This is a genomic window from Mucilaginibacter polytrichastri, assembly GCF_001911425.1.
GTDB lineage: Bacteria > Bacteroidota > Bacteroidia > Sphingobacteriales > Sphingobacteriaceae > Mucilaginibacter > Mucilaginibacter polytrichastri.
This window is the reverse complement of record NZ_MPPL01000001.1, coordinates 1,753,172-1,810,842: the sequence shown is the minus strand read 5'-3', so window position 1 is coordinate 1,810,842 and position 57,671 is coordinate 1,753,172. Positions and strand designations below refer to the sequence as shown.

Here is a 57,671-nt window from a genome sequence, read left to right as displayed (position 1 = left end):
CTGTATTAGGGATATGCGGACCACGGCACAAGTCGGTAAATTCGCCTTGTGAATAAAACGTAATAGAGCCATCGGGCAGGTCTTTAATCAGATCCAGCTTATACTCATCACCTTTATCGGTAAAATATTCAATAGCATCTGCTTTGCTAACCGGCTTGCGGATAAACTCCTCTTTAGCCTTGGCCAGTTCCAGCATTTTATCTTCGATCTGTTTAAAATGATCTGAAGAAAACTCCTGATCACCGAAATCAACATCGTAATAAAAACCGGTTTCGATAGCAGGGCCGATACCAAATTTGGTACCAGGATAAAGTGCCTCTAAGGCCTCGGCCATTAAGTGGGCGGATGAGTGCCAGAAGGTGGCCTTACCGGCATCGTCATTCCAGGTTAGTAATTTAACGTTCGAATCTTCTTCGATCGGGCGGCTTGCATCCCATACCTGGCCGTTTACTTCGGCGGCTAATACATTACGTGCTAAACCTTCGGAAATGGATTGTGCAATTTGCATGGAACTGATTCCTTTGTCGTACTGACGAACGGAACCATCTGGAAGTGTAATATTAATCATCTACAACTATGATTTATTGTTCAATAAAATTTAAATAATCAATCACCTACAAAGTGATTTATTTTCGAACTGCAAAGATACGATAAATTTGAGTGATTTCGGATGTCGGATGTTCGATTTCGGATTTACCATTTGCACGTAATTGCGAGGTACGAAACAATCTCGAATTCTATATGGAGTTCTCTGTATATCGGGGATTGCTTCGTACCTCCCTATGACAGGTTTTTTTAATATTAATTAAAAATCTGAAATCGAAATCCGAATTCTATATATTCCCCCAACCACCTGCCAAAACATCGGCAATATGCATAGTTTTAAGCGGCAGTTGTTGTTTATCGATATAGCTTTGCAGATGCAGCAGGCACGACGCATCGGTAGAGATAATATAGTCTGCATGGACAGACATGGCATGATCAACCTTTTGCTGGGCCATGGCGCTGGATATCGCATCGAACTTTACGGCAAACGTACCGCCGAAACCACAGCAGGTTTCATTATCGGGCAGGTCGAAAAGCTCGAGTCCGTGTACTTTTGACAAAAGCTGACGGGGTTCTTGTTTAATCTTACATTCGCGCAGGGCACTGCAACTATCGTGGTATACGGCCCGGCCTTCCAACTCGGCGCCAAAATAATCTACGTTTAGGATGTTTACCAAAAAATCTGACAGCTCATAAATATTAGCCTGAATAGAGCGGCATTTATTATGGGCGGTTGTATTGGTAAACAAATCGTTATAATAATTGCGCACCATGCCGGTACAAGAGGCAGAGGGAGAAACGATAACGCCATCGGCAGAGAAATCATCCAGGAATTTGCTGCCTATGGTTTTGGCTTCGTCCCAAAAACCGGCATTAAAGGCTGGCTGGCCGCAGCAGGTTTGCGCTGTGTTGTAAGTTACCGTGCAACCGGCTTTCTCCAATACCTTTACCGTATTAAACGCAGTAGCTGGGTATAGCTGATCAATAAAACACGGGATAAATAACTCAACCTTCATTAGCCTCTATTAGATTACAAACCGCTAAGTTCCGAATTTTTATGACTTTTCCGTTCGGCAGACAGTAATGAAAATAATAAAACCAAGCCTATAACGAAAAATACAGCCAATATCAATGCCGAATTGCGCATACTGTGGGTTAATGACTCTACAAAACCAAAACAGAAAAGCCCGATCACGATGGCCAGCTTCTCCGTAACATCATAAAAGCTGAAATACGATGCCGTATCGGTAATGTCCTGCGGTAAGTATTTAGAGTAGGTAGACCGGGATAGGGACTGGATGCCCCCCATAATTAAACCGACTACAACAGCCAGCATATAAAATTGCGTAGCATTGGTGGTTAAGTAGGCAGCAACGCAAGCGAAGATCCAGATGAATACCACGCCTATCAATACTTTTACATTACCATACTTATCAGATAGTTTAGACATTAGCATAGCACCGCCTATGGCCACCAGCTGAATCACCAGTATCACCCCGATCAGGCTTTCCTCGGGAAGCTTTAATTCTTTAGCACCAAAGTTAGCTGCCACCAGCATAATGGTTTGCACCCCCATAGAATAAAAAAAGAATGCAGGCAAATAACGCTTTAATAAGGGCATCGATCTTACCTTTTTCCATACATGTGCTAACTCTTTAAAACCGCCACTTATTACATTATAGTCCGGCGATACTGAGGCATTAGGCTCTCCTTTAGGTAAACGCGCAAAAGGGATCTGCGCAAAGGCCATCCACCAGATGCCAACTAATAAAAATGACAACCGTGCCGGGAAGGTAGCATCTGTAATGCCAAATGTTTTGGGCGATAATACAAACACAAAGCAAATGATCTGTAGTATTACGCTACCAATATAGCCGTAGGTAAAACCTTTGGCGCTCACGGCATCCTGCTTGTCAAGCGTGGCTATCTGTGGAAGGTATGAATTATAGAATACGAAGCCACCGCAATAACCAATTGCTGCAATGCCGAAACAGATCATCCCCGCTTCGAGTGTACTTAGTTTAAAGAAATATAGCCCGCAGCAGGCGATACCGCCCATTAGGGTGAAGAATTGCATATAGCTTTTTTTGTTGCCTTTATAATCGGCAATGGAAGTTAAAATAGGCAGCATAAGCACCACCAGCAAATAGGCAGCAGCCAATACATAATTAGATAGCGCCGTATTAATAAACTGATGACCGAAAAAGGTAACCACATCGCCATGCGCTTTTGTGGTGGTTATAGCTGTAAAATAGGCCGGGAAAATAGTTGAGGTGATAACCAGGTTGTACGATGAGTTTGCCCAATCGAACATAGCCCAGGCCCGTATGGTTTTGGGGTTGTTTTTAGCTTCCATGCTGATGCTAAGATATGGATTTTGCAATGCAACGCAAGATTATAACTAATCGATCACAATTCATTTTATTGCTATCGAATATTAATTATACTATATGTTTTAGTAGTTTTAAGTATTCTAAACATCTCACAAACACATATGGGCTTTTTTGATAAAATTTTCAAAGGAAAAAATCGACCAACAGATGCTAACAAAACAGCAGCTAAAAGGCATCAGGAAGAATGGGATTTCTATCTAACTAATATAAATGATTTACCGGGTTCTATTATGGTTGACTTAGGTCTTAGAAAGATTGCTCCTGTAAATAATAAAACTCATATAGTTTCCGTATCCGTTAAAATGAAAAACCCAAATCCGGAAGGGCTTTCCACCGAAGAGGAATTAAATTCATTAGGAGATATAGAAGACCGGCTTGTCGATTTTATGACAGAGGCGAGAAAAGCCATATTTGCAGGACGAACAACTTCTAATGGCAGTCGCGATTTTTACTTTTATGTGGGCGACACAATGTTAATAGACAAAACAATATCAGAAGCCATGGTAGCATTTCCTGGTTACGAATATGATTTTGGAACAAATGAGGATACAGACTGGAAATGTTACCTGGATTTTTTATATCCGTTGCCTTCTCAAATGCAGTCGATACAAAATCGCAGAGTAATTAATAGTTTAGAAAAAAATGGAGACCCATTAACTAAAGAACGACAGGTAGATCATTGGCTTTTTTTTAAAACTGAAACGGGCAGAGATTTGTTTCTTAGCAAAATAGCCGAAGAGGGCTTTAACATTGTTACCAATAATTACGACAAGGATTTAGGTGACACTCCTTATCGATTACAAATTTCGCGCATAGATAAAGTTGATTATAACAGCATAGATGATTATGTGATCATGTTATGGAAACTTGCTGCAAAATGTGATGGCGAATATGATGGTTGGGAAACTTCGGTAGAAAAACAATAAATTAGCATTTAATAAATATTAAACCCAATGAAAACATTAAAAACCCTTTCCATAGCACTTGTATTCGCATTTGCAGCAACACAGGCCAATGCACAAAGCACATCAGTTGATAAAATAGCCCAGGCATATTTGGGATTAAAAAACGCCCTGGTAGCCAGCGATGCTACCGTGGCTAAAGCTAAGGCAGCGGTGCTATTAACTGCATTATCTGCCCCTGCTGATAAAAGCCTGAAACCGGCACAACAGAAGCTATTATCGGCCAACCTGGAGAAACTAAAATTCGACAGCCGCCATATCAGCGAAAGCGTTGCGATAGATCATCAGCGTGAACATTTCGAAAGCTTATCTAAAAACATGTACACTGTATTAAGCGGATTAAAGGCAAACAGCACTGTACTTTACGAGCAATATTGCCCAATGAAAAAAGCATACTGGTTAAGCGAAAACAAAACCATTCAGAACCCTTATTACGGTAAAACTATGCCCGACTGTGGAGAGGTAAAGGCTACCTTGGCACCGGCTGGCAAATAATTTACCTTGACATTGAATAGTAGAAAAGGTGATGAGCAAATGCACATCACCTTTTTCATTTAATTTAGTTAGTAGTGCTTTAATAAGAAGCCGGTGCAGGCTGATTGTCTTCGAGGTTGATTTTAGTACGGTTGATGTAAGGATAAACGGCAACCAATAAAATAACGACCAGGATTACCCAGCTAATGAGCTGATAATAATCCATACTGTAACGCATTAAGGTTTGTGCATTTACCGAGCGTACCACTAACCCACTAGCGGCCTTAGCAGCCTGATCGGCAGCCATGCCACGGCCTATTAACGCTTGTTTATAACCGGCAATACGTTGTACGGTGGCAGGATCGACATCGGAAATTAACTGTTGAAAGCGATTATAATGCGCACTTTGGTTAAAAAGCGAAAAGTAGTTAATAAACGCAATGCTCGAACAAAAACCTGCAAACCGAAAGAATACCCCGGTTGCTGATGCGGTACTACCCAAATGAGTTGGCACAGATGATACCGTAAAAATAATAAGCGGCGCCATCAACAACCCTGCACCTAAACCCTGCACAATCAACGGTATAATAAATTCTGTGGCGTTGGCCTGGATATCGAACAAAAAGCACATCCATACATGAAAAACCAGCATAAACGCAAAGCCCAGCATAATGATAAAGCGCATAGGCCGATGCATCAATAACATCCTTGACGATATAATCACCCCCACAAATATCCCCAACATGTTTGCAACAAGCATATTGGCCAAATGGAAGGGATCCATACCTAAAACAGCCGCAAAATAAGTTGTAGTAATACCCAACGCACCGCGGCAAATATAAAGCACGAAGATGAGCATTAAGCCTACCGAAAAGTTACGGTATTTAAAAACTTCGAGCGTTAAATAGGGGCGCTTTAAGCTCAGTTGCCTTACAATATGAATGGCTAATAAAATCACAATAGCTATAACCGACCATAGAATACGCTTGTCTTGCAACCAGTAATATTGCTGGCCATAAAGCAGCACGTACCCAATAAGGCTTAGCATTAGAGCGTAAATAATAAAGCTGGGCCAGTCTACCTGATAAAGAGGGAATTTCCTGTCGAGCCGTACATCATTCATCATTATAAAAAGTAAAATTGCACCCGGCACATAAAAGTAGATGATGAATTTGTACAGTACATTGTAATTAAAAGCATCTACAACCCCTGCTGTTACCAATGTAGTAAGCGGTGTAATGCAAAGTAACAAGCCATAAAACAAGGAATAGCCAATCTCGCGGGCACGCTCGCTTTTAAGCCTGCTGAAAATTAGCGTAATGCAAATACTGGTACTGGCACAATTAGCCATGCCTTGTATAAAACGGAACGTAAACAGAACGTGAAGGTTACGGGTACTAAAACAAATGTAAGAAGTAACTACCTGAACTACTGTAGAAATAATAAGGTACTGTTTTACGGCGATAAAGCTAAAGAACCGGCGTTCTAAGGCAAAAAAGCTGGCAACGGCGGCATAAAATATCACCATGGAATACTGCACATCTGCAGGTTCAATTCCGTAAAAACCTGCGGCCGCGCCCCCATTGGCTGTAGACAAGCCGAACAAGCCAAGCGACGGTACAACCACCATAAAAATGGCAAACCGGATAAGCCATTCGGAAGCCCATCCTTTAAAAACCGGCATTATTTTACCCGTTTCCATGATTTATTTTTTACGGATGATCACGCTGGTGTTCATGCCTGCACGTAAAGGTGCTATGGTATTAACATCATCGGTCAGCCTGATCCGTACCGGGATACGCTGTACTATTTTCACAAAGTTACCTGTAGAGTTATCGGGAGGTAATAAAGAAAAACTCGAACCTGTAGCCGGCGATAAGGAAACGATATGCCCCTTAAATTGCTGATCGGGATATGCATCGGCTTCAATCTCGGCATCGTCGCCCACCTTCATGTGCCTTACCTGGGTTTCTTTAAAATTGGCAATTACCCATTTACCGGCATCCTTGTCAACAATAAAAGCCAGGGTTTGTCCCGCTTGTATGGCTTGCCCTTGTTGTATAGTACGGCGGCCCATTTTACCATTATAGGGTGCTGTAATAATGGTATAATCAACATTCAGTTTATTACGGCCAACAACAGCTTCCCTCCTTTTAATTTCGGCCTGTAACACTGCATTTTGCGCTCTTGCATCTGTTATTTTAGATAATGAAGCCTGGTAGCTTACCTGCGCTGATTGGTAATCTGACTTGGCTACATCCAATGCTGCTTGCACATTATCCAGTTGTTGCCTGGTAGCAGATTCTACATCGTACAACTTCTTGTACCTATCGTATTCCTGCTGTTTATTCACCAGCTTAGCCTTGGCTGCCGCAATTTGCGACTGGCTAATTTGCGAAGTTTTGGTTGATGTTTCCACGTTACTGCTCAACACCGGTACCTGGGCACGCGCATTGGCCAGGGCGGCTTCTGCTTCCTGTTGTTGAATGGTATATTCACTGTTGTCAATTATGATCAGCGTATCCCCTTTTTTAACGTCCTGATTTTCTTCGTAACGGATCTCGCGGATATAACCGGCCACACGGCTGATTACCGGGTTAATATATTCCTGTACCTGGGCATCATTGGTTTCTTCATACAAATACAAATTGTATAAAGATATGCCGCCCCATATTACCAGGCCTATCAAAATTATTCCTGCTACCCAGGCCGTTATACGGGTAATTAGTTTATCTGTTTGGGTGTATTGATTAGAGGTGCTCATGATTAAAGATTTCCTATAACTTCTTGTAGCTTGTAATACTGCATCTGTGCGCTTATCTGTGCCGAAGCCAGGTCGAACCGTGTTTGTAGTAACTGCGTATTGGCTTCCAACAGGTCGGTTACCAATGAAGTTTGATTAAAGTATGTGTTGTTAATGATCCTGGAATTTTCTGTAGCCTGTTTAATATTAGTTTGGGCTACATTAATGCGGTTAATGGCTTCTTTATAACGCAGGTAGGCCTCATTAACCTGCTGCCTTACATTATCCTGTGTATCCAGATGCTCTATTTCCTGTTGTTTAAACTCAATTTCAGAAGCCTTTACCTTGTGTTTATTATGGTAAAAAGCAGAGATTGGAAACGATGCCTGCACTCCGGCAAATCCTAAACCATATAAATAGCCGCCGTAAGGGTATAACATAATTTGCGGATAGCTATAGGTATAATTAGCAAACAAGCCAATTTTGGGCGATAAATTAGCTTTTACATCTTTAAGCTGTAAACGGCGCAAATTGGTTTCCTGCTCCGAAATTTTGTTTTGGAAAGAATGGCCCTGCGCATCATTAAGATAATCGGTATAAGACTTAACAGTGACCGAATCAATCCCATCAGCATTTACCGGGGTAACCACCAGGTCATCGGGCTCGCCGATCATGATATTAAGCTTTTGATTGGCAATGGCAATATCATTCTCAATGGTAGTAAGCGTAAGATTTTGTTGCGATAATTGCAACTCGGCACGCAGTACATCGCTTTTTAAAACCACGCCGTTCTTTTGCATCTGTTTAATTTTTTCCAGCTGCTTTTCCTGCTCGGCAATATGGTTCAGCATTAACTGCTTAAAGATGATGCTGCGTTGCAGATCCAAAAAATAGCCAGACGCGCGAAGTTTAATTTCAGATATGGTCAGGTTTTTCTGTTGCTCCCTTATTTTGCCAATAGTTTGCTGCTCTTCAATTTTTAAATTGGTTTTGTTACCACTGTAAATATTAAAGTAAGCATCGCCACCTGCCTTATAATAAGTATGCAGCACCGGGTACTGTGTTGGGGTATGAAAAATGCCATTCTCAAACATCGGCATATTACTCACCCTGGCGTATTCACCAGATACATTAATATCGGGCAGGCGCTCTGCCTTGGCATCTTTTACAGCTTCTTCATTACTTTGTACATGCAGTTGCTGTATTTGTATAGTTCTGTTGTACTGTACAGCTTTTTCCCAAACCTGCGGTAAAGCAAGGTTTACAGCGGTACCAGCAACGCCGTGTTGCTGCGCAAATGCCCCTGTTGCCAATAGTACTACCACTGCTAAAAGAAACAACCGCTTATTAAAATAATATATCATAAATTTTATGATACAAATTTACCTTTGGCAATTGCGCATATTTTGATGTATATTGCCTAATATTTGATGATTCCAGCCAAGTAATTATGCAGCACTTAATTTCAGCAGAGCAGTTTATTGAGATCGATAAGTATCGCCAGTCAGTATATGTTATGCACCAGAAATCCGAACGCAGATTTCCGGTGCATAATCACAAAAAGGGGCAATTATCATACGTGGAAGGCGGTATTGCCTATGTTCATTTTGTGGGCAACACTTTTGTTATACCAGCAAGGCACTACATCTGGATTCCGCCCGGTATCGATCATTTTTTACAGGTAAGGCACTCAGAAAGTGCAGTTATACGTAATATTTATTACCCAGATGATGATAAGCATATTTTTTACCAGCATACAGGTATATATCCGGTAAATAACTTGTTGCATGAAATGATACATTACACCGAAAACTACCAGGAGAACATTAAACCGAGCAGTAATGACTACGCATTTTTAATGGCTATCAAAAATATACTGCCCAATCTTAGTCCGCAAAATGTGCCTATTGTTTTACCAACAACCACTAACGACAGATTACGGCCTATCCTGCGTTATTTATATGACCATGTTGCGCAGCCGCTTACCTTGCAAATTGTTAGCAGCAAGTTCGGTATAGGCGAGCGTACACTTTCGCGCCTTTTTCAAACCGTGTTAAGTATCTCGTTTTTACAATATCTTAAACAAGTGCGCATCGTAAAAGCTGTTGAGTTAATGCTGCAAACCGACTTAACCTTAAGCCAGATTGCTTACGATACCGGCTACCAAAGTATATCGGCATTCAGTAACACCTTTCAGCAGGTAGCTAATATGCGCCCGTCTGAGTTTGCGGCTACGGTGAGATAAGAAGACAGGGTTTCTTAAAAAAAGCCGCCTGCTTATTTAGTAAATGGCTTTAAAATACTACGCATCATGGAGAGCAGTACTTAAAAAACTGAATTATTTAATTGATAATCAAACAATAAGATATAAATAAATTAGCCCGTGCAGTACCAAAAGGCCTGCTTTAAGTATCATTTTCATATTATTTGTATTAGAAGATAGAACTGATTAAACTATGGATGTAACTGCAGATACAATAATGCTGCAATAACTGTACCCATAACAGGCCCTATAACTGGTACCCAGGCATACGCCCAATCACTGGAACCTTTATTGCTGATTGGTAAAATAGCATGCATCATACGCGGACCCAAATCACGACAGGGGTTTATGGCATAACCGGTAGTACCGCCAAGCGAAAGCCCGATCACTATAACTAAAATGGCCACAGGTAGTGCCCCGATAGAACCCAAACCAATGGGTGTTTTAGTGGCTGTAATCTCTCCACCTGTTGTATAAAAGATCATGAGCAGCAACACAAAAGCACCTAAAACTTCGCTAAATAAATTCACTTTATAATTACGGATGGCGGGGCCGGTAGCAAATACAGCTAAAATAGCAGCCGGGTCTTTGGTTCGTTTAAAGTGATCGAAGTACATTACCCAAACTAAAAAGGCGCCGGCAGCTGCGCCCAGCATCTGTGCGCAGATATACGGCAAAACATTAGCCCACGGAAATTTACCTGCAACAGCCAAACCGATAGTAATAGCCGGGTTAAAATGTGCCCCACTATATGGGCCCGCCACTACAACCCCAACAAAAACGGCAAAGCCCCAGGCCATACAAATAACCAGCCAGCCGCTGTTATTTCCTTTGGTATCATTTAAAAGTACGTTGGCTACCACGCCATCGCCTAAAAGTATCATCAACATGGTGCCGAGAAACTCGGCCATAAATGGGGTCATACGCTTTAAATTAAGTGAATAATGATTAAACGCTATGCTATTATTTTTTATCTGAAAGCACATCCTCTGCTGCCTGCGCTGCATGGATTGCTTTTTTCCAGCCTTTAATTCCTTCCTGAACCTTGGGTTCGTCGGCATCCGGAACAAATTCCTTTTCCACTTTCCATAATTGTTGGATCTCGGCAATATCCTTCCAAAAGCCCACGGCCAGGCCCGCTAAATATGCTGCACCTAAAGCTGTTGTTTCCACCACTTCCGGCCTGATCACTTTACAGTTTAGTAAGTCGGACTGAAACTGCATCAGCAGGTTATTTGCGGTTGCGCCGCCGTCTACCCGCAATTCTTTAATCTTCATGCCCGAATCAGCCTCCATAGCTTTCAGTACATCCATTGTTTGATAACCTATGGCTTCCAGCGCTGCACGGGCAATGTGCGCGTCGGTTGTACCGCGGCTAAGCCCTATCATAGTTCCGCGCACGTTTGGGTTCCAATATGGTGCGCCCAGGCCAGCAAATGCAGGCACAAAATAAACCCCACCTGTATCTTCTACACTCAAAGCCAGCTTTTCTACATCGGCAGATTTCCTGATTACGCCCAAACCGTCACGAAGCCACTGAACTACGGCTCCGGCTATGAAAATACTGCCTTCAAAAGCATACTGTATTTTACCGTCAATTTTCCAGGCAACGGTTGTCAGCAAGTTGTTTTTTGATTCAATAAACTTGTCGCCAATGTTCATCAGCATGAAACAGCCTGTGCCATAAGTATTTTTAACCATGGCTTTATCAATGCACATCTGCCCGAAAAGTGCTGCCGACTGATCGCCTGCAATACCTGCAATAGGCACCTTTGAAGCAAAAATAGTTGTTGCGGTTTCGCCGTAAACTTCGCTCGATTGTTTTACCTCGGGCAGCATTTCTTTGGGGATGCCGATCAGGTCAAGCAATTCCTGATCCCACTCCTGCTTTACGATATTGAACAGCATAGAACGGCTTGCATTAGTTATATCGGTAATATGTACCTTTCCCCTGGTAAATTTCCAAACCAGCCAGCTATCTACCGTTCCGAAAGCCAGTTCACCGGCTTCCGCTTTTTTCCTTGCGCCTTTTACATTATCCAGAATCCATTTAATTTTAGTACCCGAAAAATAAGGATCTATTACCAACCCGGTTTTAGCGCGGATATTATCCTCATGGCCGGCAGCTTTCAATTCTTCACAATAATCTGCCGTGCGGCGGTCTTGCCAAACGATGGCGTTATAGATGGGCTCACTTGTTTTCCTGTCCCATACGATGGTGGTTTCACGTTGGTTAGAAATACCGATTGCCTTAATGTTGGTACCGTTGATCCCCATTTTAGCGGTTACTTCGGCAGCAACACTGGCCTGAGACGACCAGATTTCCTTGGGATCATGCTCTACCCATCCCGATTTTGGGAAAATCTGCTTAAATTCTTTTTGGGCGATGGCTTTTATTTTGCCCTTATGATCAAAAATAATAGCGCGTGAACTTGTTGTGCCCTGATCCAGGGCCAAAATGTACTCTTCCATAATTTTTTATTTTTTCATTTTATAAACTAACCCCAACAGTTATCTATACCTGCCCTGGGTAAGGAACTAATAAATAGGTTTTAGCAAGGGCGCGGAAATCTGACACTTGTTTTATTTCCCAATCATGCCCTTTATTTAATTCTTTTGCAATTAAAGCCGCCACTTTGGGAGCAACATCATAAGCTATACGGGCATCAAGAAACAGCAATCGTACTCTCCTAGCCAAAACATCTTCAAGTGTTCTGGCCATTTCGTTGCGCACTGCCCAAATCACTTCTGCCGCGATAAACTCTGCCCGCGGGTCGAGTTTTAACACCCAGTCTTTGTTTTCATTACACAAGGCCATTACCGCCTCACGGTCAGTACCGTATACATACATGTGGTTTTTACGATCTACATCTTCAGTGCTACCATGTATGGGCAAATCCTTAGTTTTTACAGGCTTAGCTGTTAGGGCACCTACCTGGATGGCTTTGTTAACTGTGTCTTCGGCCATTTTACGATAAGTTGTCCATTTACCGCCTGTAATGGTTATCAAGCCTGAGTCTGCTACAATGATCTTATGACTTCGTGATATTTCTTTCGTTTTGTCTGAGCCATCCTGCGGGGCGGCCAATGGCCGTAAACCGGCAAACATACTCAACACGTCTTTTCGTTCTGGTGCTTTAATAAGGTACTGATCTGCAGTGTGCATAATAAATTCAATCTCTTCTTCCAGCGCCTTAGGTTCCAGGCTGTGTTCTTTAAGCGGAGTATCTGTTGTTCCAATAACTAACCTATTATGCCATGGAACAGCAAAGAGTACACGTCCGTCTGAAGTTTTGGGTATCATCAGGGCATCTTCAGCAGGCATAAAAGACCTATCAACCACCAAATGTATTCCCTGGCTTGGTCTTAGCATCGCCTTTTCGCCCGGTATATCCATTTGCAGTATTTCATCCGCAAAAACACCGGTTGCATTAATTACCGTTTTGCCCTTGATCTGGTATATTTTACCTGTTTCAGCATCAGTAGCTACCACCCCGCTTACCTTGTTACTTTCTTTAAGCAGGCCACTTACTTTAAAATAGTTCAATACAGTTGCGCCTTGCTCCAGTGCCGTTTGAGCAATATTAATGGCAAGCCGCGAATCGTCAAACTGGCCATCGTGATACGAAACGCCACCATACAGGCCCTTTTGTTGAATAGTAGGTATTCTTTTAATTACTTCTTTTTTGGATAGATGCTTAGCCCGGCCAAATCCTAACTTTCCGGCAAGCAGATCGTACAGGCTTAGCCCGATGGTATAATACGCACCGCCCCACCACTCATAATTAGGAATGATAAAGGTTTCGTTTTTTACCAGGTGGGCTGCATTTTTGAGCATCAGCCCGCGCTCGTGTAAGGCTTCTACAACTAAGCCAATGTCTCCCTGGGCCAGGTACCTTACGCCGCCGTGTGCGAGTTTGGTACTGCGGCTTGATGTGCCTTTCGCAAAATCAATTTGCTCTAAAAGCAGTGTTTTATATCCTCTCGAGGCAGCATCGAGCGCTGTACCCAAACCGGTTGCACCGCCCCCGATGATAATCACATCCCACACTTTTTCAGCATCAGACAAACCTTCTATAATTTTGTCACGTTGAAAGCGTGTTTCTTGTGGGTCAGCTTGCTTGGGGTAATTTATTTGTTCAACAACGTCCATATAAATATGTATTTTTAAGAATCTGAAATAGTTTCCCTTAGCCTGTTAATTGGCTTTAAAGAAGTTAATCATATTAATAACGTTAAGCTATATAGCCTAATTGTATTACTGCACAGTGATTGCTTGCAATTGAATTGTAGTTTACTTTTAAATGAGTCTCACTGATCTGTCCGGTACTCATCCGTAGTTTTTCATACCATTCAAAAACCTCATTATACTTGATTAAATTATTGGTTAATATAGCTCTATAGTTTCAGTTGATCAATGCGTACATAGGTAACCATTTTAAGTGTTTAGATGGCAATTAGATATTATTATGTAGCAATTGCTATCAATCATTTTAATAGCCGCTGCGTTGTACGTTATCATCAAATTATGTAAACAGTAAAACAAAAAGCGCTCCTATCTTTTACAATACAAGCTAATAAATTTACACCCGCAATATTTCAAATGTTAATAACTCAGAATTTTAGAATTGCAAGGATTTTAAGCACAACATCATTAATATATCAGCCATGAAAGAATTGCCACTTACAGTTAAAAGGTCTATTGAATTACTCGGTTTATTATTGGTAGGAACACTGTTTGTTATCGGCAGTGATATCCTTATGCCGGTAATAATGGCTTTTTTTATAAGTATTATGCTTATTCCTATTTACAGGTTTTTACGAAAATATAAGGTGCCGGAAACCCTGGCAATTATTTTACCAATATTAATGGTGTTTATATTTGTTGGTTTAATCTTTTGGTTTTTTTCATCACAAATGGCGACAGTGATTAGTGACTTTCCCCAAATTAAAAAGAACGTTACATTACATCTCCAGTCGTTAAGCAAGTGGATTTCCAGCTCATTTAATTATTCAACTCAAGAACAGCTTGGTTTTATTAACAAAAAAAGCAATGATTTATTGGGTATGGCAGGCGGGATTGCTAGTGGCGCCGCCGTAACACTGAGTTCTATTTTTGTATTTGTAGGTTTGCTACCTATTTATATCTACTTAATTCTTTATTATAAAGACACCCTGGTTAAGTTCGTTTTTATGTGGTTCAGCCCAACCAATTATCCCAAGATAAAAACAATTATATACGAAACTGAATCTATTATCAAGAGTTATCTAATGGGTTTACTAATTCAGATCACCTACATGACATTATTGTTAGGGGTCCTTTTAATGGTATTCGGTATTGAACATGCTTTCCTGATTGGTTTAATATTCGCAGTACTGAATCTGATACCGTACGTAGGTGCGTTGATTGGAAACATTATCGGTGTATTACTTACCATTGCATCCTCTACCTCATTAAGCCCGGTGGTTACTGTATTGGTTGTTATTGCGGCAGTACAATTTTTAGATAATAATATACTAATGCCCCGTATTGTTGGCTCAAAAGTGAAAATCAACGCATTGGTATCCATTATAGGTGTAGTGCTTGGCGGCAGCCTGGCCGGAGTTTCTGGCATGTTTTTGTCCATGCCTATTATAGCAGTACTCAAATTAATTTTCGACCGTACCGAGATGTTCAAGCAGTGGGGCGTACTTTTTGGTGATGAGCGGCCGGCTAAAAGCCCAATGAATTTATCATCCCTCAAAAATAAAGCTACTGCAACCGGCAAACAGGCAATTGGTTTAATACTTATTGCAAATGCCTTAGATGTTTATTTCAATTCGTTATCTGATGCTTTGGCGCAAACCATTTTATAATCAGCTAAGGATATTAATATGAAGAAAGTTTATCAATATAAATGAAGCGGAAAGTTTTGTTGAGGGAATTCGTTGAGTTGGTTTTACCAAGCAAGTTCAAGTTAATTTTTAGCCTATTTGCTTTTAAAGTAGGTTATTGTCTTTCCATCATAACGACACACCCCATCCACCATAGTGCCAAACCAAATACTTCCATCATTAGCTTCTAAAATTCCAAATATCATTCCTTTGTTACCTTCATATTTCGACATTATTTCGCTTACAGTTGGCTCTTTATCGTTCAATGACTTTTCATCATAGCGGGAAAGTATACACCTGCCTTCATTAGCGCTTTGTGAACTAGTCCAAATATTTCCTTTTCTATCTTCGTAAATATGACCGACAAAATTTTGCGTAAAATTGGTAAATGTACTGCCATCATAACGCCAAAGGCCATCAGCTCCGCCTAGCCAAATATTTCCTTTTTTATCCTCGATGATAGAACGAACATTCTTAAAGGGTTTACCGTTATGGATGAAAGCTGTAAAGGACTTTCCATCGTATCGAAACACGCCATTTGCACCAAACCAAAATCCCCCTCGTTTGTCTTCAATGATAGTATTAACAGCATTATTTTGTCTAATCGAAAAAGTCTTCCCTATCCGATCCTCTTTAATGGTATTTCCATCTGAGATATAGTTTCGAAAGGTCTTCCCATCGTAACAGCTTGTTCCCCCAGAAACACCGAACCAGATGTTGCCTTTTTTATCTTCATAAATACTTGTAACTTCATTATTAAGAAGCCCCTCCCCGGTTGTGAAATTTGTAAAGGATTTCCCTTCATAACGATAAACACCTGAGCCGATAGAACCGAACCATAAGTTGCCTTTCCTATCCTCCAAAACAGAAAAGAAGCGGGCAGAACTAATTTTACTTGTAATATTAGTAAAAGACTTTCCATCGTACCGAAAAATACCATCAAATGCAGCAATCCAAATGTTGCCCTTTCTATCTTGTATGAGATTTCGAGTTATCCTTTCAGGTCCGTGGGCGGTAATTACACCGTTGGTTTCGGAGTTGATCATGATTTTTCCTTCTGTTTGATTTTGTACACAGGAAGTGTAAAAAACAAACATGAAGAACAAAGCATACAGGTGTATGTATTTCATAATTTAATTAATATTGGTAGTGGTTGCACGATTCAATAACGGTTAATGCAGCTCTCTTCTTTCATTTTTCAGCAAAACACTAAGCCGTTTTTCATATCAAAGTTGATCCGGCGAAATTACTTTGATATCTTTCACCAAAGGGAAATTCGATTGTAAATAAAAATGTAAACTTTGTAAAGAAATCTTATTAGTATGGGCGATAACATAAATCTGCCTGGGGGTAAATGATGGATCAAGCGGAACTTACCAAAACCTAATCATGATTAAACAAAAAAAAGGGCTGCTCTTTGTGGAGCAACCCTTTCCGGAATTTAACTTATCCCATTTGGTGCGGAAGAAGGGACTCGAACCCCCACGCCGTGAAGCGCCAGATCCTAAGTCTGGTGCGGCTACCAATTACGCCACTTCCGCGTTTATTTTTGAGATTGCAAAGATATACTTCTGCGCTAGCTTTCGCAATCTTTTTTACAATTAATTGCTTTAAGGCTGATTTTCAAGCATTTTAATTATTCCGGCAAAGTATCCAACCGCATATTGCAATCTGCTGCCATACCACGAAAACATTTCGCCATCAACCAGACCGATCCTGGCATTAGGTAAAAATTCCTTAAATTCATCAATGTGCTTTTGTTTAAAAGGATATGGCTCTGAAGATAACAAAACTACGTCGGGGTTAAGTGCTGCTAAAGCTGGCGCATCAATTTCGGGGTAGCGGCCTTTATCTGTACAGTTAATAAACCCACAATGGGCTAGCATGTTATCAATAAAAGTTTCTTTTCCGGCCATCATATAAGGTTTGCGCCAAATAAGGTAAGCCACAGATAGTTGCTTTTTAGCCGATTTAAGGCCATTAAATGCTTGGGTTACATCTATAATTATTTGCTGGGCTTTTGCAGCCTTGCGAGTAATCTCTCCTACCTTACAGATCATTTGCAAAGCATCATCCAGGTTACTGATATCACTTATCCAAACCGGGAAGTGTTTCATTAATTCTTCTACCTGGCTGCGCTCATTCTCTTCCTTATTAGCAATGATCAGATCGGGCTGCAGGCTTTTAATCTGCTCAATGTTAAGTTGTTTGGTACCGCCAATTTTAGTTTTAGACTGGACCTTATTAGCTGGATAAATGCAGAACCTGGTTACACCTACAATCTGTTGCTGTAAACCCAGATCAAACAATAATTCGGTTTGTGATGGGACAATAGAAATTATTCGTTGCGGTATAGCGGGTATGTATACTTCGCGGCCAAGCTGATCGACATAAACCCCTTTAGAAGGCATTTTTATCACCTTTGGCAGTACTCCAAAAGGTTAAAAAGATAATCTTCAAATCCAGTAGGAACGACCAGTTTTCGAGGTACCAAACATCAGCCTCTACCCTGTTTTCCATAGCTTCTGTATTTTTAGTTTCACCACGAAAACCGTTTACCTGCGCCCAACCGGTAATACCCGGTTTAAGAAAATGCCTAACCATGTATTTCTCAATCTCTTTTGAATATTGTTCGGTATGGCTTACCATGTGCGGCCTTGGGCCAACTACAGACATGTTACCAATTAGCACGTTAAAAAACTGTGGCAATTCATCGATATTGGTGCGGCGCATAAATGCCCCTATCTTGGTAATACGGCTATCATTACGGGTAGCCTGCTTTTTGTCAGAATCTTTGTTAACCTTCATGCTGCGAAACTTATAGCACTTAAAGTTCTCATTTTCGCGTCCAGAACGTACCTGCATAAAAAACACCGGCCCGCGTGATTGTAATTTAATAATAATGGCCAGTATAGGAAACAACCAGCTAAATACAAACAATAAGATGCCCAAAGAAAACACAATATCGAAAACACGTTTGATAAAGCGATTAAGCACGCTCTCCAAAGGCTCTGGCCGCAATGATATAACGGGTATATGACCGAAACTTTGCACCAGGGTTGGCCTGTTACTATAGCTATAATACTCAGGCACTAGTTTAAAGCGAATCATGTTTTTATCTGCCTCCATCATCAATCTTTCTATAGATTTGGCTTCGGTGCTGGGCAGGGCGCAAAATATTTCATGCACCTTGTTCGATATTACATATTCTAAACAAGCATCAGTTTTACCCAAAAAAAGCTCAGCGTTGCTCACTCTGGCAGGGTCATCATCAAAAAAACCAATCATGTTATAACCTCTGTCGGGGTTAGTTCTAAAATAGTTATACAGATCAAGACCAACACGGCCTGCACCAACAATAATTACATTCCTTTTATCCATTAAAACGCGCCTGTCGCCACGGCGAATGGTAAGGAATATTAATTTCCAGATCCCTAAAAGAAAGCCAAATAAGGCGATGGCGGCGAAAAGATATTCGCGGGTTATGAAATATGCTTTGGTACCAATAATGATGATGATGGTAACGCATATTAAACCTACAAATATAAGGTAGGTTTTAAATACACTGCGATAAGTATTTATAGAATCTTTATTTAATACAGATTCATATAACCCCGAAATATTTGCAGACAAAAGCCATATCAGATTAAAAACCAACACTATAGGTAAATAATTTTTATTATTTATCCACATAATGAATGATTTATCTACGATAAGATAAGCTATAACCATGCTTATATTAAGAATAATATAGTCAATAGTTAAATTAATAGCTTTGATAAACGTAGCGTATCTGTGAATCATATAAATCCCAACAAGTTAATATGTGGTTGAAAGTAAATGCACCGCTAAAATAATATAATTATTTGAGATGAAAATGACAATGAAAATTAAATGCCCGGATACTTATCAAATTTTTAATATATAAATAAAAAACATGTGCTGATTTCAATTTTTACCGCACTTGCTTATCAATAAAAATGCTATCTTATAAGGATTTAACAAGGCAGCATCACCCAATTAGAAAAATTATCTATTGTATATCTGATACACGCCACTAACCGTGTGCGCTGTTGCCGACCCTACCAAAACAGTGGTGATCTTTTTTTGCATCATTATTTGCTCGGCTTCATCCACCAATACGTTTTCGTCAATAATAATTGGCGCGGTGGTCATAATCTCACTTATTTTTAAATCGGCAAGGTTAGCGTGCTTTAATAATGCGCGCCGCAGGTCTCCATCTGTAATAACACCTTTAACTTCATTGGCCGCGCCTACAATAACCATCCCCAAACGGCCCTCAGACATTTTGAGCAACAGATCTGTAAATGCGGCATCTTCTTTAATAAAAGGCATAATGTCGCGCTGCATTACTTCTTTAACCCTGGTAAGCAGCCTGCGGCCCAAATTTCCCCCGGGATGAAAACGGGCAAAATCATCAGGTTTAAAATCCCTGGCTTCCATTAAGGCAATAGCCAGGGCATCGCCCATTACCAGCGTTGCCGTGGTAGATGATGTTGGCGCCAATGCCAGCGGGCAAGCCTCGCGGGTAACGGCAACAGCCAGGTGGTGATCGCTATTTTTAGCCAGGGTAGACTCTCTATTACCGGTTATGCAAATGATCAGATTGCCATTCCACTTTAAAAACGGAATAATTTTTAATAACTCGTCGGTTTCGCCCGAATAGGAAATCAGTATAATGGCATCTTTAGATTCCACCATACCCAAATCACCATGAAAGGCTTCGCCCGGGTGCAAAAAGAAACTTGGTGTGCCTGTACTAGCCAGGGTTGCAGCAATCTTTTTACCTATAAGTCCGGATTTACCAATACCGGCTACAATAAGCTTACCCTCGGTATTTAATATTGCCTTTACCGTGTTGGTAAAGCTATCGTCAATCATATCGGCTACATGCCTTAAAGATTCTATTTCAATATCAAATACCCTTTTGGCTATATCATTCATGGTATTAGCCTAACAATGATTTGATGATTTCTTCAATGTTTTCCAGTTTAACCTGGTTAGGGCCGTCGCTTAAGGCGTGGTCCGGGTCTGGGTGTGTTTCCATAAAGTAACCGGTTGTACCAAATGCTTTAGCAGCAAGGGCCATCATGGGCACAAAGGTACGGTCGCCGCCGGTTTTGCCGCCTGCCCCACCGGGGCGCTGTACAGAATGCGTACAGTCCATACATACCGGGAAGCCAAATTTTTTCATGTCGTAAATATTGCGGAAATCTACCGCCAGGTTATTGTACCCATACATGTTGCCACGCTCGGTTAATATTACCTGGTTGTTGCCCGCTTCAACCACCTTTTGGGCTGGGTACTCCATATCCTGACCCGATAGAAACTGTGCTTTTTTTACGTTAACTATTTTCCCTGTTTTGGCGGCTGCTACCAATAGATCCGTTTGCCGGCATAAAAAAGCCGGGATCTGTAAAATATCGGCCACTTCGGCCACCGGGGCGGCCTGGTAACTTTCATGTATATCTGTAGTAACAGGCAGATTAAACTGTTCTTTTATCTTTTGCAGCATCTCCATGCCCTTTTCTAACCCCGGGCCGCGGTACGAGTGAATTGAAGTACGGTTAGCTTTATCGTAAGATGATTTAAAAATAACCGGTACGTTATATTTTTGGCCTATAGTGGCAACCTTCTCGGCTACGGTATATAGTAATTCCTGATTTTCCATTACGCATGGGCCCAGTATAAAAAATGGCCCCTGCTGTATTTGTTCAAATAGCATAGTGTTGTTGTATAATTACAAAGATGATGATTTTTTTTACTTGTCAGCTGCCTGTTATCAGTTGCCTGATTTAAGCTAACGCATAAACAAGTTACCATGGTATGATGTATACCTTAAACAGTAAGTATTACATTTGTGCATCACTGGTTGGCTAACAACCGACAACATACAACCGATATGATTAATTTTTTTGAATTTTACGATATACCAGAATCTTTCCATGTTGACCAGGCGAAGCTTAAAAAACAATTTTACGACTTGAGCAAAAAATATCATCCCGATTTTTATGCCAATGAAAGCGATGAACGCCAACAGGAAATATTAGAATTATCAACCATTAATAATAAGGCCTATCAAACCCTCTCCGACCCCAATAAACGCTTGGCCTACGTGCTAAAACAGCATGATTTATTACAAGAAGGTGCCAAGCCACAATTACCCGGCGACTTTTTAATGGAGATGATGGACATTAATGAACGGTTAATGGAGGTAGATGACAGCGAACAATTAGGCAAAATTACGGCCGAAGTACAAATAATTGAAAATAATTTACAGGAAAGCCTCGAAGCATTAACATCAGACTATCAGCAACTTGATGACACTGCAAAAGAGAGTCGGTTAAACGGAATTGCAGATATTTACTACAGACAGAAATATTTGTTGCGGATTAAAGAGACTTTAGATACATTTGCAGCCCGGTTATGACAACCGGAATGCCCAGCTGGCGGAATTGGTAGACGCGCTGGTCTCAAACACCTGTGGGAAACCGTGCCGGTTCGACTCCGGCGCTGGGTACATTGCCGGAGTATAGACTTTTATTAGTTTTTACTCCGGCTTTGTAATTTTGTAACTTGTTGTTAATGTGATAGATTAGCATCGCAGAATCGTTCACTTTAGCGGTTCGATGTTGACCGTCAAAAATCCATTTTTCCGGATAAAAAATTCCCGCGATATAGCGTTTTCCCTCAATATCGGCCTCGGAATAGAAATTGTGGATATTTTTTAAATTATTTATTGCCTCATCGACTAATAAATCCATATCCAGCCCATTTGCTACCTTACCTGCCAGTTCCTGCAATTCAAGCTGCAACCGGATAATCCTGTCCTCACACTCCTTTTTAATGACCTTAAAATCATCTCCGTCGATCACATCACTCAATAACAGTTCTCTCGACTTATTCATTCGGGTAGTTTGCTGGCTGATCGTTTCCATTATCCTTCTCTTTTCTGTTTTATACCAGGCCGAATCTTCGTTGTAAGTATCACAGACTACCATTTTGAATATTTCGGCCATCCCTGCTTTGGGTATAAACCCCTTCAATTCTTTTTCAAAAGCATCATTGGTTGATTCAGCGGTATAACGCACCTTACAGCCCCCTGTACAATGATAATACCAGTAATGGTTCTTTCTGCCTTTGGAACAGCTGCCACATAAACTTCTGCCACATTCCGGGCAGAGCAGAAACCCCCTTAGCGGAATAGGCTGCCTTGATACCACCCTGGCACCGGTCATATGAACACGGGCACGGCTATCCAAAATATCCATCACCTTATAAAACAAACTCTCTGAAATCAACGGCTCATGTACGCCATCTACCAGGTACATTTCTTCATCTTTGAACTTGGGAACCGTAACCTTTCCGCAATAGCAAGGGTTCCTGATTAGGTCCCAAAAGCTGCTTCTGCTGGTTTTAAAGCCCTTTTCTTTGGCCAGCATCCAGATATGTTCAGCGGCAAAGATATTCTCTGCTAAAGCATTATAGATCCACCGGATATGGGATGCCGCCGGTTCATCGATGGCGATGTACTTCTTACCGTTTTCAGCGATCTTATTTTTATAGCCGGGCAAAGCCTTACCCATCCAGCGGCCCTCTTTTTTGCCCCGGCGCATGCCGTAAACGACGTTCAATGCCCTGCGGTCATTCTCGACTTCCGGCATGGAAAGGTAAACGGCCAGCATCAATTTACTTTCCGGTACCGCGAAGTCTAACGGTTGTTCGATGGCAACCGGCTCTACATCAATCTTTTCTAATATCCCGATCATTTGATAGGCATCGGCTGTGTTGCGGCTGAACCTGTCCCATTTGGTAAATATCACCTGATTAAACCGCCGTCCCCTGGACTGCTTGGCTGCTTCCAAAAGCTTCTTCCACTCTGGTCGTTTAAATGTTTTCGCGGAATAATCCTCGAAGATCACTCTTTCGACCTGTAAATTGTTTTTTGCGCAATGCGCTCGGAGGCGTTCTTCCTGATCTCTCTGCGAGAAACCTTTGTCCGCCTGTTCATCCGTGCTCACACGGATATAAAGACAAGCTTTTTTCATGTTCATTCCTTTTTGGTTTTCATTTATTGGTCTGATAAACAGCTGCTAACGAAATAATCTGCGGGGTGTCCGTCTTTCCGGTTTTTGACCCTTATTCCCCTTGTTTCGAACTGTTTCAATAGATAAGTTCGCTATTTTATATAGGAAATCCAAAATATTTTCTGCTTCTTTTTCGCTCACGATGGTGTTATTTTGTTTTAGAATTTCCACGACCTCGGCGGCTTTCACCGACCGTTTTTCCTGTGTCCCTGATAATTTCATGCTGCAATATTCAGGACTGGCCAAATGGCTTTTACTCTAGTAGAGTGATTTATACTTTTCTTGTTTTGCCTGAAAATCTATTTTACTCTAGTAGAGATATGGGCAATTCCGGGCTTCACAATTTTGTCCCATCAAAAATTGATAGCCATGAAAAGTCAACAAGACCCAAATGTAACAGGCCGTAAATACAACGGCAGCCCCTACCTCAAATTGAAGCGGGTGAAGAATTCACCACGCCAAAAGATCCGGCAAAAGCTAAGGGCTTTTGCGCCGCTCGACGACTTGTTGCCGCACGAGCGGCAGCTGTTGACGGCTGGTTAGGACCGTCGGATTTTCTATGTGATTAACTGATTTGATAAAGATTGACCAGGCGTTTTGTAGGGAGTATTTCGGCATGCGACAGCATGCAGCAAGATGGATTTTTGTAGACAAAAACATCTTGCCGTCCTAAGGCCGGGGTCATCACTCGGAACTCGTGATGCCTTTGAACTTTTATAAAATGTATTGATGCCCAGACCAAAGATTGAAGAAAAAGACCAGCTTAAGCACTTGCTCAGGATAAGGGTAAATGAAACGGTTTACAAGCGTTTGACTAAGTTGCAAAAGTCCAGCGATTGCCGCAGTATTTGTGAAATAGCGCGGAAGATCTTATCCAAAGAACGGATCACCTGCTTTTACAAGGATGTGTCTATGAACGGCCCTATGGAGGAGTTAGCGCTCATCCGTAAAGAATTGAAAGCCATTGGTATCAACATCAACCAGCAAACGCACCATTTTCATATCGCAGCTAATGCCAGGGAACGGGCCTACTATGTGGAACGCACGGCAAAGCTTTACGAGGGTATTGATGGTAAGGTCGATAACTTATTGGTGATCGTTGCTCAACTCGCTGACAAATGGTTGCTAAGATCGTGAGCGGTAAAAGCATCCGGGGTATGCTGCACTATAACGAAGATAAGGTAGCCATCGGTAATGCCACCCTATTATTGGCCAGTGGCTTCGCCGGTAATGTTGATGAAATGAGTATCGCCCAAAAGCTACAGCGGTTTAAAAATCTGACGGAATTGAATGCGGCTGTTAAAACGAATGCGATCCATATCACTTTAAATTTTGATGCCACAGATAAAATAGACAATGGCAAACTGCAACGCATTGCCGCCGAATACATGGAACGTCTCGGCTTTGGGGAACAACCGTTCTTAGCTTACCGGCATACGGACGCGCATCATCCGCACCTGCATATCTGCACGACCAATATCCAAAAAGACGGCAGCCGCAAGGACATACATGGGATAGGCTATCGCCTGTCCAATGAGATTAGGAAAGACCTGGAGATCAAATATGATCTCATCAAAGCGGAAGGCAGGACTTTAAAATCATCATTAAGCATTAAACCAGGTATTTATGGTGAAAAACCGACTCGTCAAACGATCAGCAGTATTGTCGGTGCGGTGATGCGGACTTACCATTTCACCTCCTTTGCGGAATACAATGCGGTATTGAAACAGTTCAATATTATCGCGGACCGGGGCGGTGAAGATACGATGATGTTCCAGAAACGCGGTTTACAGTATGCCATATTGGATGATAAGGGTAAGCCTATTGGTATTCCGTTAAAGGCAAGCGCCATTTATGCCAAGCCGACCCTGGATAACTTGGAAAAGAAGTTTGCGCCAAATAGGGAAAAACGCAAATCCTTTAAGGATTCATTAAAGCAGCGAATTGAAAATGTGCTGAAAGGCTATGAGATAGTAACCCCGGAAAGATTAACGGAAGACCTCCAAAAGCAGCAGATCGCTTTGGTGTTCCGGCGAAATGACCAGGGACTGATCTACGGGGTAACGTTTATTGACCACCGGCATAAGACCGTTTTTAACGGCAGCGATATCGGCAAGGCGTTCAGCGCGAAAGCGATCACGGAACTATTGGGCAGTACGATTAAACTGTCGCCCGAGGCCATTGAAAAGAATAGCAAACTGCATCAGAATGGGGTTTATCTACCAAAGCCGGGCACCGCAAAAACCTATCTCAAAGCGCCGGAACCTACTAATTTCTTAGCCGCCGCATTGGCTAAAACACAAGGCGATCCGGGTTCGGGTGTGCCAAAGCGTAAGAAGCGCAAAAAACGCCGCAAAAATATCAGCGAACAATTAACCTTTTAAACCGATTATTATGAATACTGGCGAGGACACACAAGGCCTTCGTAAGATCATCGATCTTACACGATTCATTAGTATTGTTATACTAAGCTTACACTTTTATATCACCTGCTATCAGGCTTTTCATGCCTGGGGCTGGACAACGGATTTTACCGACCGCATCATCCGCAATATTGCAAGGACCGGCTTGTTCGTGACCTTGCACCGGCCCAAACTGGCTGCTTTGCTTTTCCTGGTCATCTCCCTGCTTGGGGCTAAAGGTAAAAAGGATGAGCATATCCAAAAACCGTCATTGGTGGCCTACCTGGCCAACGGGCTACTCATCTATTTCATTAGCTGGCTTGTCTTATACCTGCCTATCGGCGTAAGCCTGTTGGCTATCCTGTATATGGGTATAACGGGCATAGGTTACCTGCTTATCCTTTCCGGTGGTACACGGCTCTCCCGGCTCATTAGTGTTAACCTGGGTAAGGATATTTTCAATTCCGAGAATGAGACCTTCCCGCAGGAACAGCGGCTATTGGAAAATGAATACTCTGTGAACCTCCCGGCTAAGTTCAAACTGAAAGGAAAAGTATTGGATAGCTGGATCAATATCATCAATCCATTCCGGGGGCTTTTAGTGGCGGGTACGCCGGGCGCGGGTAAATCCTACTTTGTGATCCGGCATATCATTGACCAGCATATCAAAAAGGGCTTTACGATGTTCCTGTATGATTTTAAGTATGATGACCTGACTAAGATCGCCTATAATAAACTGCTGAAGTATAAGGGGAACTATGCCGTTATACCGGCTTTTTATATCATCAATTTTGATGATCTGAACCGGACGCACCGCTGTAATCCGCTTGACCCATCCGGCATGGATGATATTACGGACGCGACCGAGGCCAGCCGCACCATTATGATGGGCTTGAACCGGGAATGGATCAAAAAACAGGGTGATTTCTTTGTGGAAAGCCCGATCAATTTTTTAACTGCGATTATCTGGTATTTGAGAAAATATGAAAATGGCCGTTATTGCACCTTGCCGCATGTGATCGAACTGATGCAGGTAAATTATGATCATTTGTTTGCGATACTGGAATTGCAGGAAGAGATCCGGGTATTGATCAATCCGTTTATTTCGGCATACCATAATAATGCCCAGGCACAATTAGAAGGTCAGATCGCTTCGGCGAAGATCGGTTTGGCACGGTTGGCTTCGCCGCAACTGTATTATGTCCTGAGTGGCAATGATTTTACGCTGGATGTCAATAACCCTGATGAGCCGAAAATCATTTGTGTTGGTAATAACCCACAGAAACTCCAAACTTACGGCGCGGTGTTATCGCTGTATATTTCGCGGATGATCAAACTTGTGAACCGTAAAGGCCAGCAAAAGAGTAGTCTGGTATTTGATGAGTTCCCGACGATCTATTTTAACAATATGGATAGTTTGATCGCAACCGCACGAAGTAATAAGGTGGCGACAACTTTGGCGGTGCAGGATTTCAGCCAGTTGAAAAAAGATTATGGTGCGGAGCAGGCGGATGTCATTACGGGTATTGTGGGTAATGTGATCAGCGGGCAGGTGACCGGTGATACGGCGAAAACCCTATCAGAAGGTTTTGGTAAGATCTTGCAGGACAGGACGAGTTTGAGTATCAACAGTTCAGATACGTCTACTTCTAAATCTACGCAATTGGATTATGCGGTACCGGCGGCTAAGATCTCGGCTTTGTCTTCAGGGGAGTTTGTGGGGATCGTGGCGGATAACCCGGAGCAGAAGATTGCTTTGAAGATGTTTCGTTGTGAGATTCAGAATGACCATGAGGCGATTGCGCGGGAGGAAGCGGCTTATAAACCCATACCTGTGGTTGCCAATGTCAGTGACGAAGATGTGCGGGAGAACTATCAGCGGATAAAAAGAGATGTGCAAGACTTGGTGGCAGGCGAGTTGGGAAAATTAGAAAGTGTAGAAAGTAAGACAAATAACTATAAAAAGCTCAAAAGTAGGCGTTCACTCAAACAACCAGTATCAGCGCCTCTTAAAATCAAAAATTAATGCAGAAGGACAAAAAGCAAACGATGTCGATGTAAGATATTGCGTATCAAATAAATTAGCTTTTGAGAGCCCCAAATGATACCATATAATTTATTTACCATAAATTGTGGATACTAACTGAGAGCAAAATGAAATATTATATTCGCCTAACGAAAATATCAATTCACTACTTGATCTCATGGTCAGAAAAGTCAATCTGAAAGAGTTTATTTTATTATAAACTTCTTAAGCTTTTTGGTAATATTCCAAATTTCTTTTTAAACAGTGCGGTGAAATAATGTGAATATGTATACCCAACGATGTAGGCGACTTCATTAACACACATTTTCTCTTCTAGCAATAATCTCTTAGCCTCTTGAAGGCGGAGATCATTAATATATTCGAAAACGGTAGTTTTAAACAACTTTTTAAAACCGCTCTTAAGCTTAGATTGATTAATACCCGCTTCTTTTGATAATTCAAGAATGGACAAATCTTTTGAAAAATTAACGTCAAGGTAGGATTTTATATTTTGAAGACTATCAATATCCTTTGAATTTAAATTTGATGAAAAATTAATTCTACAATCAAGTTGTTTAATCTGCATCAGAAACAGTTCCGTCACTTTGGCTTCTAAATATAATTTCTTGAGGCTACCAGTGTATGGATTTCTATTCATTTCGCTGATGACAGAATACATTTGCGGATTAATATTAGCAGTAAATTCTTGTAAAAGTTTGTTGACTTCTTTATTATCAATGAATCTTTGTAAGATAGAGCTATCTTCAGTAATGAAATTTCTAAAAAAAGCATCATCCATAATCAACTCAAAAAAGACGCGCGGTGTGTCGCCTGTAGGTGATATAATAATATCATGCGATTGTGCTGATTCGCGATAAATCACAAATTGTTTTTCGAAAAGTCCTGTTTTATTTTCAGTTATATCTGATCCATATAACTGAAAATGAGATATAACACATTCTTTGTTCGAACTCGTCTCTAATAGCTGTTCATATTGACTGACATATTGACCCCACCTTATTCCTGTATCTCCAAATGTAAATTCAGTTGTACTCATATTAAATCCGGTATCATCGAAAAAAACCTCTTTCTTCTCAATAAAGATGTAGGGATTCGAAACCTGCTCCTTATGCTCCATATAGTTCTTCAATTGTTATTAACGATTCCTTAAATGTTAATCGTTGTACTTGTATGTCTCTAATTTTGAAGTTCACAATAAATATACGATAATATGCGAAAACATAACAGCAAAAACAGCACTGATTATGAGCGAAATGAAAGAGAACTACTAAATATATTAGTTATAGTAGGGAGTTTGAGGAAAGAATCAACCACTCTAAAGATGGCAAATTTTTTATTAACCTTAGTTCCAACGTATCTAAATCTTGAGATTATTAAAATTGGGGATTTACCGCTTTATAATGAAGACCTTGAGACTGATCATCCTCCAATAGAGTGGGTTGAATTTCGAAAGCGTATCAAAAAGGGAGATGGTATTTTATTTTTAACCCCTGAGTATAATCGGTCTGTACCCGCGGCACTGAAGAATGCGATAGACGTAGGTTCAGCACCTCACGGCTATAATGTTTTTGACGCTAAACCAACTGCGATAATTAGTCTATCAACTGGCTCACTGGGGGCATTTGGCGCTAATCATCATTTACGTCAATCACTGGTTTTTCTAAATATGCCCGCAATGCAGCAACCGGAAGCGTACATCGGTGAAAGCGAAAGTGTTTTCAACAAGGAAGGAAAATTAATTAAAGATAGTACAAGAGGGTTTCTTATAAAGTTTATGAATTCATTTGAATTATGGATACGGCAAAACATCAATGATTAAATTAGTTAATTTTACGATCTGTTGCCTCACTGTAAATTTATTTTACTAGGATCACAATTAATAAAAGTACATAATGCATTTAAACTGACTAAACTTGTATAGGTTTTTTTATCGATTCAATAAAATTTAAAGACTTAGAATTCGGGTCAACTGCTTTTGCATATATTTGTACAATAAAAAAATTCCAATACAATACAGAAATAATTTTAGATACATACAATATTTGATTGCGTCACTTACGCTCCTGAAATAGAAAACGACTAAATTTCAATAAGAAAACAGGGAACAAGTGCTATGCCTGCGACAGCGCGGGCTTGCTTGTTCTGTTTTCTGGCATTTAGTCGTGCCTCTATTCCAAACATGTCAATGCCCGTGCTGTCACAGACAGCGATCTTAAGAACTTTTCTCGACAGTTCAATGTGCTATTGATATTTCTACTAAAATCTACGGAACTCCAAATACGACATTCTGTGCGTATTAATTTTAATTTTACGTAAACCATTTATGCTGACCTTTCTGAATGCAATAAAAATACATCCGTCTCTGATAACATGGCTTTATGGGGCATTGGAAAGCATGTTATTGCTTTATCAAATTATTAGTTATTACAAAATAAAAAATGACGGATCAAATTGGGTGTCGATCTTAATGGTTTTATTTTTATTGATTTGGAACTGCATAATGGGTTCGTTTGCAGAATTTGTATTGTTCGTTTTTATTAACACGTTAGTAATCATGATTGCGGTATTAGTCATGTTATTGACTTTGCTTGTATGTCATTATAACAATCAAAATTCAGGGAAGCAGAGATTATTTGCCAATTCAAAAGAGCTAACAGACTATTTCATATCAAATTGCAATTTGCATAACTTAACTCCACGTGAAATCGAAATTTCCATTCTAATAAGGAATGGATACAAAAATAGAAAAATTGCAGATCAATTGCACATTTCAGAAAAAACGGTTGAATCTCATCTTCAAAATATATATGATAAAGTAGGTGAAAGGAGCAAATTTGCCCTTATTTCCAAATTGAACCAGTAAATTCTTCTTTTGTCTACATGATTGCATCCATTTGTCTTAATTCCGGGATTGCACCTATTGCGGGGTAACACCTTTTCTACACATCTTTGAACACAAATCACTAATCGCTTATGATGGCATTTTACATTTTTCCCGCATGTAAATCATAATTAAAAGTCAGTTAACCGGCGGTGCGGGCTTAATTTAATCAATCAGATTATGCCTAAAAACAATGCTCGAGAAGCCTTTCGTCTTCTAAAGAATCGGTTAAAGCCGATAGATAATAATGATGACCGAAATATCATTGAAAAATTCAATGACGGAAGTGTCCTAATTAATGACTTTTTATTAGAGGTCAGAAAAATGATAATTTCCAATCCTTTTACAGACAAATTTGAAGAAATATATTTTTTCAAATTTGAAAAGCCAGAATATTTTTCTTACAAAATCTATCGCAAGGAGTTATTTATACTGCTGAAACAGAAGCCAACTTCTACTGAAAATATTATCAAAGAGTACTTTCTGGAAGAATTGAAATTTATTAGTCGTTTTTTTAAACAACATGCCTTCCTCTATGAGTATTTCCGTTCAGGCTACACAGAATTAGATGACATACTATTTCTTCGTAACGTTTCCATGCAATCAGCTTTATTTCCAGAGCCAATTAGTTTGGATATAGATTTTTCAACAAGTGGTGATTATATTTTTGCGCAGTTTATCGCCTATGAGGGTTTACAAGAATTTATCCTTGGACAATTAAAGCAAATGGATCAAATTGTTAGTCCTGGAGTTATAAAGAGTAAAAAAAAATGGTTTGATTGGACGGGGGAAGTGATCAACCTGGTTGAGCTGGGTTATGGTTTATATCTGTCTAAGCAGATCGGTCAGGGTAAGGCTGGGCTTCAGGAGATCTTTAACTGGCTTGAGGAAACGTTCGGTGTAGAAATTGGCATCCCTGCCAACCGGTTCCGGGAGATCAAGCGGCGTAAGCGCTTGAGCCGAATTTTGTTAACGGATCTGATCCGGGATTCCCTCATCGGTTATATGGATAGTGATAATGAATAGTGGTTAACCCGTACTCTTTGTTACCGGTTGGCTATTCCGCGTTGATAATGAATTAGTTGAGTTTTATTTATCTCTAGTAGTGATTTGCGGATCTGGCCAATTTGGAATTTTGTCATCAACAAATCCGGGGCAATGGAGCGCTGGATTAAAACAAGATATTTTATGTTTCAATCATTCACATGGCAGCAGTTTTTGGTTGCTGCATTGGTGTTTAGCCTGGTTTGGCTGTTGATCGTGGCTTTGGTGTTTTACCGGAAAGAGTTGTTCGCTTTGTTGTCGGGCAGCAGCCCGGATGAGGCTAAGCGTTCGGTTGAACCTTTAAAACATGCCTGGCAGGAGGATTTTGAGGGTAGCGGCGACGATGACCTGATGGGCAGGCAGGCCCTCCCCGATGGCGTTAGTATCGTTTCGCAGGATGATTTTGGGTTTAGGCGGCCTGTTGAGGTTGTTGCTGAAGGCATTGATAGCCCGGTCGCTGATCCTGATGAATTGCTGCAGTCGGATGTTTTCGACCTGATGCAGAACCTGAAGCCTTTGCTGTCTGATCATTCCTTATCTAAAGAAGATTTTATTGAACAGGTGAACGACGAGGTTTCGGACTTTCCGCGCTTGCTGAAAAGCCCGTTGCTGGTTTCGGTTTATGAGCAGATCGTGGACGAAGTGAACGAGGGTGTGATGGCTTTTAAGATCAGTTTGACGGAGTTGCAGGAGGATCTGTAGTGGATTGATGCTGATTTGATTGGGTATTAAGTTTTGATTTCTGATTCCTTTCCGATGGGTGTGCAGCCTCATAACGCTGCTTTCAGGGAAAACGAAAACAAAATTAATGCTGATGAAAAAATTATGTAATCATGCGATTAGCGGTTGTGCTAAGAAACAAATTTGGGCCAGGTGCTGGCTGCTGTCCTTTACACTATTGGTGTTCAACATGCTGTGCAATTTCAGTCTGTTTGCACAGGATGGCGCGGCCGGGATCAACGAGGCGACTAATAAGGTCAAAGGTTATTTCGATTCAGGTTGTAACCTGATGTATGCCATCGGTGCGGTTGTGGGCCTGATAGGTGCGATCAAAGTATTTAATAAATGGAATGCTGGGGAACCAGATACCTCTAAGGTGGCAGCGGCATGGTTTGGTTCCTGTATCTTTTTGGTAGTGGTGGCAACGGTGCTTAAATCATTCTTCGGTATTTAAGTTGCCTTAGGTGGCTGTTGCAAAAGTTTAATTATTAACCATTTTAAATTAAAGTCCTCCCCTTCGGGGAGTAATAGCCTATGAAAAGACAGGAGTATTGTTTTGTAAGGCGCATTTGTTAATTAGTGTATCAAATATTGATTTGTTATCCCTATGATTATATTTAAAGGTGAACTCATTTAGATAGGCTTGGAGGTGCTTTACAGATACTTTGTGGTATTGTCCATAAACGCCTCGTTTGAGTAGCGTCCAAAAGCCTTCTATCGTATTAGTATGGTACTTACCTCTTGTATATTCCTCCTTCTCCTTATTAAGTATCTGGTGTTCTTTGTATTGTTTACCTAAGCCCGCGTAGCCGCCAAAGCCGTCAGTGACCAGACTTGCATCCTTGCTTACTGTTTGCTCAATAACAGGCTTGATCGTTTTTCCTTGCGCCTTGTCAAGTACCTGGAGTTTTATCCGACCCGAACGCTCCAGCATACCGAGAACAGCTTGTTTATCCTGCATTCCTGTGATCTGCAATCCATTATCGCGTCTTTCCTGACGCTTTTTCTTTGAATGGTTCGCTTTCTTACCACCGATATACGTCTCATCTATCTCCACGATACCAGTAAACAGATCCTGATCTTCTCCCTCCTGCATCGCCTTGCGGATGCGCATTTGCAAATACCATGCGGTGTTACGGTTAACATCTATATCACGCCCTAATTGCAAAGAAGATAATCCCTTCTTTGCATTCAGAATAAGCGTTATTGCCAGGAACCATTTGGGCAGGGGCAATTTAGTGGCTTCAAAAATAGTCCCAACCAAAACGCTATAGCTCTTATTACAGCCATTACACTGATAACGCGATGTTTCTTTTCGTTTTGTACTTTGTTTGCTCTTACAATAAGGGCATTGCGGCGCCCCTTGCCATCTAATGCTTTCCAAATGTTCAATGCAGGTGTCCTGTTCAAAATACCTTGCAAGCACTTCTATTATATTCATTATCATAAAGATAACTTTTTATCCTGTCTTTTCATAGGCTATTACTCTTCGGGGGAGGATTTAGGAGGGGCGTATGAGTTCCATATATCAGATAAATAAGGGTATTAATAAGCCGATTGAGTTCCGGGGTTTACGAGGGCACTATATTGCCTGGCTGGCTATTGGGCTGGTGGTGCTGTTATTGACTTTCATTGCTTTATACCTGTTAGGTGCTGGGTTAATGGTGATCATGCCGCTGGTATTTGCTTTGGGCAGTAGCCTGTTCTTTTCGGTGTTCCGCTTATCCAAACGTTTTGGGGTGCATGGTTTGAGTAAGTATCTGGCGAAACGCGAGTTACCCGATTATGTGAAGTTTCGGTCAAGGCGGGTGTTTACGGGATTGCGGGTAATGCCGGGCAATGCGGAAAGGCAGGTCGTATGATCAGTATTGAAAAGATCATGCCGGTCTGGAAAGTGGAGGGTAACGCGATGATCTCCATGAACGGTGATTTTACGTATGCTTGGCGTTTGTCTTTGCCGGAAACGGGCACGCTATCAGCGCAGAACTTTGAGGCGCAGCATCAATCCTGGGTAAAGGCGATGCGTTTGTTATTACCGGATACGATAGTGCATAAGGCGGATTGGTACACGAAGGCTAAGGTTAAGGGAGATTTTGTGAAGGCGGGCGGCAATGTGTTGGCTATGGCTTCGGAGCGGTTCTTTAATGAACGGCCTTACCTGGACCACGGGTGTTATTTGTTTATTACGCTGAAGCCGGTGAACCGGAAGCTGTCCACTTCTTCTTATGCCAATATCCTGCGGAAATCCATTGCCCCGGTGGAGGTTCGGGATGAAAAGCGTTTGGCGGCTTTTAAGTCTGCCTGCGGGCAGTTTGAGCGGGTATTATCGGATGGTGGCTTTGTTTCGCTTGTTCGCTTGACTGATGATGATTTAGCGGGTACGGCGGTTAAGCCGGGCATCATTGAAAAATATACCTTTTTATTAGGGCCGGGCCAGGGCGGCGTGATCCGGGATATTCATATTAAGGATGAACTGCGGGTTGGCGATAAGCATTGTGAACTCTATACTTTGTCCGATGCGGCTGACTTACCGGCATTATGTGGCAGCCGGATCAATTATGATAAGTATTCGACGGATAAAACGAAGTACAGCATTGGTTTTGCTTCGCCTATTGGCCAGTTTTTGGATTGTAACCATATCTATAATCAGTATATCTTTATTGGGGATGCGCAGAAGACGATCAAAGCGCTGGAAGCAAAGAAATTGCGCTTGCAATCCTTATCAGCTTATTCCCGTGAAAATGCGATCAGCCGGGATGCCTGTAACGATTTCCTGAATGAAGCGATCAGCCAGCAGCGTTTGCCGATCAAGGCGCATTTTAATGTGCTGACCTGGTCGGATGAAGTTTCGGAACTGGCCGAGCTGAAGAATAAGGTCGGTTCCGCGATGGCGGCGATGGATGCGGTGTGTAAACAGGAAACGGATGGCGCGGCGCAGATCTGGTTCGCGGGTATGCCGGGTAATGCGGCGGACTTCCCGATGAACGATACGTTTGATACGTTCGCGGAGCAGGCGGCTTGTTTCTTTAATATGGAAACGAATTACCGGTCTTCCATTTCGCCTTTCGGCATCCGTCTGGGTGACCGCACTTCGGGTTTCCCGCTGCATGTTGATATATCGGATGAGCCGATGAAACTGGGCTGGACAACCAACCGGAATAAGTTCATTATCGGGCCTTCGGGTTCGGGTAAATCTTTCTTTACGAACCACATGGTACGCTCTTATTACGAGCAGGGTGCCCACCAGGTGATCGTAGATGTGGGCCACAGTTATAAGGGGCTCTGCGATCTGGTGGACGGCTACTACTTTACCTATTCGGAAGATAACCCGATCCGTTTTAACCCTTTCTATATCGGGCCGGATGATGTGCTGGACACGGAGAAAAAGGAAAGTATTAAAACTTTGCTGATTACGCTTTGGAAGAAAGATGATGAGCAGTTTACCAGGTCGGAATATGTGGCGATCTCCAATGCCCTGACCTTGTATTATGAGCATCTGGCTGCGAATCCTTCCATATTCCCTTGTTTTAATTCCTTTTATGATTTCCTGATGCAGGAATACTTACAGGTGCTGGCCGATGGTAAGGTGCAGCCGAGCAACTTCAACGTGGACAATTTCCTGTATGTGCTGAATCCTTATTACAAAGGCGGTGAGTTTGATTATTTACTGAACGCGACGGAGAATTTGGACCTGCTGAACCAGCGCCTGGTGATCTTCGAGATCGATAAGTGTAAAGACCATCCGATCTTATTTCCGGTGATAACGATCATTATTATGGAGCTGTTTATCAGTAAGATGCGCAAGCTAAAAGGCATCCGCAAGGTCTTGCTGTTGGAAGAGGTTTGGAAGTCCATTGCTAAGGAAAGCATGGGCATGTATATCCAGTACCTTTTTAAGACAGTGCGTAAGTTTTTTGGGGAGGCCATTGTAGTTACCCAGGAAATTGAGGATATGTTATCATCGGCCATTGTCAAAAAGGCGATTGTCGGTAATGCGGATTGTAAGATCCTGCTGGATCAGAGTAAATACCAGAACAAGTTCGATGAGATACAGGCGCTGTTAGGTTTGAACGATAAGGAGAAAGCGCAGATCCTTTCGATGAACAAGGCCAATGATCCCACGAAAAAATACAAGGAGGTCTTCATTTCATTGGGTAACCAAAACTCGAAAGTCTACCGCACCGAGGTAAGCTTGATGGAATATCTCGCTTATACGACCGAGGAAAAAGAGAAGATGAAAGTTCAGGAATACGCTGCGCGGTACGGCGATATCCGCAAGGGGATCGCCGCTCTTGCCGCTGATATCCAGCATGGCTTATGTGAATTGTAAGCTGTATGATGATCTGTGCATTTAAGATTTATAAACCATTAAAATTTAGTGATTATGGAAAATTCAATTGAATTAAAGAAAACGGTTTTGGCGATGATCGCCTGTGTGCTGATGGGCCTTTTATCATCGGCTTGTCATGGGCCTGCGGCCGGGTTTGCCGGGACTTATGTGAACCATGCGGTGGGTGAATTCAGTATTGCGGATGATACCCTGGTGATTGCGCAAGGCGATGATGATTCCTTTTTGATCCACCGGAAGACGGGGTATAATGTACTGAATGAATCAGGCAAGCCCGGCCATCGCCGCTATGAGACCGAAGAATGGAAAGCGGTGTATGATGCGCAGAAAAAGGTTTTGGAGACCCGTAAGGGTTTGGTGATCTCCTTTTCGGGTGCTGAATTACTATTGGAGAACAGCCGTTACCGGCGAACGAATTAACAGATTATGATACGAAAACTAAAGAAATATATGAGGACCTATATGGTTGTCCTGCCGCTGAGCGCGACGACGGTACTGGTTGCTTTGCCCTCCGGGGCAAATGCCCAGTTCGTTATCGCGGAAGTTATTAAAGCGGCGATCAAAAAAGTGATCAAGGCGATTGACCTGAAGGTGCAGCGCTTACAGAATAATACGATCTGGCTGCAAAACGCGCAGAAAGTGGTGGAAAACCAGTTATCCAAATTCAAGCTGGATGAAATATCGGACTGGACGGAGAAGCAGCGTAAGCTTTACGCGGGTTATTATGAGGAGTTGGTGAAGGTCAAGGCGATGATCGCGACTTACCAGCGCATCAAAGACCTGACAGAATCCCAAACGGGGATCGTGAAGGAATACCAGTGGGCAACGGCGCTGTTTAATAAGGATAAGCATTTCACGGCGGATGAACTGGCGCACATGCAAGAGGTTTATAAGGGGATACTGGAAGCCAGTATCAAGAACCTGGATCAGATCTTTATCGTGACCAATTCCTTTAAAACGCAGATGAGCGATGCGAAGCGGCTGGAGCTGATCGATGCGGCGGCGGCGCGGATGGATGACAACTATTCGGACTTGCGGCAATTCAACCAGCAGAATATTACGCTGAGCATCCAGCGGTCAAAATCACAATTGGAGGTTAAAACTTTGAAGGAGGTTTATGGAATCCATTAGTTTAATGCGGAAACAAGCGGCTGTAGTTCGTTTGGGTTCCAGGCGTTTATTGGCTTTTACGGTGCTTACAACTTTGGTTTGTGGTCTTTGTGTGCCGGTCCAGGCGCAGACGTTCGCCGAATGGTGGAACCAAAAAAGCACGCAGAAAAAGTATTTGCTGCAACAGATCGCGGCTTTGCAGATCTACACGGGCTATTTATCCAAAGGGTATGATATCGTGAAGTCAGGTTTGGGTACGGTCAGGAATATTACCAATGGCGAGTTCGGTTTGCATACGGCTTATATCAATTCCTTAAAACAGGTTAACCCGGTGATCCGGGATGATAAACGGGTGGCGGCTATTTTGTGTGCGGATGCGGAGATCATGGATCGTTTTAAGGTGTTGGATGCTTCGCCCTTGTCTGCGGATAACCAGGCTTATGTAAACGAGGTTAAGCAATTGGTAATTGGTGGCTGGAACAAAGACCTGGATGAACTGGCACTGGTGATAACGGCGGGTAAAGTACAGATGACGGATGATGAACGGCTGGAACGTTTGGCTAAAGTTTATGAGAGTACGCTGGATAAGGCGGCCTTTACGCAAGCTTTTTGTACGGAGGTAGCACTGATGGCTGGTCAGATGGGTTTGGAACAGCGATCCATTAAAAATCTAAGGAGGTATTATGAAGGCAATTAAAGTGTTGTTATTAGGGGCTGTTTGCTTTTTATTCAGTCCCCTACTGGCTAAAGCGCAGTCGGATGAGATCCAGCAATTATTACTAAACGTGGAGAAGCTGGCACAGTTCAAAGCGATCCTGTCCGATATGAAAAAGGGTTATACGATTCTTTCGACGGGTTATAATTCGGTGAAGAATATTGCGCAGGGTAATTTCAGTTTGCATGAGACTTTTATTGACGGCCTGATGCTGGTTAGCCCGGAAGTGCGCAAGTACTACCGGATCGTAGATATGATCGATGATCAGTCCAGTATCGTTTCGGAATACAAGTCTGCTTATGCCCGGTTCAATGCCGGTGGGAATTTTAACGCTTCAGAGTTGGGTTATTTGAGTAAGGTGTATGGAACGTTATTGAAGCAAAGCTTGGACAACCTGGATCAGTTGGCCGCGGTGATCACCGCCAATAAATTACGAATGAGTGATGATGAGCGGTTGAGGGCTATTGACCATTTGGCATCCGATACGCAGGATAAGCTGGTGTTTCTGCGGTCGTTTAACCGGCAGACAAGTATCCTGAATATTCAGCGGCGCAAGGAAAAGGCGGATATTTCGGGCACGGCTAATTATTATTTAATCAAATAAGTTTATGAAAAAGACAATTTTATTGACCGCGTTTTTCGCGGTACTGGCTATGCTTTTTCCTTTTATTTCCCATGCCGAGGGTTTAGCCGGTTCTATCTCCGGTATGCAGCCGGTGTTGGATAACGTGTACCAGCAAATGCTACCGCTTTGCGGTAAGCTTATTGGCGTGGCGCAAAGCCTGGCTGGCTTTGGGGCCTTATGGTATATCGCTTCGCGTGTCTGGCGGCATATCGCCAACGGGGAGCCGGTGGATTTTTATCCCTTGTTACGCCCTTTTACAATTGGCCTGGCGATCATGATGTTTGATACGGTAGTCATCCCGGTGATGAACGGGGTGCTGCAACCGACGGTTGTTGCCACATCGGCGATGGTCAAGAATTCAGATGATGCGATCACTGCGCTGTTAAAGCAAAAGGAAGAAGCGGTTAAGCAAAGTAAGCAATGGCAAATGTATGTAGGTGAAAGCGGCAATGGGGATTCGGATAAGTGGTATAAGTACACGCATCCAAAAGACCCTGACCGGGAAAAAGAAGGCATGTTCGAGGGTGTGGGTAACGATGTGAAGTTTTGGATGGATAAGAATTCCTACAACTTCCGCAATTCGATCAAGGAATGGATGAGCGAGGTATTACAGGTGTTATTTGCTGCGGCTGCGCTTTGTATCAATACGATACGGACATTCCATTTGTTGGTACTGACGATACTCGGCCCTTTGGTTTTTGGTTTCGCGGTTTATGATGGTTTCCAGCATACGCTGACGGTTTGGCTGGCCCGCTATGTCAATATCTTTATGTGGTTGCCGGTGGCGAATATCTTCGGGGCGATCCTGGGGAAGATACAGGAGAATATGCTCAAGATCGACATTTCGCAGATCGGCCAGCAGGGTGATACTTTCTTCAGTACAGCCGATACGGCTTACCTCATATTTATGGTCATTGGTATTGTAGGCTACTTTACGGTGCCGAGTGTCGCTAATTATATCGTTCATGCCGGTGGCGGTAATGGGATGCTGCAAAAGGTGAACACGTTGGTGATGGGCGGTGGCAGTACCATTTCGTCTACGGTCAGAAGCGGTGGTGGTATGGCGGCTGATGCGCTGGGTAATGGCCGCGAAAACGTCAGTAACAGCATGGCCGACAATGCGACGAACCAGGATTATTTCAAAGACAAGCTTTCGGGCAAGTCATAAACTAACAGATTTATTAACCATTTAATTCCCCTTTAGGGGGTTAGGGGGCCTATGTTTAAACAACTCAGAAATATTGATACGGCTTTTCAGCATATCAAAAAGTTCAGTATCGTGTTGATCGCTGCCAATGTGCTGATCTGTTGCTTTTGGTCATTCTTTACTTATAAGGCGGTAACGGAAGCACAGGGACGGGTGCATATCCTGTATAACGGTAAGGTGCTGGAAGCGTTCGCTTCAACACGTAAGGCGAATTTACCGGTGGAGCTGCGCGATCACATCAAGGACTTTCACCATTACTTTTTTGATCAAAGCCCGGATGATAAGGAAATCAAAAAGCGCATCGGTAAGGCATTGTACCTGGCTGACGGTTCAGCTAAGCGGCAATATGACAACCTGGTCGAATCTGGTTATTATAACCGGATGATATCAGCCAATGTGGCCCAGGAAGTGGAAGTAGACAGCATATCGCTGGATATTAACCGGCATCCGTATGCTTTTACCTGCTATGCCACGGAAAAACTGATCCGGGAAAGTAATACGGTGCTGCGCAAGCTGGTCACCAAAGGTGTGATCGATGATAGCGGTATGCAGACGGACAATAACCCGCATGGCTTTATGATCCAGCAATGGCAGATACTGGAAAATGGGGATGCAACAATTGGAAAGCCATGAAATTATTTAGAAAACGTGAACGGGCACTGAGCCAGGCGCAGGAACAACGGGCGGGAAAGATCGCGGCAGCGTTATTGGCCAGGCAGCGTAAAACTGCCGATTATTTGAATCGCAGGACCGAATTGATTTCAGGTAAGAACTGGATGCTGTTGCTGATCGGGTTTTGCACGGTGTTCGGCAGCTATTGTATTTACCTGCTGATCAAAGCATTTCATTGATTTATTAACCTAATAAAAAAAGACATATGAGACAGAAAGTTGAAAAGAAAAAGATCTTGCTGTTGATGCTCATACCGATACTAATTGTCGGGGCATTGATATTTTACGCGCTGGGCGGTGGTCGCGGACAAGCCAAAAATTTAGATGGTGCAGCGAAGGGCATTAATACGGCTTTGCCGGAGGCGCAGTTTAAAAAGGAAGTGCCGACGGATAAAATGGGCATTTACGATTTGAACAAGAACGATACGGCCGAAGCAAATGATAACGGCATTAAGGACCTGGCCGACAAGATGGGCTTTGATGCCCAAAACGATCCGCAAACGAAGGCGATCAATGATAAGCTTGCGGCTATCTATAAGCAGGTAAGTGCGCCGGTAACGTCCCCCCCGCCTTATAGCCGGGGTTCTTCCTCGGGCTTTTCCGGTGCCGATGAGGATAATAATGCCAAAGAAGTGGCCCGGCTGGAAAAGATGATGAAGAATTTGCAGCAAAACGGGAATGGTGCCGATCCTGAAATGGCCCAGCTGAATACCTTAATGGATAAAATATTAGATGCGCAAAATTCGGGCAGGGCGGTTTCAAGATCGCCTAAGCCGGTTGATGGTAAAGCTGATACTTTATTTAAAGCCATACCGGCCGTGATCGAGGGCAACCAAAAAGTCATTGAAGGCGCTTCGGTTAAGATGCGCTTACTGGACACGATTGTGATCAACTGGCAAACTATTCCAAAAGGGACCTTAGTTTACGGTTTGGCTGTATTGAGCAATCAGCGGTTGAACCTGGAGATCAAAAACATTGGTTTAGGCAACGCGATCATCCCGGTGAGCATTACCGTGTTTGATAAAAAAGATGCGATGGTCGGTTTGTATGCGCCGGAGGCGGTTATTACGGATGCGATCAGCGGCGGTGCCGATAACGCCTTGCAAAGCATGGAGTTTATTGGCGGCATGGATCAGTCTTTAGGTGTGCAGGCCGCCGGTGCGGGCATTAATGCGGCTAAAGGGTTATTCAGTAAGAAAGTGAAGCGCATTAAAGTGAAGCTGGATAATAACCGGGCGGTGTTGCTTCGCGACAACACGAAGAAGTTTAATCATTAACAGATAAATTATGAACAGAACGAATTTAGAAAACCTGAAAGGGGAACTGAAAGGCCTGAAGTTTGATGACAAGTACATTAAGAAGATGGAAGAAATGATGGAAAAGGGCCTGCCATCATTCGAGTTAAAAGGCCTGCTACCGGTGGATAAGGGGCAGATGGATATGACCATGCACTTCAAAAAGTCCGGTCAGTCAGATTACTATTATTTCAACAAGTTTGACCTGGCTTATAGCAAGGCGAAACCATTAGAGGGTGATTTGAAATATTTGGTGGTATCACCAGGTGAAAAGAATAAAAACTTAGTGAAACCATTTGATAGTCCTTCTGAAGCGATAGCGTTTTTCAAATCGCAGACCGGAAAATCAGAATTAGCTATTGGTAAGCATACCGATAAGGATTTACAGTTCAGGGATACGGTAGCGACTATGGCCGAGGGTAAGGTGGATTATGTTAAAAAGGAGTTTCAGCAAACTTACTACAGCCCGGCGTTAACCAACTCCCATTACGTAGAAAAAGGTGTCGGCTTTAACCTTAACCAGGCTTCCAATATGCTGCAAGGCCGTTCGGCTTATCGTGATGATCTGGTGAGCCGCGCGGGTGTGGAATACAAAGCCTGGAATGTGATCCAGTTTGACCAGCCAAAAGACAAGTACGGCAACTATCAGATGAAGCAGTTTAACGAGAACTATGGCTTTGATGCGAAGAAAGCCCTGGAGGATTACCGCATTAAATTACCCGAGGACGGTAAAAAATTGGATGCGATTATCAGCGAACTGAAAGATGGCGGCAGGCCAACGGTACCGGTTATTGATAAGGAGGGCAAGGAAGTATTGATGAAAATTGAAGCGGTGCCGCGATATGGGAATCTGAATTTTCATCACCTGAACGGTAAACCGCAGAACCGAGAGGAGCTGTTGAAAGAGCCGAAAAAGGATCTGACCCAGGGTAAGGATGCCGGTAAAACGAAAGATAAGGCACAGGCGCAGGAAATGAGCATGTAGTCCGGCACTTAGCTCAATTAATCAATTATTTATAAATTCACATTTTAAAAATCAAATTATGTCAACATTTCAGAAGTTAAAAGATTTAATAGCCGCTACGGAAGCCGATGCTATTGCATTCCACGAAAAAGGTAATAAGGCGGCGGGTACGCGTTTGCGTAAGGCTTACCAGGAGATTAAGGTATTGGCACAAGCTGGACGTACTGAAGTAACCGAGCAAAAAAATAGTGCTAAATAACTTGAATTAAATTCTAAAATCAAGCCTGGCCAGATACGGTCAGGCTTTTTTGTTGATTTGCAGGATAGTAATCGTAAATTCTTAGATTTATATTTAATAAACCCATCACCCATGAAAAGGACGGTCCAAGCGCTTGAAGAAATATTCACTGGAATATGCAGTAGATCATATCCTTATGATTGGGATGAAAACCATATTTCTTTTCAGCTGATGCAGGCTTTGCGGCAATTGTTCAGCAACAGGGTTATTCATTTTAACGGATGGTCAAAGATTGTAGACTGGCAGTGTTTTAAAAACAGAGGGAAGCAGGAAACCAATTATGGTGATATAGCACTGATCGTGAATGTACAATTTACTTCCGGCGAAACGCTCAGAGGTGTGGTGTGCTTAGAAGCAAAACGGGATTTCAACTCCGGAAATTTTGAATCTGTAGAGTTAGCGCAATTGGAACGGCTCCACGCCAACTTGCCGTATGCCCAAACATTGTTATTTGCGCATAAAACACAAGAATTACAACAGAAATTCCCGGATAATTCTACCTGGAAAAGCCATATATGGGTATCACCGGTGAATACCGCAAAAGAAATTTTCAGGCAGGTACATCCTAATGATAACTGGAAAGTGTTAAGGACTGCTTTTCCTTTTACGATGTTTCTAACTTCGCGCGTTTTTTGGGGCCTTGATCTGGATTTTCGTGAAGAGGTATACAAGGATATTGAAAGCGGAATTAATAAAATTATTGACCCTGCATATTTAGGGGTAGTCAATGTTTACTATGAGGGCCAACGACCAGTAGAGGTTTCATTAGAAGATATTTGGCAGGAAATATAACCGTTATAAAATGAGCGCCTATGATGTCCTAAGTAAATTAGATCTGTCCTCTCAAATAGATGAAATTTGTTTTAATCAGCTTAAACAGAATTTCCAGTTAAACTATTTGCAATCAAAAAACTACGATGAAAAAATATTGCATCATCGCGATTCTGTTTACTTCAAGAACCAAATATTAAGGGATCTAAATGACTACTTGCAACAAATTCAGCGCAGGGCTGAAATGCAGGACTTCGACCCGGAGCAAAATGCAGCAGGACACGTTACCACGAAAATCGGAGAAATTTGGACTGAGGAAAACCGGTTAAAAACACTTTATAACGCCATAAAAAGCTATTGTGATTTAAAGGCATTAAATTTCAACGTAATTGCAGTACACATTGCGAAATATAGAGCGCTGCATAAATTATTCTTTAAAATTCAACGGTCGATTTATAAACCTATTACTAAGAAAAAAAACACTATGGGCCTTTATGTAGAATCCCTTGACAACGTACCATCCGATGAAAATGTGCCAGCCGGATCGAAAAAAGATTACTATTTCTATTTATTGGATTACGGCTGGGATGAGCCTATCGGCAATGCATTGATGGATAATTATGTTCAAATGGCCGCCATTGCTGCAAATAACCGGGCTGTCGTTATCCGGGGTACTAACCGGGTACATTTTGAGGATGAGGTATTGTCATGGCACGATATTAACGGGGAAGATGCGCAGGAGTTGTTACCTGCTATATTGATCACCAATCGCAACCCGCATCGCTTTAAGCCGATCTTTAATACCGGCGATGCTGATCCGGCCGAGAATGACCTGCGATTGATTCTGATACCTGTGAGAAAGTTTTGCCGTAATGCAACCGAAGTTGTTCAGTTGATCGAACGCATATTCACTGATATCAAGCAGCAAAAAGCACTTAAAGACTTCAAAATCGCCGCTACTGTACCGAAAGACGGCATCTTTGCAATGGCGGACATGATCACTTTGGAGCCGGACAATTCTGGTGGGCAGATACCGGAAGAAAGCATTAAAAATTATTTACGCTCCGGTAACGGTAGCACACTAACCATAGAAAAAACGGTTCTTCCAATCCATTTCGAGGATCGTAGTGGCGGTGAATTTGAGCGCTTGGTATTTGCCTATGTTTCCCGCCTCAAAAACTGGGATAAGATGGAATGGCTGGGCCAGTCCGGCGATGATGATGGCCGAGATATATGGGGTGTATATCAGGGTATCACCTTTTGCTATCAATGCGCCAATTACCGTTCATTGGTTTTGAAAAAAGTAACTGATGATATTGATAAACTGGTAAAAGCGAATGTGATACCAAACCGATTTACCGTGGTCTGTGGTGGAAAGGTGAGCAATAATATGCGGACGGCAATCAATAGTTACGCTGCGCAATATGGTATCCTGGAAACCCATATCTGGAGCGGCGTGGAACTGGAAGAACGATTACGTAAAGATGCTCCTGAACTTTTAAAGCGTTTTGTAGACGGTGAAATATTCCCCGAGCTGACTAAAAAAAAGATATTATTAGCAACGACCAGGAAATATTAAATCAGATCATTCAATGTTTTGACAGGCCCGCATTTACTACGCCATTTCACCAGGAGGTCAATATACCTCATTTCGAAAAAGCTATTACGGACACGATTGAAGTATTAAATACCGGGGTACATCGGCTGAGGGATGGCATGGTGATCCGTAAGATCTCGTCACGACATGATTTGAACGGCACAGATATCAAGGCTGGTATTACCGCTATTTATAAATTGGTTGTTAAACTACGAGATACTTTGGTTGATTTGATACGGAAAAAGGAAATAACATCCTGCGGTTGCGGGCAAGCGGATTGCCCTACCTGGTTCTTTACGGATAGCGCCGGGCAAGAGATGGATGATATTCGCCGTTCGATTTTAGTGCAATTTAAAAGTATTAAAACAGATTTTAACTTATCATTGGGATAGACCGCTGTATCACTTCCTTTTCATAAAGGGGCTATCTTGAAGATAACGCAATAGGTTGTGTGTATGTCGTTGGTTTACACCCGTTTGTAAAAGCATATCAATACTTTGTAGATCAAGCAGGCTGCCACAACCAGCTTCTGTAAACAGGCGGTTCAATAGCGGGTCAGCGGTGATGTTTAAACTTCTGAAGCCCATGAGCGTGTCTATACCGAGGTATTGTTTATCCAGTTTTTTTAGTTTTGTTAGTTCAGCCAGCTTACGACCTTCGGGTGTGCCATCATTGGTGAGGAATAAAAAGGTTCTGATAATCAGTTTGCCGTCCACGAGGTCGACGACGAGGTAGCCGAGCCTTTTACCGAGTACGCTTAGCGGTAGCAGCTTGCCATCTACCAGGTAAAAATCATCTGTCTGGTCATGGAACAAACCTTCCAATATATATAATAGTATGCCGCCTTGGATTGCAAGTCTTTCAATTAGCCGCGCTGCGGCGTGCTGCTGAAAAAAGACAGGTACCGGCGTTGACAGTTCTTCGGGGAAGCCTAATTTGGAGGGGATTACCTTCACCTGTTTAAATTTGCCATAGATGTCGGGCCAACTTAAGGCTGTTATTTCACGCAATTGTCCGTCTATCCTGATCCGTTCGTGGTTTGGCTTTCCTGTACTGAATTTGATCTTATTATCCGCGTTGGTGTGGGTGGTCAACATGGACGTTGAGGAGTAATCTGTCAGCAGGGCCTTACCTTGAATGTCGCCGTAGATGATGCAAAGGCTGTTAATAAATTGCATGATCTTTTCACCCATTTTTAAAAAGATCGGCGAGCAGATACCATAAGTATCGGCAACTTTTCCATGAACGAACAGGTTGCTGTTTCTTCTAAAGAGGGTATCTGTATAAGTGGCCAGTAAAATACCGTCACGGAAATAATCAGCTACGGGCATGGTTTTGCCGGTGAGTGTCTGAAAAGAGAGGTCTGTTAACCGCAGTCGGAAATGGGTTTGCCAATTGGTTTCTTGTTCTTTGGTGAAGATACCCGTAGGGAATTCCAATTTTAATGGTGGCATCCGCTGCTTGAATAATTGCGGTAGATGCTCTTTGGGTATAGTATCAAAAAAATCTTTACCTACCATCAAGTCACAAGCTGTTTTAAAACGTTGTAAAAAAGCGCTATACAGCTCTTTCTCCTGAATAACAGGTGACTTTGATATAGATTTTTTCTTCATGGTAAAAATTCTGATGAGATATACTTAAACCCTTTCCCTTCACGACTGTAAGCTTTGATTATACCATGATAACACTTGTTCAGATATAAATTCCGTGATGCCAACTTGTACATACGCTGGGGCTGGCGGTTCAAATTTAGCATTGATGGCATCGTAACCATCGTTAGGATTGGTCAATACGGAAGCTAAAAAAAGATCCCCATCTTCTTTTTCGATTACGAAAGTGCAAAGTACTTGCGAAGATTGAAATCCTTTGTATTCAGGGATAACCAGGCTATCAATTTCTTCCCGCTTAATATCTAAAGGCAAAACCCCATATCTCCGAAATTTACCTTCTAAGTAGGTGTTAATAGTTAAAGCATCGCCGTGGTAAGTATAATGCATGATCAAAAACGGGTTATTAATTAATGCTTTTCCCGTTTTGTCCAGTTCACTTTGGCAAATAATGTAAGTCAGATCATCCATTTTTTTGAACTTTCCGTTAGCATATTCTATGATTTCAAAACCGGCGCCCCAGGAATCAACAATGGAATCCATGGTGTATTTTTCCTCAGCCATAAATAAAGATAGCAGTGTGAGGTTTATGGTTCTGCTTGAATCGTCTTTATTCACCCCAGAATTTAATTGCCTTAATTTTTTAAAAAAAGCATTTTTGCCGGTTCCGGTGATCAGGCCGCATTCCACTAAGGGGTCATTGTATTCTTCCCAAATGCCATAATGGTGAATACTTGGTTTTAGTTTATCATCAGTTTCCTCTACTATAAAAACCACGATGGAACAGGCATTGATTTCCTCCTTGTCGTAATCATCCATGAACTTTTTAAAGTTTTCTTCCGTTGGCGTATAGTAATTAAAAAAGTTCTTAATATCTTTAAGATACATGGTTGCCTGGTATACATTTCCAGCCAGACCTAAAGCGATCTTATCTTTGATAATATATATCTTTTGCTTCAGTTCATGAGGGAAACTTTGTTGCCCCTCCGGCATTGCGTTATCGATATTATCCAGAAAAGCCGGGATTTGAGACGCCGGCCTCTGCTGGTCAGATGTTGTTAAAAGATCACCTATTAGGATCGGGCGTCCAAAATTGGTTGTAAATGATATCAGGGTCATGCCTTTAGAACATAGTTGAGAAAATTAACTCCGGGATCAATAAGATTACCCGCCTAATCCGTAATAATGACTGATTGCTTTTGCCAGTAAGCCACCGGCTGCCCCGATACCGATTTTCCAGCTGCCGTCCATCGCTTTACCCATCATCGTGTAAATCCACTTGTTAACTTTTGCCCCAAAATCCGTGTCAGAAATAGGCTGTTCGGCGTCAATAATTTGCAGTAATTCATTGGCATCAGTTTCGCTAACTTGATTATCGGTCAGCGTTTTCTTTAAAACTTCCTGATTTCCTTTACTGATGGTAACTGTATTGGTCACGTTGGCCTGAGCACCGGTGTTGATCAGGTTACCGTCGCCGTTGGTATTAATTGTCGTATTCATGATTGTTGTAATTTTATTATGATTCGATTGTAGGGTTTCAATTTTTACTTCAAGGCCAAATTCGGTTTCTAACGCGATCATAAAGTCAAGCAACTTATTTCGTACTGCATTTAGTGTTGTCTTCAGAATGCCGGCCGGTACAGCTATCCCTACGCTGAATAATTGAAAGTTACCTGCGACGTTGGCATAAGTCATTAGTAAGTTTTGTATAATATTTACCTGACCTTGATTATACTGTTTTACCAAACTTTCCGTGGCAGTAGCGCTCATTTTTTCCAATGGGTCTATACCATCAAACAATTCAAAGGATCTCAACTCGTCATCGAAACTGGTTTCGAATGTAGGAATTGGCAAAACATGATTGGATACGCGCATGGTGCCATTTAGATAATCCCCAATAAGATTTCCAGTTGCCTTGCGGTAATCCGGCAGGTCTTCTTTATTTTGATATCCATTAAGCTCCAGATTGACCCAGGCGGTAAGTTCTTTATTCCCAATTCTACTGGCTAATACTTTTGTTTTTAAAAGTGGTGAGGTCAGTGACAGGTTTACGTCTGTTAGTTCATTAATAATCGTTTCTATTAATTGCATCTTACATTATTTAAATTAAATAATAATAACCGATTGCCTGTCTTTAGCAACACAAACTCCATTTTTCACGATGTAACATTCTACAAAGTGGTTGCCTCTGAAGCTTGTTGGTTCATTATGTGTGGCTAAGCCTTCGCTGATCTGACCACGTACGCAATTAATTTTAATAGCTTCTTCTCCACGGTTTAATGTTTTCCAATAAACCTGATAAGGTTGCGGCACATCACATTGTCGGATGGAAAATGCGATATTCCGGCTGCGGCCTACCTTATTCCCATTCGTACTCAGGTCATATTCTCTAAAGCCTTGCTTTTTGGTTACCCGTCCCAATAATCGAACTTTATAAAAAGGATTAATGCGTACAGGAAAACCCAGATCGGTAATTTGTTGTTCCGTGTTATTATAAACAACCAAACCGCGATTAGCAATTTGTAACTGATTTTCGGCTTTTGCTTCAGGCTTTTTAAAGTCTTCCCCAAAAATGAACTGCCATTTCTCTAAACTTTTTTGTAAATCCGTTTCTTCGTAGGCTTCTGTAATCTTATCACTATAATAGATCATTTTGGTACGGAAAGTAGCCCAGCCTGCCTGATCCCAACGATCTCCAAAATTTTCTCCAGTATCACCGGGATCTAATATGGTTGGCATATAATAATTGTCATCTACGTATTTCTTGAGTTTTTTCATGACAGTATACAGCGTGGTTGGTATATCGTTATAACAATCCTCATTTTCTAGTAAAGCCGCATCATTTACCTGTTCTCCCAACAAAGTATTAAGCAAAATAGATTTGATGGAAAATGTGCGTTTATAGTCCCTTAGATATTTAACCAACCGGATGACCTTTACAAAATGGTGTTTGGTAATTCTGTTTCGTTCATCTAACCACTCGGTATATTTTTCCGGATCAGTCAGTTCGAAATTGTCTTTATGGCGATTAGTTACATATTTATTGCCATGCCGCTCCAAGAAAGGCACCACATCAATATGAAAATCATTTGCATAATCAATAGTTACACAACGGGTTTTACGGCTTACTTTATCACGGTAGATGCTGTTGTTTCTAAATAGTTGATAAACATTCTCGACATAATCGCAAGCCTCCCAATCTGCAAACTCTTCAAGATACAGCAAAATATCTGCATCAAATTCGTCCGTAGCCCGCAATGGTTTGATGATTGTTTTATGGGCGTAAGATCCTTGGGGTATAACATCCAGGAAATTATCTTTTAATAACTCACTGTTTTTTAATACAGTAGTTATCGTTTCGGTGCGTTCATCCAAAAGAGTTATCCTGGTGGCGTTCAAATTCACCGAATTATCAAGAAAGTTTTTAAAATAGTTTGTTAGTTTCATGGCTGTTAATCGTAATTGTTGGTTTATAAATCCCCCCGGTAAAGTCGTATACTATGATCTCCGGATGCACGTCCCGCATCACACCACGGCCACAGGATATAGCTGCGGAAACCGGGATAGCCGGAAATAAATTTATTGTTTGACATCCCTTGTGATCTGCTTCTAAATGGCTTAAAAATTCATGATAAGTTTTTGTAAAATTTTCATAAGAAAGCTTATTTCTTAAAATATTCCGATTTGGAACAGTGTTTACCGGACGCATTTCATAAACAGTGCATGTCTTTAATACTTCTGCCGGCAGATTAGCCAAATCAATTGTTCCGCTTAAGGAAAGCACAATAGCAACCTTACAGGATGTATTTTCCTTTAACTTCCTAACCTCAAAATTTTCAATGGCCGCCTGCTCCGACCACAACCAAGTTTCTTCTTCCCCGCGATGTTTTTGATAGATACTGGTGGGAATTTTATCATCTAGCTGGTAGCCTAAGTAAACCAGTAACGGAATGCGGCTCATTGCGAAAATAGACAAATGCCTTACTTGCCCTTGGCTTACCCCCGCAGTCAGTGGTAGTAAACTTTTATCTACGATACCTTTCCCCATTGTCCAATAAGCATCCCAGGCGTCTTCGGGGTCTGGTAAGGCATTTAGGTCAATTTCAATTCCTTGTCTGTCAAAGCTATTCAGGAACATAGCATATTTCTGCTCCCCGTTAAAAACTACATGACGCGCGTGTTCTTTAGATACTTCAACGGCAGCCCCTCTGATTCCACCCAACATTCTTAAAACAACACTTTCAGCGTCTATTTTAAGGTTGGTTACATGATAAATTCTTTGTTCGTGCTCAATTTTGTGTTTTATCAGCCTCTCCACAGTGAATTCTTCTAATAAGGCTTTGGTATCGACAATCTTATGATGATCAGCACAAAGCAATACCAGATTATCCACGATATTACGCTCGTCAAGAGCAAGTTCAGCATCCCCACGTGGGGATTTTTTTGCTTTGCTCCAGCCAACTATATGCGCCATTTCTCCAATTGAAACATCATATTCCAAATCAAGCAGGTACTTATTACATATCGCACACCTGCCACCTGAGCGTACCCACAACCTCATTTTATCCGGCTCTTTGATACCCGGCCTTTTCGAGACTACGAAATCATTTATTTCAACAATATCAATTTCTTCACCCATAATTATCCGTTATTAAGTCTTAACCTAACTTCTTCCCGCACTTTCACGTTGCTGTGTACAAAGCTGTAATTGTCTAACAGCTGTGTAACCTCGTTATATATGTTGCCTTTTTTTGTTGTGTCCCGGATAGTGATAACTAAACAAAATCCTACACTGGGCGTGATCTTTTGCGCCTCGGCTTTTGATTCTGTATATTCCCGGAACAGACCTTTAACTTTTAAGTACCAATTTTTAGGGGCCTTTAAAAATTTATCCTTATTAGTATTTGTAAACTCATCGAGTTTAACGCACCATTTTTTGACCGGCTGAAATTTATCCCCATAAGAGATAAGCATTCTTTCGGAAGCAAATGGATTATCCATATTCTTGCCAGCGTTTTTACTATAGACGTTAGTACTTAAGAGATTCTGACGACCTTCTGCGCCTATCGGGTTTTTAATCCGGGGTAGCGATGTGTCCTTTTCTACTTTTTCATCATATGTGCCTAACATTACATTGATATTAGTCTGACAGTATTCAGCGCCCTGTGAAACCTCCAGAATAGGCGAAGTAACTAACGTTACCGTTATTTCTCCATAAAAAAAACCGTCATCATCGACCATGCTTTTTGGAAAAGGAAAGTCCAAAATATCAACGTAATTGCCTTTTTCAATGGTGTCCTGTAGGATTAATGTGATCTCATTCGGGTCGTTGAAAAGGATATCGCTTATATTGGAGGGCATGCCGAAACCAACAGCGTTTATTTTATCAGCAATACCCATTTTCATTTCAATAGGATATTTAGCTGAATGAATCATTAAAGCCTTGATTAATATCGAATTGAATTTTTCATTTAATATTGAATTTAATCCGGCGGCGATCGCAGAAATTCTTGGTGTAGAAAAACTCGTGCCAACCTGCTTGGCGATATTGCCGTCAATACCGAATGATTTTACAGGATTTTTGACGATGCGATTCCTTATATCAGTACCAGCATTTCCACCCATATGCACCAAATCAGGTTTAATCAGGTTTGCGGGGCCTGGCCCAATACGACTGAATGGAGACGGGTTGAATTTCTCAGCATGATCGGTGCCATTTTTATCGTGTGTAAGCGACCCTACGACCAAAGCACGAACAGTGTCGGCAGACTTTGATATACGTCTTTTTGGTGCATTAATTTGGAAATTATCGCAGTTACCCGCCGACTTACAAATCAAAACATCATGCTCGTCCTGTATCTCGTCCAGCGCTTTAGCAAAATCAGAAAACTCGTTAGGATCGGCATCAAGGTCGGTACCTAAAGATAGGTTCCAAATCTTAATGTGATTATTCCGGCTGATAGAATCTCGGATCTGCTCAATTAGTTCGCTTTCGTATAATTTTTGTTTTTTCAGGTCGGGCATTACAATCGCTTCGAACAGCTTACACCCGTCAAAACCTGTGTATGGTACACCTTCTAATTCATCACCATAAATCATTACGCCAGCGACAAACGTGCCGTGTCCTTTATTGGTATCTTCCTCTACGTAGTAGGTCAGGCTATCAGTATGCAACCAAGGCGCGAGGTGAGGGATTTTCGCGATTCCGGTATCCAGCACACCTACAACAGGATATTCGACATCCTTTTTTGGCAACCTGATCACGATTTCATGGGCTTCTGAAACCAACTCCATATCTAAGTCATAGACAGGCATTTCAGAAATCGTTTGAATTCCGTCGAAATTTTTCAGTTCATTAAGGGCATCGGCAGTAACACCGGCAACACTATAAATATTCAATTCTGCTGAATATGAGGTGCGAGTACATTGAAGACCATTATCCTGACAGTATTTTTCGAAGGTTCTGAATAATATGCCATTAAGTTCCATATTGCCGTAATTAAACAGCTTGATTTTATATACTTCCGTACCTTCATCTTTAACAATATTCACTTCAGGCACAAAGGCTTCAATATCAGAAATAGCGGAAATACCGACAATAGTAGAGTTCGAAGGGAATGCTGTATTGATACGATCCAGGTTCTTTACAATAGATCGCAGGATGTTTTCATCATTAATTTTTATCAGCAATTCATCGACACCATTTACGCCGATCACATTCACTTCATTAACATTGAAAAGATTACCAATGTCCTTTCTGTAGCTTTTAGCCAAAGCGTCCTGGTTCATTTTAAGCCTAACCACGGACGGGATGTAACTGTTAACCTTACGTTTACGACTTAACGTTTCGGAAATATTAGATAACACTCCTTTCACATAAACTGACTTACGAACCGCAATAGCCTTGCTGGCCCAAACTGGCAATTCATTGCCACCTGCAGCTTCGTTATCAAAGGCATCTTTCTGTCTCTTTTGAAAGAATTTTATTGGAAGGTTCTTATCAGCCATGTTTATATGTTTTTATTTAAAAAATTGCGCACTTGTCTAAGGGATATTTTCATTCTTTCAGCGATGGCGGCCTGCGGAATACCATTATCATTTAAAAACTCAATTAATTTCTCAATGGTCAATTCGCCATGATTTGAAAATTCGAAAAGCTCCACGAGCACATCCTCATATGCTAAAAATTCTCTGCCGTTAATTATAACCTGAGCTTTTGCATTATTGATGATACCCTTAATATCAGATGGCGATTTACCGTTTAGAAGTTTGACTAATTTATCAAATCGCCTCTCATCTTCTAAAAAGTCGGCTTTAAAACCTGTAGTAAAAACTTTAATCAATTCGACAATCTCTAAATCCTGGGGGGCTCCAATTTCAATAACAGTGTTGAAGCGTCTCCAAACAGCTTTGTCTAAAAGTTCAGGGTGGTTAGTGGCGGCTATTAAAATATTATGGCTTGCAAATGAATCAATATTTTGCAACAAGCTATTAATCACCCGTTTCAATTCTCCCAATTCATACTGATCGTCCCTTGCTTTGGCAATGGCATCAAATTCATCTAAAAAAAGAATACATGGTTTATTGTCGGCGAAATCAAAAATTTTACGGATGTTTTTTGCGGTATTGCCAAGTAAAGAAGAAACAATAGCGTCAAAACGTGCAACAACTAAGGGCAAACCTGTTTTTTCGGAAATGTACTTAGCAACAGTAGTTTTACCATAGCCTGGCTTTCCATAAAGTAACAGCGTATTTGTAGTTTCTATGCCACTTTTAATCAACTGACTTTGATGCTTCACGATATTAATAAAATCATCTATTTTTCCTTCTACCAACTTTGGTAAAATTATTGGCGACAATTCTTTGGATGGCGGCGACACATCAACAATACTCAAGCGACTTTCATGATCTACGGGAGTTGTCATTAGTTCATCCATTGTAACGGTAGTTGCAGGTCCGTTCTCAATCGCTTTCAGTACCATCTTAGCCATTTTTTCATCACCGTCTTTAGCTAGCTTTTCAGCCAATAGTTTAGAGTAATTAAAGACCTTTTTAAAGTCCTTAGCCAAACCGCCTTCAATAATTTTTAATATTTCAGTATACATAAGTTTCGTTAGTGGGTGAACAAATATACGATTAAGTAAATTAAAAACAATACAATCGTAATTATTTTATCAAATAGTGTAATATTTTATTCAATATTCGTGCAATTGTATCGAAATACATTGAAAATAGTTCAGAGATCACTTTAATACTTACAAAAGCCCTTTAAATTTTGCTAAGCAGTTTTACTAACTTAGGATGCACAATCTCAAAAAGCTTAAAATACTGACTGTGAAAAATAACATCAATGATTCGTTCAAAGCGACAATCGCTTCAGATGAAGCGTTAAGCTTAGTCAAAGAATATTCTGAAGTGGCTTTGGATAGTATTCTTAAGGGTGGTGTACTTAAAGATATACCTTTGGTGGGTACTGTGGTAGGACTTTTCAAAATCGGTAATTCTTTGAAAGAACAGCATACCATTAAAAAAATATTAGTGTTCATTAACCAGTCAGCAGAGATTCCTAAAGAAGATCGAGAGGCTTTCCTGAATAAATTATCGGATAATGACGAATACAAGGAATCCATCGCCGAAAAGGTTTTACTGTTAATCGAGCGGCTGGACGAGACTAAAAAAGCGGAGATTATAGGTAATTTATTCCGGCTTATGGTCATGGGGATAATTGGCAAGGATTACTTTCTTCGGTTATCAGGAATTGTAGAACGTGCATTGTTATACGATCTTTTGGCTCTGCATTACCGTTACTCATATTTTGGTAAGGATTGGGATGGTGACCAACCCTATAATATTAATTCAGCAAATGAATCCGCTTTAGCTGCATTTGGACTAATGAAGTTAAAGTTAGGTACAGAGCCCTCAAAAATGGCTCGCGCCAGCGGTTTGATGAATTCAGGACTTACAGACCCTACTTTGGGTTACGAGGTCAGTTCATTGGGACAAGAATTAGCGAATTTAATGATGTATGATTTAGAGGATAAAGATTTTCAAGATCACATCGCTGAATTAAAGCCCCATCAAGAAACAAATGGGCAACCATTATTTTAGTCAACTGTCAAATCAGCTTGTTCCGTCCGCTCAATCAGATAAGCATCGGGCTCTCCGAAACCCCAACCTTTTTCAAAACAAAACTTCCAAATCGCATCACCATCTTGCCAGATACTCGTGTGAAATTTCGGGTTAAACCCAAGTTGAATTAATTCGGTGATCAGTACCATTTTCCTTTCCCCACTGGGTATTCCGTCCGGACTAAATTGTTGGAGTATCTCATAATTCTTTTTAATGATGCGGAATACCTCCGGGATGTTCTCATTTGCCTGCAACTTTTCTTTTTCCCCTTTGATACGGTTAAAGGTATTGCGGCAGGTATCATTACAAAAGCGTTTATCTGTACGGCCAAATAAGGGCTTATTGCAGTGTTCACAGGTGTTTTCTTTTTCAGTGACGGATGGTCGCATCAGATCGACTGTTTGGTAAGTAGCTGTTTTATTGGAGGATAAACGGTAACATCGGGTAATTTGTTTTATTACCGGGTAAACCGTTTAGGCGTTGGAGGTTTGGGGCATTAATCCGAATGACCATGAAAGATAATATCATCGCTACCGAGAAATTCTTTACGAAGCACCGGAATTACTTCTTTGATTTCCGCAAGGCTGTTAACAATAAGAACTTCATTAACCTGGTTTGTACCGAGAAACAGCCGGATAATACCTATAAAAGGGCTTGCATTATGATCTTCGAGGATCATTTTGAGTTCCTGATCGAAGCCCTTTCCTCTTTATTCTCCAATGCGGCGCACGAGGTCGGGCAGCGGGATAAGCCTGCGGGTTCGCAAGAACGGGCAGCCGGTATCAAAAGCTGGGATGTTGCCGACCGTCCGCGTGAAAAATTACTGGAGCTGGGGCGCGCGGCTTTGTCGGACGCGGAGTTACTGGCTATGCTTATC

57 protein-coding genes and 2 tRNA genes (1 of these 59 cut by a window edge) are annotated in these 57,671 nt (G+C 41.7%); 32 read left to right on the top strand and 27 right to left on the bottom strand.

The window, feature by feature from the left end; all coding sequences use genetic code 11:
* The 3 genes from thrS to RG47T_RS07820 all read right to left on the bottom strand — a co-directional run.
* A protein-coding gene (gene thrS / locus RG47T_RS07830) for a threonine--tRNA ligase (protein WP_074488899.1) crosses the window boundary here: on the bottom strand, positions 1–568 show its beginning. It extends 1,358 nt beyond the left edge of the window; only the first 568 of its 1,926 coding nucleotides appear in the window; its start codon is at positions 566–568; its stop codon lies beyond the left edge, outside the window.
* A gap of 265 nt (positions 569–833) precedes the next feature.
* On the bottom strand, positions 834–1,562 hold the full coding sequence (locus RG47T_RS07825; RefSeq protein ID WP_074488898.1) for a (Fe-S)-binding protein: 729 nt from the start codon (positions 1,560–1,562) through the stop codon (positions 834–836).
* A gap of 14 nt (positions 1,563–1,576) precedes the next feature.
* Positions 1,577–2,902 (bottom strand): MFS transporter, encoded by a 1,326-nt coding sequence (locus tag RG47T_RS07820; protein ID WP_074488897.1) that lies wholly within the window; start codon positions 2,900–2,902, stop codon positions 1,577–1,579.
* Positions 2,903–3,040: 138 nt separating this feature from the next.
* Here RG47T_RS07820 and RG47T_RS07815 point away from each other — a divergent pair, with 138 nt between their 5' ends.
* Together RG47T_RS07815 and RG47T_RS07810 are read left to right on the top strand one after the other, a co-directional pair.
* Positions 3,041–3,865: a DUF695 domain-containing protein gene (locus RG47T_RS07815; RefSeq protein WP_074488896.1), complete on the top strand. Its 825-nt coding sequence runs from the start codon at positions 3,041–3,043 to the stop codon at positions 3,863–3,865.
* Between the two features lie 27 nt (positions 3,866–3,892).
* Positions 3,893–4,396: a DUF3347 domain-containing protein gene (locus tag RG47T_RS07810; protein ID WP_074488895.1), complete on the top strand. Its 504-nt coding sequence runs from the start codon at positions 3,893–3,895 to the stop codon at positions 4,394–4,396.
* 79 nt (positions 4,397–4,475) lie between these two features.
* On the opposite strand, the gene RG47T_RS07805 is transcribed toward RG47T_RS07810, so the two are convergent.
* The 3 genes from RG47T_RS07805 to RG47T_RS07795 are packed head-to-tail and all read right to left on the bottom strand — an operon-like array spanning position 4,476 to position 8,482.
* Positions 4,476–6,077, bottom strand: a complete 1,602-nt coding sequence (locus RG47T_RS07805; RefSeq protein WP_074488894.1) for an MFS transporter — start codon at positions 6,075–6,077, stop codon at positions 4,476–4,478.
* 3 nt (positions 6,078–6,080) lie between these two features.
* Entirely contained in the window at positions 6,081–7,139 is a 1,059-nt protein-coding gene (locus RG47T_RS07800) for an HlyD family secretion protein (RefSeq protein WP_074488893.1), read from the bottom strand.
* Between the two features lie 2 nt (positions 7,140–7,141).
* Positions 7,142–8,482: a TolC family protein gene (locus tag RG47T_RS07795; RefSeq protein ID WP_074488892.1), complete on the bottom strand. Its 1,341-nt coding sequence runs from the start codon at positions 8,480–8,482 to the stop codon at positions 7,142–7,144.
* A gap of 86 nt (positions 8,483–8,568) precedes the next feature.
* Here RG47T_RS07795 and RG47T_RS07790 point away from each other — a divergent pair, with 86 nt between their 5' ends.
* Positions 8,569–9,363: an AraC family transcriptional regulator gene (locus RG47T_RS07790; RefSeq protein ID WP_074488891.1), complete on the top strand. Its 795-nt coding sequence runs from the start codon at positions 8,569–8,571 to the stop codon at positions 9,361–9,363.
* Between the two features lie 209 nt (positions 9,364–9,572).
* Here RG47T_RS07790 and RG47T_RS07785 read toward each other — a convergent pair whose 3' ends face one another.
* The 3 genes from RG47T_RS07785 to RG47T_RS07775 are packed head-to-tail and all read right to left on the bottom strand — an operon-like array spanning position 9,573 to position 13,534.
* Entirely contained in the window at positions 9,573–10,304 is a 732-nt protein-coding gene (locus RG47T_RS07785) for an MIP/aquaporin family protein (RefSeq protein ID WP_074488890.1), read from the bottom strand.
* A 40-nt stretch (positions 10,305–10,344) separates the two neighbouring features.
* Positions 10,345–11,853 (bottom strand): glycerol kinase GlpK, encoded by a 1,509-nt coding sequence (gene glpK / locus RG47T_RS07780; protein WP_074488889.1) that lies wholly within the window; start codon positions 11,851–11,853, stop codon positions 10,345–10,347.
* A gap of 43 nt (positions 11,854–11,896) precedes the next feature.
* Positions 11,897–13,534: a glycerol-3-phosphate dehydrogenase/oxidase gene (locus tag RG47T_RS07775; protein ID WP_074488888.1), complete on the bottom strand. Its 1,638-nt coding sequence runs from the start codon at positions 13,532–13,534 to the stop codon at positions 11,897–11,899.
* Positions 13,535–14,049: 515 nt separating this feature from the next.
* On the opposite strand from RG47T_RS07775, the gene RG47T_RS07770 reads away from it, so the two are divergent.
* Positions 14,050–15,237, top strand: coding sequence for an AI-2E family transporter (locus RG47T_RS07770; RefSeq protein ID WP_083627335.1), 1,188 nt, complete (start codon positions 14,050–14,052; stop codon positions 15,235–15,237).
* Between the two features lie 113 nt (positions 15,238–15,350).
* Here RG47T_RS07770 and RG47T_RS07765 read toward each other — a convergent pair whose 3' ends face one another.
* From RG47T_RS07765 to kdsA, 6 genes are all read right to left on the bottom strand, one after another.
* Positions 15,351–16,385, bottom strand: a complete 1,035-nt coding sequence (locus RG47T_RS07765) for a ligand-binding sensor domain-containing protein (protein WP_074488887.1) — start codon at positions 16,383–16,385, stop codon at positions 15,351–15,353.
* Between the two features lie 326 nt (positions 16,386–16,711).
* A tRNA-Leu gene (locus tag RG47T_RS07760) sits at positions 16,712–16,796 on the bottom strand.
* A 69-nt stretch (positions 16,797–16,865) separates the two neighbouring features.
* Positions 16,866–17,666, bottom strand: a complete 801-nt coding sequence (locus tag RG47T_RS07755; RefSeq protein WP_074488886.1) for a helical backbone metal receptor — start codon at positions 17,664–17,666, stop codon at positions 16,866–16,868.
* Positions 17,656–19,059 carry an undecaprenyl-phosphate glucose phosphotransferase gene (locus RG47T_RS07750; RefSeq protein WP_074488885.1) on the bottom strand — a complete coding sequence of 468 codons (1,404 nt, stop codon included), beginning with the start codon at positions 19,057–19,059 and terminating at the stop codon, positions 17,656–17,658. Before RG47T_RS07750 ends, RG47T_RS07755 begins: the two co-directional genes overlap by 11 nt.
* Before the next feature lie 225 nt (positions 19,060–19,284).
* Positions 19,285–20,220, bottom strand: coding sequence for a KpsF/GutQ family sugar-phosphate isomerase (locus RG47T_RS07745; RefSeq protein ID WP_074488884.1), 936 nt, complete (start codon positions 20,218–20,220; stop codon positions 19,285–19,287).
* Positions 20,221–20,224: 4 nt separating this feature from the next.
* Positions 20,225–21,001, bottom strand: coding sequence for a 3-deoxy-8-phosphooctulonate synthase (kdsA, locus tag RG47T_RS07740; RefSeq protein ID WP_074488883.1), 777 nt, complete (start codon positions 20,999–21,001; stop codon positions 20,225–20,227).
* Positions 21,002–21,178: 177 nt separating this feature from the next.
* On the opposite strand from kdsA, the gene hscB reads away from it, so the two are divergent.
* Both hscB and RG47T_RS07730 read left to right on the top strand, forming a co-directional pair.
* Positions 21,179–21,706 carry a Fe-S protein assembly co-chaperone HscB gene (gene hscB / locus RG47T_RS07735; protein WP_074493240.1) on the top strand — a complete coding sequence of 176 codons (528 nt, stop codon included), beginning with the start codon at positions 21,179–21,181 and terminating at the stop codon, positions 21,704–21,706.
* 10 nt (positions 21,707–21,716) lie between these two features.
* Positions 21,717–21,796, top strand: a tRNA-Leu gene (locus tag RG47T_RS07730).
* Here the strand turns inward: RG47T_RS07730 and RG47T_RS07725 are convergent.
* A complete protein-coding gene (locus RG47T_RS07725) occupies positions 21,750–23,324 on the bottom strand; it encodes a recombinase family protein (protein WP_074493237.1) in 1,575 nt (524 codons plus the stop codon). The genes RG47T_RS07730 and RG47T_RS07725 overlap by 47 nt on opposite strands.
* A gap of 45 nt (positions 23,325–23,369) precedes the next feature.
* A complete protein-coding gene (locus RG47T_RS07720) occupies positions 23,370–23,585 on the bottom strand; it encodes a hypothetical protein (RefSeq protein ID WP_074488882.1) in 216 nt (71 codons plus the stop codon).
* A gap of 147 nt (positions 23,586–23,732) precedes the next feature.
* Between RG47T_RS07720 and RG47T_RS26035 the strand changes: the two genes are divergently transcribed.
* The 4 genes from RG47T_RS26035 (at position 23,733) to mobC (ending at position 27,791) form a co-directional block, all read left to right on the top strand.
* Entirely contained in the window at positions 23,733–23,906 is a 174-nt protein-coding gene (locus RG47T_RS26035; RefSeq protein ID WP_171972497.1) for a hypothetical protein, read from the top strand.
* Between the two features lie 186 nt (positions 23,907–24,092).
* The gene (locus RG47T_RS07715) at positions 24,093–24,500 is read left to right on the top strand and encodes a mobilization protein (RefSeq protein ID WP_074488881.1); all 408 of its coding nucleotides are present in this window, start codon (positions 24,093–24,095) and stop codon (positions 24,498–24,500) included.
* Complete coding sequence (locus RG47T_RS07710) at positions 24,482–25,747, top strand: relaxase/mobilization nuclease domain-containing protein (RefSeq protein WP_074488880.1); 1,266 nt, start codon at positions 24,482–24,484, stop codon at positions 25,745–25,747. The genes RG47T_RS07715 and RG47T_RS07710 overlap by 19 nt, the downstream gene beginning before the upstream one ends.
* A gap of 10 nt (positions 25,748–25,757) precedes the next feature.
* Positions 25,758–27,791 carry a conjugal transfer protein MobC gene (mobC, locus tag RG47T_RS07705; protein WP_074488879.1) on the top strand — a complete coding sequence of 678 codons (2,034 nt, stop codon included), beginning with the start codon at positions 25,758–25,760 and terminating at the stop codon, positions 27,789–27,791.
* Positions 27,792–28,005: 214 nt separating this feature from the next.
* On the opposite strand, the gene RG47T_RS07700 is transcribed toward mobC, so the two are convergent.
* Positions 28,006–28,929, bottom strand: a complete 924-nt coding sequence (locus RG47T_RS07700) for a helix-turn-helix domain-containing protein (RefSeq protein WP_074488878.1) — start codon at positions 28,927–28,929, stop codon at positions 28,006–28,008.
* A 93-nt stretch (positions 28,930–29,022) separates the two neighbouring features.
* Between RG47T_RS07700 and RG47T_RS07695 the strand changes: the two genes are divergently transcribed.
* The 5 genes from RG47T_RS07695 to RG47T_RS07675 all read left to right on the top strand — a co-directional run bounded on the left by RG47T_RS07695 (position 29,023) and on the right by RG47T_RS07675 (position 32,911).
* Positions 29,023–29,631: an NADPH-dependent FMN reductase gene (locus RG47T_RS07695; RefSeq protein WP_083627334.1), complete on the top strand. Its 609-nt coding sequence runs from the start codon at positions 29,023–29,025 to the stop codon at positions 29,629–29,631.
* Between the two features lie 735 nt (positions 29,632–30,366).
* Positions 30,367–30,675: a response regulator transcription factor gene (locus tag RG47T_RS26030; protein WP_171972496.1), complete on the top strand. Its 309-nt coding sequence runs from the start codon at positions 30,367–30,369 to the stop codon at positions 30,673–30,675.
* 198 nt (positions 30,676–30,873) lie between these two features.
* Positions 30,874–31,719, top strand: a complete 846-nt coding sequence (locus RG47T_RS07685) for an RteC domain-containing protein (RefSeq protein ID WP_074488876.1) — start codon at positions 30,874–30,876, stop codon at positions 31,717–31,719.
* A gap of 162 nt (positions 31,720–31,881) precedes the next feature.
* Positions 31,882–32,439, top strand: coding sequence for a hypothetical protein (locus tag RG47T_RS07680; RefSeq protein ID WP_139235744.1), 558 nt, complete (start codon positions 31,882–31,884; stop codon positions 32,437–32,439).
* Positions 32,440–32,551: 112 nt separating this feature from the next.
* A complete protein-coding gene (locus RG47T_RS07675; RefSeq protein ID WP_083627542.1) occupies positions 32,552–32,911 on the top strand; it encodes a DUF4134 domain-containing protein in 360 nt (119 codons plus the stop codon).
* Positions 32,912–32,989: 78 nt separating this feature from the next.
* On the opposite strand, the gene RG47T_RS07670 is transcribed toward RG47T_RS07675, so the two are convergent.
* Positions 32,990–33,898: an IS1595 family transposase gene (locus RG47T_RS07670; RefSeq protein WP_171972495.1), complete on the bottom strand. Its 909-nt coding sequence runs from the start codon at positions 33,896–33,898 to the stop codon at positions 32,990–32,992.
* 73 nt (positions 33,899–33,971) lie between these two features.
* On the opposite strand from RG47T_RS07670, the gene RG47T_RS07665 reads away from it, so the two are divergent.
* The 15 genes from RG47T_RS07665 (at position 33,972) to RG47T_RS07595 (ending at position 46,450) form a co-directional block, all read left to right on the top strand.
* Positions 33,972–34,319 (top strand): DUF4133 domain-containing protein, encoded by a 348-nt coding sequence (locus RG47T_RS07665; RefSeq protein WP_074488873.1) that lies wholly within the window; start codon positions 33,972–33,974, stop codon positions 34,317–34,319.
* The gene (locus RG47T_RS07660) at positions 34,316–36,787 is read left to right on the top strand and encodes a TraG family conjugative transposon ATPase (protein ID WP_074488872.1); all 2,472 of its coding nucleotides are present in this window, start codon (positions 34,316–34,318) and stop codon (positions 36,785–36,787) included. The genes RG47T_RS07665 and RG47T_RS07660 overlap by 4 nt, the downstream gene beginning before the upstream one ends.
* A 54-nt stretch (positions 36,788–36,841) precedes the next feature.
* Positions 36,842–37,225 (top strand): hypothetical protein, encoded by a 384-nt coding sequence (locus tag RG47T_RS07655; protein WP_074488871.1) that lies wholly within the window; start codon positions 36,842–36,844, stop codon positions 37,223–37,225.
* A gap of 6 nt (positions 37,226–37,231) precedes the next feature.
* Positions 37,232–37,936 (top strand): conjugal transfer protein TraI, encoded by a 705-nt coding sequence (locus RG47T_RS07650; RefSeq protein ID WP_074488870.1) that lies wholly within the window; start codon positions 37,232–37,234, stop codon positions 37,934–37,936.
* Positions 37,923–38,612 (top strand): hypothetical protein, encoded by a 690-nt coding sequence (locus tag RG47T_RS07645; RefSeq protein WP_074488869.1) that lies wholly within the window; start codon positions 37,923–37,925, stop codon positions 38,610–38,612. The genes RG47T_RS07650 and RG47T_RS07645 overlap by 14 nt, the downstream gene beginning before the upstream one ends.
* Positions 38,599–39,234 carry a hypothetical protein gene (locus RG47T_RS07640; protein ID WP_074488868.1) on the top strand — a complete coding sequence of 212 codons (636 nt, stop codon included), beginning with the start codon at positions 38,599–38,601 and terminating at the stop codon, positions 39,232–39,234. The genes RG47T_RS07645 and RG47T_RS07640 overlap by 14 nt, the downstream gene beginning before the upstream one ends.
* A 4-nt stretch (positions 39,235–39,238) precedes the next feature.
* On the top strand, positions 39,239–40,423 hold the full coding sequence (gene traJ, locus RG47T_RS07635) for a conjugative transposon protein TraJ (RefSeq protein ID WP_074488867.1): 1,185 nt from the start codon (positions 39,239–39,241) through the stop codon (positions 40,421–40,423).
* A 51-nt stretch (positions 40,424–40,474) separates the two neighbouring features.
* The gene (traK, locus tag RG47T_RS07630) at positions 40,475–41,095 is read left to right on the top strand and encodes a conjugative transposon protein TraK (RefSeq protein WP_074488866.1); all 621 of its coding nucleotides are present in this window, start codon (positions 40,475–40,477) and stop codon (positions 41,093–41,095) included.
* Positions 41,092–41,313, top strand: a complete 222-nt coding sequence (locus tag RG47T_RS07625; RefSeq protein ID WP_074488865.1) for a hypothetical protein — start codon at positions 41,092–41,094, stop codon at positions 41,311–41,313. The genes traK and RG47T_RS07625 overlap by 4 nt, the downstream gene beginning before the upstream one ends.
* A gap of 26 nt (positions 41,314–41,339) precedes the next feature.
* Complete coding sequence (gene traM, locus RG47T_RS07620; protein ID WP_074488864.1) at positions 41,340–42,410, top strand: conjugative transposon protein TraM; 1,071 nt, start codon at positions 41,340–41,342, stop codon at positions 42,408–42,410.
* Between the two features lie 10 nt (positions 42,411–42,420).
* Complete coding sequence (locus tag RG47T_RS07615) at positions 42,421–43,413, top strand: hypothetical protein (protein WP_074488863.1); 993 nt, start codon at positions 42,421–42,423, stop codon at positions 43,411–43,413.
* A 58-nt stretch (positions 43,414–43,471) separates the two neighbouring features.
* Positions 43,472–43,651 (top strand): BF3379 family histone-like protein, encoded by a 180-nt coding sequence (locus RG47T_RS07610; RefSeq protein ID WP_074488862.1) that lies wholly within the window; start codon positions 43,472–43,474, stop codon positions 43,649–43,651.
* 111 nt (positions 43,652–43,762) lie between these two features.
* The gene (locus tag RG47T_RS07605) at positions 43,763–44,482 is read left to right on the top strand and encodes a hypothetical protein (RefSeq protein ID WP_074488861.1); all 720 of its coding nucleotides are present in this window, start codon (positions 43,763–43,765) and stop codon (positions 44,480–44,482) included.
* Between the two features lie 10 nt (positions 44,483–44,492).
* Positions 44,493–46,040 (top strand): hypothetical protein, encoded by a 1,548-nt coding sequence (locus RG47T_RS26345; RefSeq protein ID WP_074488860.1) that lies wholly within the window; start codon positions 44,493–44,495, stop codon positions 46,038–46,040.
* 137 nt (positions 46,041–46,177) lie between these two features.
* Positions 46,178–46,450: a hypothetical protein gene (locus tag RG47T_RS07595; protein ID WP_074488859.1), complete on the top strand. Its 273-nt coding sequence runs from the start codon at positions 46,178–46,180 to the stop codon at positions 46,448–46,450.
* 9 nt (positions 46,451–46,459) lie between these two features.
* Here RG47T_RS07595 and RG47T_RS07590 read toward each other — a convergent pair whose 3' ends face one another.
* The 7 genes from RG47T_RS07590 to RG47T_RS07560 all read right to left on the bottom strand — a co-directional run bounded on the left by RG47T_RS07590 (position 46,460) and on the right by RG47T_RS07560 (position 55,770).
* Positions 46,460–47,671 carry a hypothetical protein gene (locus RG47T_RS07590; protein ID WP_074488858.1) on the bottom strand — a complete coding sequence of 404 codons (1,212 nt, stop codon included), beginning with the start codon at positions 47,669–47,671 and terminating at the stop codon, positions 46,460–46,462.
* Positions 47,672–47,710: 39 nt separating this feature from the next.
* The gene (locus RG47T_RS07585; protein ID WP_139235632.1) at positions 47,711–48,658 is read right to left on the bottom strand and encodes a hypothetical protein; all 948 of its coding nucleotides are present in this window, start codon (positions 48,656–48,658) and stop codon (positions 47,711–47,713) included.
* A 171-nt stretch (positions 48,659–48,829) separates the two neighbouring features.
* Positions 48,830–49,756, bottom strand: a complete 927-nt coding sequence (locus RG47T_RS07580) for an AbiTii domain-containing protein (protein WP_074488856.1) — start codon at positions 49,754–49,756, stop codon at positions 48,830–48,832.
* Positions 49,757–49,771: 15 nt separating this feature from the next.
* The gene (locus RG47T_RS07575; protein ID WP_074488855.1) at positions 49,772–51,112 is read right to left on the bottom strand and encodes an SMODS domain-containing nucleotidyltransferase; all 1,341 of its coding nucleotides are present in this window, start codon (positions 51,110–51,112) and stop codon (positions 49,772–49,774) included.
* Entirely contained in the window at positions 51,090–52,304 is a 1,215-nt protein-coding gene (locus RG47T_RS07570; RefSeq protein WP_074488854.1) for an SAVED domain-containing protein, read from the bottom strand. The genes RG47T_RS07575 and RG47T_RS07570 overlap by 23 nt, the downstream gene beginning before the upstream one ends.
* A 2-nt stretch (positions 52,305–52,306) precedes the next feature.
* Positions 52,307–54,673 (bottom strand): S8 family peptidase, encoded by a 2,367-nt coding sequence (locus tag RG47T_RS07565; RefSeq protein ID WP_074488853.1) that lies wholly within the window; start codon positions 54,671–54,673, stop codon positions 52,307–52,309.
* 2 nt (positions 54,674–54,675) lie between these two features.
* Entirely contained in the window at positions 54,676–55,770 is a 1,095-nt protein-coding gene (locus tag RG47T_RS07560) for an AAA family ATPase (protein WP_074488852.1), read from the bottom strand.
* Positions 55,771–55,999: 229 nt separating this feature from the next.
* Here RG47T_RS07560 and RG47T_RS07555 point away from each other — a divergent pair, with 229 nt between their 5' ends.
* Entirely contained in the window at positions 56,000–56,773 is a 774-nt protein-coding gene (locus tag RG47T_RS07555) for a hypothetical protein (RefSeq protein ID WP_139235633.1), read from the top strand.
* Here the strand turns inward: RG47T_RS07555 and RG47T_RS07550 are convergent.
* A complete protein-coding gene (locus RG47T_RS07550) occupies positions 56,770–57,183 on the bottom strand; it encodes a hypothetical protein (protein WP_074488850.1) in 414 nt (137 codons plus the stop codon). The two genes, RG47T_RS07555 and RG47T_RS07550, sit on opposite strands and share 4 nt — an antisense overlap.
* 122 nt (positions 57,184–57,305) lie before the next feature.
* Between RG47T_RS07550 and RG47T_RS26340 the strand changes: the two genes are divergently transcribed.
* The coding region (locus tag RG47T_RS26340; RefSeq protein WP_354524592.1) for a UPF0758 domain-containing protein at positions 57,306–57,671 on the top strand (366 nt) is incomplete at its 3' end.

Excerpts from the sequence above, each read along its gene's own strand:
- RG47T_RS07825 (WP_074488898.1), bottom strand. The coding sequence starts at position 1,562 with ATGAAGGTTGAGTTATTTATCCCGTGTTTTATTGATCAGCTATACCCA.
- RG47T_RS07820 (WP_074488897.1), bottom strand. The coding sequence starts at position 2,902 with ATGGAAGCTAAAAACAACCCCAAAACCATACGGGCCTGGGCTATGTTC.
- RG47T_RS07815 (WP_074488896.1), top strand. The coding sequence starts at position 3,041 with ATGGGCTTTTTTGATAAAATTTTCAAAGGAAAAAATCGACCAACAGAT.
- RG47T_RS07810 (WP_074488895.1), top strand. The coding sequence starts at position 3,893 with ATGAAAACATTAAAAACCCTTTCCATAGCACTTGTATTCGCATTTGCA.
- RG47T_RS07805 (WP_074488894.1), bottom strand. The coding sequence starts at position 6,077 with ATGGAAACGGGTAAAATAATGCCGGTTTTTAAAGGATGGGCTTCCGAA.
- RG47T_RS07800 (WP_074488893.1), bottom strand. The coding sequence starts at position 7,139 with ATGAGCACCTCTAATCAATACACCCAAACAGATAAACTAATTACCCGT.
- RG47T_RS07795 (WP_074488892.1), bottom strand. The coding sequence starts at position 8,482 with ATGATATATTATTTTAATAAGCGGTTGTTTCTTTTAGCAGTGGTAGTA.
- RG47T_RS07790 (WP_074488891.1), top strand. The coding sequence starts at position 8,569 with ATGCAGCACTTAATTTCAGCAGAGCAGTTTATTGAGATCGATAAGTAT.
- RG47T_RS07785 (WP_074488890.1), bottom strand. The coding sequence starts at position 10,304 with ATGACCCCATTTATGGCCGAGTTTCTCGGCACCATGTTGATGATACTT.
- glpK (WP_074488889.1), bottom strand. The coding sequence starts at position 11,853 with ATGGAAGAGTACATTTTGGCCCTGGATCAGGGCACAACAAGTTCACGC.
- RG47T_RS07775 (WP_074488888.1), bottom strand. The coding sequence starts at position 13,534 with ATGGACGTTGTTGAACAAATAAATTACCCCAAGCAAGCTGACCCACAA.
- RG47T_RS07770 (WP_083627335.1), top strand. The coding sequence starts at position 14,050 with ATGAAAGAATTGCCACTTACAGTTAAAAGGTCTATTGAATTACTCGGT.
- RG47T_RS07765 (WP_074488887.1), bottom strand. The coding sequence starts at position 16,385 with ATGAAATACATACACCTGTATGCTTTGTTCTTCATGTTTGTTTTTTAC.
- RG47T_RS07755 (WP_074488886.1), bottom strand. The coding sequence starts at position 17,666 with ATGCCTTCTAAAGGGGTTTATGTCGATCAGCTTGGCCGCGAAGTATAC.
- RG47T_RS07750 (WP_074488885.1), bottom strand. The coding sequence starts at position 19,059 with ATGATTCACAGATACGCTACGTTTATCAAAGCTATTAATTTAACTATT.
- RG47T_RS07745 (WP_074488884.1), bottom strand. The coding sequence starts at position 20,220 with ATGAATGATATAGCCAAAAGGGTATTTGATATTGAAATAGAATCTTTA.
- kdsA (WP_074488883.1), bottom strand. The coding sequence starts at position 21,001 with ATGCTATTTGAACAAATACAGCAGGGGCCATTTTTTATACTGGGCCCA.
- hscB (WP_074493240.1), top strand. The coding sequence starts at position 21,179 with ATGATTAATTTTTTTGAATTTTACGATATACCAGAATCTTTCCATGTT.
- RG47T_RS07725 (WP_074493237.1), bottom strand. The coding sequence starts at position 23,324 with ATGAAAAAAGCTTGTCTTTATATCCGTGTGAGCACGGATGAACAGGCG.
- RG47T_RS07720 (WP_074488882.1), bottom strand. The coding sequence starts at position 23,585 with ATGAAATTATCAGGGACACAGGAAAAACGGTCGGTGAAAGCCGCCGAG.
- RG47T_RS26035 (WP_171972497.1), top strand. The coding sequence starts at position 23,733 with ATGAAAAGTCAACAAGACCCAAATGTAACAGGCCGTAAATACAACGGC.
- RG47T_RS07715 (WP_074488881.1), top strand. The coding sequence starts at position 24,093 with ATGCCCAGACCAAAGATTGAAGAAAAAGACCAGCTTAAGCACTTGCTC.
- RG47T_RS07710 (WP_074488880.1), top strand. The coding sequence starts at position 24,482 with ATGGTTGCTAAGATCGTGAGCGGTAAAAGCATCCGGGGTATGCTGCAC.
- mobC (WP_074488879.1), top strand. The coding sequence starts at position 25,758 with ATGAATACTGGCGAGGACACACAAGGCCTTCGTAAGATCATCGATCTT.
- RG47T_RS07700 (WP_074488878.1), bottom strand. The coding sequence starts at position 28,929 with ATGGAGCATAAGGAGCAGGTTTCGAATCCCTACATCTTTATTGAGAAG.
- RG47T_RS07695 (WP_083627334.1), top strand. The coding sequence starts at position 29,023 with ATGCGAAAACATAACAGCAAAAACAGCACTGATTATGAGCGAAATGAA.
- RG47T_RS26030 (WP_171972496.1), top strand. The coding sequence starts at position 30,367 with ATGATTGCGGTATTAGTCATGTTATTGACTTTGCTTGTATGTCATTAT.
- RG47T_RS07685 (WP_074488876.1), top strand. The coding sequence starts at position 30,874 with ATGCCTAAAAACAATGCTCGAGAAGCCTTTCGTCTTCTAAAGAATCGG.
- RG47T_RS07680 (WP_139235744.1), top strand. The coding sequence starts at position 31,882 with ATGTTTCAATCATTCACATGGCAGCAGTTTTTGGTTGCTGCATTGGTG.
- RG47T_RS07675 (WP_083627542.1), top strand. The coding sequence starts at position 32,552 with ATGAAAAAATTATGTAATCATGCGATTAGCGGTTGTGCTAAGAAACAA.
- RG47T_RS07670 (WP_171972495.1), bottom strand. The coding sequence starts at position 33,898 with ATGAATATAATAGAAGTGCTTGCAAGGTATTTTGAACAGGACACCTGC.
- RG47T_RS07665 (WP_074488873.1), top strand. The coding sequence starts at position 33,972 with ATGAGTTCCATATATCAGATAAATAAGGGTATTAATAAGCCGATTGAG.
- RG47T_RS07660 (WP_074488872.1), top strand. The coding sequence starts at position 34,316 with ATGATCAGTATTGAAAAGATCATGCCGGTCTGGAAAGTGGAGGGTAAC.
- RG47T_RS07655 (WP_074488871.1), top strand. The coding sequence starts at position 36,842 with ATGGAAAATTCAATTGAATTAAAGAAAACGGTTTTGGCGATGATCGCC.
- RG47T_RS07650 (WP_074488870.1), top strand. The coding sequence starts at position 37,232 with ATGATACGAAAACTAAAGAAATATATGAGGACCTATATGGTTGTCCTG.
- RG47T_RS07645 (WP_074488869.1), top strand. The coding sequence starts at position 37,923 with ATGGAATCCATTAGTTTAATGCGGAAACAAGCGGCTGTAGTTCGTTTG.
- RG47T_RS07640 (WP_074488868.1), top strand. The coding sequence starts at position 38,599 with ATGAAGGCAATTAAAGTGTTGTTATTAGGGGCTGTTTGCTTTTTATTC.
- traJ (WP_074488867.1), top strand. The coding sequence starts at position 39,239 with ATGAAAAAGACAATTTTATTGACCGCGTTTTTCGCGGTACTGGCTATG.
- traK (WP_074488866.1), top strand. The coding sequence starts at position 40,475 with ATGTTTAAACAACTCAGAAATATTGATACGGCTTTTCAGCATATCAAA.
- RG47T_RS07625 (WP_074488865.1), top strand. The coding sequence starts at position 41,092 with ATGAAATTATTTAGAAAACGTGAACGGGCACTGAGCCAGGCGCAGGAA.
- traM (WP_074488864.1), top strand. The coding sequence starts at position 41,340 with ATGAGACAGAAAGTTGAAAAGAAAAAGATCTTGCTGTTGATGCTCATA.
- RG47T_RS07615 (WP_074488863.1), top strand. The coding sequence starts at position 42,421 with ATGAACAGAACGAATTTAGAAAACCTGAAAGGGGAACTGAAAGGCCTG.
- RG47T_RS07610 (WP_074488862.1), top strand. The coding sequence starts at position 43,472 with ATGTCAACATTTCAGAAGTTAAAAGATTTAATAGCCGCTACGGAAGCC.
- RG47T_RS07605 (WP_074488861.1), top strand. The coding sequence starts at position 43,763 with ATGAAAAGGACGGTCCAAGCGCTTGAAGAAATATTCACTGGAATATGC.
- RG47T_RS26345 (WP_074488860.1), top strand. The coding sequence starts at position 44,493 with ATGAGCGCCTATGATGTCCTAAGTAAATTAGATCTGTCCTCTCAAATA.
- RG47T_RS07595 (WP_074488859.1), top strand. The coding sequence starts at position 46,178 with ATGGTGATCCGTAAGATCTCGTCACGACATGATTTGAACGGCACAGAT.
- RG47T_RS07590 (WP_074488858.1), bottom strand. The coding sequence starts at position 47,671 with ATGAAGAAAAAATCTATATCAAAGTCACCTGTTATTCAGGAGAAAGAG.
- RG47T_RS07585 (WP_139235632.1), bottom strand. The coding sequence starts at position 48,658 with ATGCCGGAGGGGCAACAAAGTTTCCCTCATGAACTGAAGCAAAAGATA.
- RG47T_RS07580 (WP_074488856.1), bottom strand. The coding sequence starts at position 49,756 with ATGCAATTAATAGAAACGATTATTAATGAACTAACAGACGTAAACCTG.
- RG47T_RS07575 (WP_074488855.1), bottom strand. The coding sequence starts at position 51,112 with ATGAAACTAACAAACTATTTTAAAAACTTTCTTGATAATTCGGTGAAT.
- RG47T_RS07570 (WP_074488854.1), bottom strand. The coding sequence starts at position 52,304 with ATGGGTGAAGAAATTGATATTGTTGAAATAAATGATTTCGTAGTCTCG.
- RG47T_RS07565 (WP_074488853.1), bottom strand. The coding sequence starts at position 54,673 with ATGGCTGATAAGAACCTTCCAATAAAATTCTTTCAAAAGAGACAGAAA.
- RG47T_RS07560 (WP_074488852.1), bottom strand. The coding sequence starts at position 55,770 with ATGTATACTGAAATATTAAAAATTATTGAAGGCGGTTTGGCTAAGGAC.
- RG47T_RS07550 (WP_074488850.1), bottom strand. The coding sequence starts at position 57,183 with ATGCGACCATCCGTCACTGAAAAAGAAAACACCTGTGAACACTGCAAT.